50 protein-coding genes and 1 tRNA gene (2 of these 51 only partly in view) are annotated in these 57,671 nt (G+C 35.7%); 29 read left to right on the top strand and 22 right to left on the bottom strand.

Going from position 1 to position 57,671, the window contains the following annotated elements; genetic code table 11:
* On the top strand, nucleotides 1-1,232 hold the 3' portion of the coding sequence (locus ACAM30_RS09615) for a prolyl oligopeptidase family protein (RefSeq protein WP_369618292.1). The gene continues 877 nt to the left of window position 1, outside the view; 1,232 of the gene's 2,109 nt are visible here — the last part of the coding sequence; its start codon lies beyond the left edge, outside the window; it ends in the stop codon at nucleotides 1,230-1,232.
* Between the two features lie 307 nt (nucleotides 1,233-1,539).
* Nucleotides 1,540-2,532, top strand: coding sequence for a Gfo/Idh/MocA family protein (locus ACAM30_RS09610; protein WP_369618291.1), 993 nt, complete (start codon nucleotides 1,540-1,542; stop codon nucleotides 2,530-2,532).
* A gap of 269 nt (nucleotides 2,533-2,801) precedes the next feature.
* Here ACAM30_RS09610 and ACAM30_RS09605 read toward each other — a convergent pair whose 3' ends face one another.
* From ACAM30_RS09605 to ACAM30_RS09595, 3 genes are all read right to left on the bottom strand, one after another.
* Entirely contained in the window at nucleotides 2,802-3,752 is a 951-nt protein-coding gene (locus ACAM30_RS09605; RefSeq protein ID WP_369618290.1) for an outer membrane beta-barrel protein, read from the bottom strand.
* Between the two features lie 177 nt (nucleotides 3,753-3,929).
* Nucleotides 3,930-8,459 (bottom strand): DNA polymerase III subunit alpha, encoded by a 4,530-nt coding sequence (gene dnaE / locus ACAM30_RS09600; RefSeq protein WP_369618289.1) that lies wholly within the window; start codon nucleotides 8,457-8,459, stop codon nucleotides 3,930-3,932.
* Between the two features lie 164 nt (nucleotides 8,460-8,623).
* Nucleotides 8,624-9,043, bottom strand: coding sequence for a DUF417 family protein (locus tag ACAM30_RS09595; protein ID WP_369618288.1), 420 nt, complete (start codon nucleotides 9,041-9,043; stop codon nucleotides 8,624-8,626).
* Nucleotides 9,044-9,647: 604 nt separating this feature from the next.
* Here ACAM30_RS09595 and leuC point away from each other — a divergent pair.
* The 4 genes from leuC (at nucleotide 9,648) to leuB (ending at nucleotide 14,672) form a co-directional block, all read left to right on the top strand.
* A complete protein-coding gene (gene leuC, locus ACAM30_RS09590; RefSeq protein ID WP_369618287.1) occupies nucleotides 9,648-11,042 on the top strand; it encodes a 3-isopropylmalate dehydratase large subunit in 1,395 nt (464 codons plus the stop codon).
* A 155-nt stretch (nucleotides 11,043-11,197) separates the two neighbouring features.
* Nucleotides 11,198-11,794, top strand: a complete 597-nt coding sequence (leuD, locus tag ACAM30_RS09585) for a 3-isopropylmalate dehydratase small subunit (RefSeq protein WP_369618286.1) — start codon at nucleotides 11,198-11,200, stop codon at nucleotides 11,792-11,794.
* A 192-nt stretch (nucleotides 11,795-11,986) separates the two neighbouring features.
* Nucleotides 11,987-13,507, top strand: coding sequence for an alpha-isopropylmalate synthase regulatory domain-containing protein (locus tag ACAM30_RS09580; RefSeq protein WP_369618285.1), 1,521 nt, complete (start codon nucleotides 11,987-11,989; stop codon nucleotides 13,505-13,507).
* A gap of 103 nt (nucleotides 13,508-13,610) precedes the next feature.
* On the top strand, nucleotides 13,611-14,672 hold the full coding sequence (leuB, locus tag ACAM30_RS09575) for a 3-isopropylmalate dehydrogenase (RefSeq protein ID WP_369618284.1): 1,062 nt from the start codon (nucleotides 13,611-13,613) through the stop codon (nucleotides 14,670-14,672).
* A gap of 101 nt (nucleotides 14,673-14,773) precedes the next feature.
* Here the strand turns inward: leuB and ACAM30_RS09570 are convergent, their stop codons facing one another.
* Both ACAM30_RS09570 and ACAM30_RS09565 read right to left on the bottom strand, forming a co-directional pair.
* The gene (locus ACAM30_RS09570; RefSeq protein ID WP_369618283.1) at nucleotides 14,774-15,109 is read right to left on the bottom strand and encodes an RNA recognition motif domain-containing protein; all 336 of its coding nucleotides are present in this window, start codon (nucleotides 15,107-15,109) and stop codon (nucleotides 14,774-14,776) included.
* A gap of 134 nt (nucleotides 15,110-15,243) precedes the next feature.
* Entirely contained in the window at nucleotides 15,244-15,726 is a 483-nt protein-coding gene (locus ACAM30_RS09565) for a DUF6252 family protein (RefSeq protein ID WP_369618282.1), read from the bottom strand.
* Nucleotides 15,727-15,924: 198 nt separating this feature from the next.
* On the opposite strand from ACAM30_RS09565, the gene ACAM30_RS09560 reads away from it, so the two are divergent.
* From ACAM30_RS09560 to ACAM30_RS09550, 3 genes are all read left to right on the top strand, one after another.
* The gene (locus tag ACAM30_RS09560; RefSeq protein ID WP_369618281.1) at nucleotides 15,925-16,491 is read left to right on the top strand and encodes a 30S ribosomal protein S16; all 567 of its coding nucleotides are present in this window, start codon (nucleotides 15,925-15,927) and stop codon (nucleotides 16,489-16,491) included.
* Nucleotides 16,492-16,506: 15 nt separating this feature from the next.
* A complete protein-coding gene (gene rimM / locus ACAM30_RS09555) occupies nucleotides 16,507-17,031 on the top strand; it encodes a ribosome maturation factor RimM (RefSeq protein ID WP_369618280.1) in 525 nt (174 codons plus the stop codon).
* Between the two features lie 145 nt (nucleotides 17,032-17,176).
* Nucleotides 17,177-17,884: a tRNA1(Val) (adenine(37)-N6)-methyltransferase gene (locus ACAM30_RS09550; RefSeq protein WP_369618279.1), complete on the top strand. Its 708-nt coding sequence runs from the start codon at nucleotides 17,177-17,179 to the stop codon at nucleotides 17,882-17,884.
* Here the strand turns inward: ACAM30_RS09550 and ACAM30_RS09545 are convergent.
* From ACAM30_RS09545 to ACAM30_RS09535, 3 genes are all read right to left on the bottom strand, one after another.
* Nucleotides 17,881-19,173: an HlyD family secretion protein gene (locus ACAM30_RS09545; protein ID WP_369618278.1), complete on the bottom strand. Its 1,293-nt coding sequence runs from the start codon at nucleotides 19,171-19,173 to the stop codon at nucleotides 17,881-17,883. The genes ACAM30_RS09550 and ACAM30_RS09545 overlap by 4 nt on opposite strands.
* Nucleotides 19,174-19,176: 3 nt before the next feature.
* Nucleotides 19,177-21,369, bottom strand: a complete 2,193-nt coding sequence (locus ACAM30_RS09540) for a peptidase domain-containing ABC transporter (RefSeq protein ID WP_369618277.1) — start codon at nucleotides 21,367-21,369, stop codon at nucleotides 19,177-19,179.
* Between the two features lie 953 nt (nucleotides 21,370-22,322).
* The gene (locus ACAM30_RS09535) at nucleotides 22,323-23,885 is read right to left on the bottom strand and encodes a vitamin K epoxide reductase family protein (RefSeq protein ID WP_369618276.1); all 1,563 of its coding nucleotides are present in this window, start codon (nucleotides 23,883-23,885) and stop codon (nucleotides 22,323-22,325) included.
* A gap of 280 nt (nucleotides 23,886-24,165) precedes the next feature.
* Here ACAM30_RS09535 and ACAM30_RS09530 point away from each other — a divergent pair, with 280 nt between their 5' ends.
* From ACAM30_RS09530 to ACAM30_RS09510, 5 genes are read left to right on the top strand one after another with little or no spacing between them, the layout of a single operon-like run.
* Nucleotides 24,166-24,282, top strand: a complete 117-nt coding sequence (locus ACAM30_RS09530; protein WP_369618275.1) for an rSAM-modified peptide — start codon at nucleotides 24,166-24,168, stop codon at nucleotides 24,280-24,282.
* 20 nt (nucleotides 24,283-24,302) lie between these two features.
* Nucleotides 24,303-24,455 (top strand): TIGR04149 family rSAM-modified RiPP, encoded by a 153-nt coding sequence (locus ACAM30_RS09525; RefSeq protein WP_369618274.1) that lies wholly within the window; start codon nucleotides 24,303-24,305, stop codon nucleotides 24,453-24,455.
* Nucleotides 24,456-24,475: 20 nt separating this feature from the next.
* Entirely contained in the window at nucleotides 24,476-24,628 is a 153-nt protein-coding gene (locus ACAM30_RS09520; RefSeq protein ID WP_369618273.1) for a TIGR04149 family rSAM-modified RiPP, read from the top strand.
* 20 nt (nucleotides 24,629-24,648) lie between these two features.
* On the top strand, nucleotides 24,649-24,792 hold the full coding sequence (locus ACAM30_RS09515) for an rSAM-modified peptide (protein ID WP_369618272.1): 144 nt from the start codon (nucleotides 24,649-24,651) through the stop codon (nucleotides 24,790-24,792).
* On the top strand, nucleotides 24,789-24,923 hold the full coding sequence (locus ACAM30_RS09510; RefSeq protein ID WP_017494658.1) for a hypothetical protein: 135 nt from the start codon (nucleotides 24,789-24,791) through the stop codon (nucleotides 24,921-24,923). Before ACAM30_RS09515 ends, ACAM30_RS09510 begins: the two co-directional genes overlap by 4 nt.
* Before the next feature lie 19 nt (nucleotides 24,924-24,942).
* On the opposite strand, the gene ACAM30_RS09505 is transcribed toward ACAM30_RS09510, so the two are convergent.
* On the bottom strand, nucleotides 24,943-26,685 hold the full coding sequence (locus ACAM30_RS09505; protein WP_369618271.1) for a helix-turn-helix domain-containing protein: 1,743 nt from the start codon (nucleotides 26,683-26,685) through the stop codon (nucleotides 24,943-24,945).
* A gap of 164 nt (nucleotides 26,686-26,849) precedes the next feature.
* On the opposite strand from ACAM30_RS09505, the gene ACAM30_RS09500 reads away from it, so the two are divergent.
* The 6 genes from ACAM30_RS09500 to ACAM30_RS09475 all read left to right on the top strand — a co-directional run bounded on the left by ACAM30_RS09500 (nucleotide 26,850) and on the right by ACAM30_RS09475 (nucleotide 32,273).
* On the top strand, nucleotides 26,850-28,028 hold the full coding sequence (locus tag ACAM30_RS09500) for an acyl-CoA dehydrogenase family protein (protein WP_017494656.1): 1,179 nt from the start codon (nucleotides 26,850-26,852) through the stop codon (nucleotides 28,026-28,028).
* A gap of 87 nt (nucleotides 28,029-28,115) precedes the next feature.
* The gene (locus ACAM30_RS09495; RefSeq protein ID WP_369618270.1) at nucleotides 28,116-28,898 is read left to right on the top strand and encodes a DUF3050 domain-containing protein; all 783 of its coding nucleotides are present in this window, start codon (nucleotides 28,116-28,118) and stop codon (nucleotides 28,896-28,898) included.
* 67 nt (nucleotides 28,899-28,965) lie between these two features.
* Complete coding sequence (locus tag ACAM30_RS09490; RefSeq protein ID WP_369618269.1) at nucleotides 28,966-29,697, top strand: SGNH/GDSL hydrolase family protein; 732 nt, start codon at nucleotides 28,966-28,968, stop codon at nucleotides 29,695-29,697.
* Nucleotides 29,698-29,829: 132 nt separating this feature from the next.
* Nucleotides 29,830-30,657 (top strand): DUF6597 domain-containing transcriptional factor, encoded by an 828-nt coding sequence (locus ACAM30_RS09485; protein WP_369618268.1) that lies wholly within the window; start codon nucleotides 29,830-29,832, stop codon nucleotides 30,655-30,657.
* 69 nt (nucleotides 30,658-30,726) lie between these two features.
* Nucleotides 30,727-31,686, top strand: a complete 960-nt coding sequence (locus ACAM30_RS09480) for a nitrilase family protein (protein WP_369618267.1) — start codon at nucleotides 30,727-30,729, stop codon at nucleotides 31,684-31,686.
* 80 nt (nucleotides 31,687-31,766) lie between these two features.
* Nucleotides 31,767-32,273 carry a GNAT family N-acetyltransferase gene (locus ACAM30_RS09475; RefSeq protein ID WP_369618266.1) on the top strand — a complete coding sequence of 169 codons (507 nt, stop codon included), beginning with the start codon at nucleotides 31,767-31,769 and terminating at the stop codon, nucleotides 32,271-32,273.
* Nucleotides 32,274-32,362: 89 nt separating this feature from the next.
* Here ACAM30_RS09475 and ACAM30_RS09470 read toward each other — a convergent pair whose 3' ends face one another.
* The 6 genes from ACAM30_RS09470 to ACAM30_RS09445 form a co-directional block, all read right to left on the bottom strand.
* A complete protein-coding gene (locus ACAM30_RS09470; RefSeq protein WP_369618265.1) occupies nucleotides 32,363-33,382 on the bottom strand; it encodes a hypothetical protein in 1,020 nt (339 codons plus the stop codon).
* Complete coding sequence (locus tag ACAM30_RS09465) at nucleotides 33,360-34,874, bottom strand: NAD(P)-binding protein (protein WP_369618264.1); 1,515 nt, start codon at nucleotides 34,872-34,874, stop codon at nucleotides 33,360-33,362. The genes ACAM30_RS09470 and ACAM30_RS09465 overlap by 23 nt, the downstream gene beginning before the upstream one ends.
* A gap of 88 nt (nucleotides 34,875-34,962) precedes the next feature.
* Nucleotides 34,963-36,483 (bottom strand): polyamine aminopropyltransferase, encoded by a 1,521-nt coding sequence (locus ACAM30_RS09460; RefSeq protein WP_369618263.1) that lies wholly within the window; start codon nucleotides 36,481-36,483, stop codon nucleotides 34,963-34,965.
* On the bottom strand, nucleotides 36,476-36,691 hold the full coding sequence (locus tag ACAM30_RS09455) for a DUF350 domain-containing protein (protein WP_369618262.1): 216 nt from the start codon (nucleotides 36,689-36,691) through the stop codon (nucleotides 36,476-36,478). Before ACAM30_RS09455 ends, ACAM30_RS09460 begins: the two co-directional genes overlap by 8 nt.
* Before the next feature lie 195 nt (nucleotides 36,692-36,886).
* On the bottom strand, nucleotides 36,887-38,119 hold the full coding sequence (locus ACAM30_RS09450) for a DUF4178 domain-containing protein (protein WP_369618261.1): 1,233 nt from the start codon (nucleotides 38,117-38,119) through the stop codon (nucleotides 36,887-36,889).
* 3 nt (nucleotides 38,120-38,122) lie between these two features.
* Nucleotides 38,123-38,485, bottom strand: a complete 363-nt coding sequence (locus ACAM30_RS09445; protein ID WP_369618260.1) for an S-adenosylmethionine decarboxylase family protein — start codon at nucleotides 38,483-38,485, stop codon at nucleotides 38,123-38,125.
* Between the two features lie 327 nt (nucleotides 38,486-38,812).
* Here ACAM30_RS09445 and ACAM30_RS09440 point away from each other — a divergent pair, with 327 nt between their 5' ends.
* Nucleotides 38,813-39,211: a helix-turn-helix domain-containing protein gene (locus tag ACAM30_RS09440; protein WP_369618259.1), complete on the top strand. Its 399-nt coding sequence runs from the start codon at nucleotides 38,813-38,815 to the stop codon at nucleotides 39,209-39,211.
* 176 nt (nucleotides 39,212-39,387) lie between these two features.
* A complete protein-coding gene (locus ACAM30_RS09435; protein ID WP_369618258.1) occupies nucleotides 39,388-41,829 on the top strand; it encodes a T9SS type A sorting domain-containing protein in 2,442 nt (813 codons plus the stop codon).
* A gap of 286 nt (nucleotides 41,830-42,115) precedes the next feature.
* Here ACAM30_RS09435 and ACAM30_RS09430 read toward each other — a convergent pair.
* Together ACAM30_RS09430 and ACAM30_RS09425 are read right to left on the bottom strand one after the other, a co-directional pair.
* A tRNA-Ser gene (locus ACAM30_RS09430) sits at nucleotides 42,116-42,202 on the bottom strand.
* A 60-nt stretch (nucleotides 42,203-42,262) separates the two neighbouring features.
* The gene (locus ACAM30_RS09425) at nucleotides 42,263-43,132 is read right to left on the bottom strand and encodes a LysR substrate-binding domain-containing protein (RefSeq protein WP_369618257.1); all 870 of its coding nucleotides are present in this window, start codon (nucleotides 43,130-43,132) and stop codon (nucleotides 42,263-42,265) included.
* A gap of 91 nt (nucleotides 43,133-43,223) precedes the next feature.
* Here ACAM30_RS09425 and ACAM30_RS09420 point away from each other — a divergent pair, with 91 nt between their 5' ends.
* A complete protein-coding gene (locus ACAM30_RS09420) occupies nucleotides 43,224-44,456 on the top strand; it encodes an MFS transporter (RefSeq protein WP_369618256.1) in 1,233 nt (410 codons plus the stop codon).
* Between the two features lie 93 nt (nucleotides 44,457-44,549).
* Here the strand turns inward: ACAM30_RS09420 and ACAM30_RS09415 are convergent, their stop codons facing one another.
* The 5 genes from ACAM30_RS09415 to ACAM30_RS09395 form a co-directional block, all read right to left on the bottom strand.
* The gene (locus tag ACAM30_RS09415; protein WP_369618255.1) at nucleotides 44,550-45,581 is read right to left on the bottom strand and encodes an asparaginase; all 1,032 of its coding nucleotides are present in this window, start codon (nucleotides 45,579-45,581) and stop codon (nucleotides 44,550-44,552) included.
* Nucleotides 45,571-46,707 carry a 1-acyl-sn-glycerol-3-phosphate acyltransferase gene (locus tag ACAM30_RS09410; protein ID WP_369618254.1) on the bottom strand — a complete coding sequence of 379 codons (1,137 nt, stop codon included), beginning with the start codon at nucleotides 46,705-46,707 and terminating at the stop codon, nucleotides 45,571-45,573. The genes ACAM30_RS09415 and ACAM30_RS09410 overlap by 11 nt, the downstream gene beginning before the upstream one ends.
* A gap of 64 nt (nucleotides 46,708-46,771) precedes the next feature.
* On the bottom strand, nucleotides 46,772-47,551 hold the full coding sequence (locus tag ACAM30_RS09405; protein WP_369618253.1) for a TatD family hydrolase: 780 nt from the start codon (nucleotides 47,549-47,551) through the stop codon (nucleotides 46,772-46,774).
* Nucleotides 47,552-47,752: 201 nt separating this feature from the next.
* Nucleotides 47,753-48,478, bottom strand: a complete 726-nt coding sequence (locus tag ACAM30_RS09400; RefSeq protein WP_369618252.1) for a tol-pal system YbgF family protein — start codon at nucleotides 48,476-48,478, stop codon at nucleotides 47,753-47,755.
* 2 nt (nucleotides 48,479-48,480) lie between these two features.
* Nucleotides 48,481-49,065, bottom strand: coding sequence for an RNA polymerase sigma factor (locus ACAM30_RS09395; protein ID WP_369618251.1), 585 nt, complete (start codon nucleotides 49,063-49,065; stop codon nucleotides 48,481-48,483).
* Between the two features lie 148 nt (nucleotides 49,066-49,213).
* Between ACAM30_RS09395 and ACAM30_RS09390 the strand changes: the two genes are divergently transcribed.
* The 6 genes from ACAM30_RS09390 to ACAM30_RS09365 form a co-directional block, all read left to right on the top strand.
* A complete protein-coding gene (locus tag ACAM30_RS09390) occupies nucleotides 49,214-49,513 on the top strand; it encodes a hypothetical protein (RefSeq protein ID WP_369618250.1) in 300 nt (99 codons plus the stop codon).
* A gap of 192 nt (nucleotides 49,514-49,705) precedes the next feature.
* On the top strand, nucleotides 49,706-50,689 hold the full coding sequence (locus ACAM30_RS09385; RefSeq protein WP_369618249.1) for a hypothetical protein: 984 nt from the start codon (nucleotides 49,706-49,708) through the stop codon (nucleotides 50,687-50,689).
* Between the two features lie 180 nt (nucleotides 50,690-50,869).
* Nucleotides 50,870-52,822, top strand: coding sequence for a PKD domain-containing protein (locus tag ACAM30_RS09380; RefSeq protein ID WP_369618248.1), 1,953 nt, complete (start codon nucleotides 50,870-50,872; stop codon nucleotides 52,820-52,822).
* Between the two features lie 411 nt (nucleotides 52,823-53,233).
* The gene (locus tag ACAM30_RS09375; protein WP_369618247.1) at nucleotides 53,234-55,897 is read left to right on the top strand and encodes a CHAT domain-containing protein; all 2,664 of its coding nucleotides are present in this window, start codon (nucleotides 53,234-53,236) and stop codon (nucleotides 55,895-55,897) included.
* Entirely contained in the window at nucleotides 55,849-56,286 is a 438-nt protein-coding gene (locus ACAM30_RS09370; protein WP_369618246.1) for a retropepsin-like aspartic protease, read from the top strand. Before ACAM30_RS09375 ends, ACAM30_RS09370 begins: the two co-directional genes overlap by 49 nt.
* 82 nt (nucleotides 56,287-56,368) lie before the next feature.
* Nucleotides 56,369-57,671, top strand: the 5' portion of a protein-coding gene (locus ACAM30_RS09365) for a T9SS type A sorting domain-containing protein (RefSeq protein ID WP_369618245.1). 3,893 nt of this gene lie beyond the right edge of the window; the window shows 1,303 of its 5,196 coding nt (coding positions 1-1,303); its start codon is at nucleotides 56,369-56,371; its stop codon lies off the right edge, out of view.

The raw sequence follows: 57,671 nt of genomic DNA, 5'->3' as shown, positions 1-57,671 counted from the left end.
GCAATCAGATCATCGAGAATGAAGGAACTAAATTGTTTATCGATACAGACTTAAATGCACCAAACTCACGTGTAGTTACTGTTGATATCAGCAATCCAAAACCGGAAAACTGGAAAGATTTTATCAAAGAAACTAAGGATATCTTATCACCTACAACTGGTGGCGGATTCTTCTTTGCCAATTATACCAAAGATGCGGTTTCCTTTATACAACAATACGATTATAGCGGAAAACTAATCCGTGAAATCAAACTTCCGGGAGTAGGCAGTGCAGGTGGATTTGGAGCCAAAAAAGGAGAAAAAACATTATACTACAGCTTTACCAATTACACGACTCCGGGAACAATTTACTCATTTGAACCAAAATCAGGGAAGTCTGAAATCTACCAAAAACCAAAAGTTGATTTTAAAAGCGAAGATTACGAATCCAAACAAGTATTCTATACTTCAAAAGACGGAACAAAAATTCCGATGATCATCACCTATAAAAAAGGATTAAAATTAGACGGTAAAAACCCAACTATTCTTTATGGATACGGTGGATTCAACGTTAGCTTAACTCCTAGTTTCAGTATTGCCAATGCCGTTTGGTTAGAAAACGGAGGTGTTTATGCTGTTGCCAATTTAAGAGGTGGCGGTGAATATGGTAAAAAATGGCACGATGCCGGAACTAAACTGCAAAAACAAAATGTATTTGACGATTTTATTGCAGCTGGAGAATATTTAATTGCACAAAAATATACCTCTTCAGACTTCCTTGCTATTCGCGGAGGTTCTAACGGAGGTTTATTAGTGGGTGCGACTATGACACAGCGTCCTGATTTAATGAAAGTAGCTTTACCGGCTGTTGGTGTAATGGACATGTTACGTTACCATACTTTCACTGCCGGAGCAGGTTGGGCTTACGATTACGGAACCGCGCAGGATAACAAAGAAATGTTTGAATACCTTAAAGGTTACTCACCAGTACAAAACGTGAAAAACGGTGTTCAGTACCCTGCAACTATGGTAACTACAGGTGATCATGATGACCGTGTGGTTCCTGCACACAGTTTTAAATTTGCTGCTGAGCTGCAGGAGAAACAAACAGGGGAAAATCCGGTGTTAATTCGTATTGACGTAAAAGCAGGTCACGGAGCAGGAAAATCTGTTGCCGCAACTATTCAGGAAAATGTAGACGTTCAGGCGTTTACACTTTACAATATGGGAATTAAAGCTTTACCGAAAAAGTAAGCCTTTAAATCAATTTTTTCAGCCACGAATTCACGAATTATTTTTGTGAATTCGTGGCTTTTTGTTTGGACTTGAGAATTTACCGCAAAGCACGCAAAGTCTTTTTCATACAAAAGTACATTCAGAAGATGCAGAGTTCGCAAAGCATTGTGTTGAACCAGCTTTGCGAACTTTATGTTTTTACAAAACCAGGCTGATACAAAAACCTTGCGTACTTTGCGGTAAAATTAAATTTGCAAAATCTCCGTGAAAATAATTCGTGAATTCGTGGCAAACCATTTAAATTTGAAAAACTAAAATCAAAAAAATGAAAATTGTAAAATGGGGAATTATAGGTTGCGGCAATGTAACCGAAGTTAAAAGCGGTCCTGCTTTCCAGAAAACTTCAAATTCAGCTTTAGTTGCTGTTATGCGCAGAGATGCAGCTCTTGCCGAAGATTACGCCAAACGTCATAATGTTCCGAAATGGTATTCCAATGCGATTGATTTAATTAATGATCCTGAAGTTGATGCCGTTTATATTGCTACGCCTCCATCTTCTCATAAAGAATACACCATTTTATGTGCTAAGGCCGGAAAACCAGTTTACGTAGAGAAACCAATGGCTTTAAATTTTGAAGAATGCAACGAAATGATCAGCGTTTGTAAAGAACACAACGTGCCTTTATTTGTAGCTTATTACAGAAGACGCCTTCCGAGATTCCTAAAAATTAAAGAATTAATCGAACAAGGTAAAATTGGAACTATCAGACATGTAAATTGTGTTTTGTACCATCCGTTTGAGAAGCGCTACGACGACGAAATCAATTTACCATGGACAGTTTTACCACATATCTCAGGCGGCGGGATATTTGTCGATCTGGCTTGTCATACCCTAGATTTTTTAGATTTTGTATTTGGTCCTATAAAATCAGTACGCGGGCATGCGAGTTCGCAGCTCAAAGCCTATCCGGCAGAAGATTCGGTTTCGATGTCCTTTTTATTCGAGAACGGAATCCATGGAACCGGTTTATGGAATTTTGCCAGTTTTGAGCGTTACGACAATACCGATATTACAGGCGATAAAGGAAAGATTTCCTTTTCTACTTTCGGGAATGACCCTATTCATATTCAATATGCAAATGGCGAAAAAGAAAGTATTACGGTCGAAAATCCGCTTCATATCCAGCAGCCTCTTGTTGAAACTGTCGTTGCTGAGCTTTTAGGTGAAGAAGGTTTCTCACCATCAAAAGGCGAATCTGCTGCCAGAACAACCTGGGTTATCGATGAAGTATTGAAAGAGTTTAGAAATTCAAAATAAAGAGCTGACAATCTTTGTTGCTCGCAGATTTCGCAGATTTTTTCCTGCGATCATTAGTCTTGACCTTAATATTGTCATTTCGACTGAAAGGAGACTCGAGCGATAGCGAACAGGCGAAGCAAATCACACAAGAAACTACGCATAGAAAGTCGCCAATCTTTGTCGAGCTGCTAGTTTGATTTCTCCCTTCGGTCGAAATGACAGGAAACAAAAAAAGAGGATATTCATTTCGAATATCCTCTTTTTCTAAAAACTAAAACTATATAAAATTACAAGCTGTATTTAAGACCTAAAGTTAATCCTAAACCTGAGATTCCAACGTAAGAGCTTAACTCATCCATTTTATCATTTGGTCTGGTTGTGTCTTTAGTATCTGGAGTAGAAGTGTTAGGGTTAAATAACGGGTTATTAGAATTAACATCTAATCTATCTCTGTAAACTGTATATCTTTGAGCAGTTGTTCTTGAAGCTAAAGCATCATTACCATTAACTGTAAATTCTGTAGTTTCTTTAGTTTTTCCGTGAACTGTAAAGTTACGGTACTCTAACTCAGCAAAAACAGAGATGTTTTTTCCTAATTTGTATGAAGTACCTAAAGCAGCTGTGAAACCTAAAGTTGGATTTGGTTTTACTTTATCAACACTGTGAACATTTCCAAAAGCAGTTGGAGCTCCCGCAGGGCTAAAAGCAATTGGTGCATATGCATCAGAAGTAATTTCTAAATCTCCGTGAACAGGAATTAAAACACCTACTTTTGTGTAAGGCTCAAATCCTTTGTGCTCTCCTAAAAACAAAACTAAAGCAGGAGCTAAATCGAAAGCTGTAATCTGACCTACAGATTTGAAGCTGTAAACTCCACTTGGTGTAATAGGCACATCCGATCTCGTTTGAGCCATAGTTTTATCCTTACTTGTATAATAATTAACTCCTAATTCAACTCCTAAACGAGCATTAAATCTATATCCTGCAGTTATTCCGGTCCTGAAACCTTCTCCAAAAGATCCTGTAACACTTTCTTCAGAAACTAATTTTCCTCCAACATAAGTCCTGTCCAATGGAAGGTTTCCTCCAACAGTTGGAAATTCAGTAGCTGCAGTTTGAACAAAATAAGATCCTCCTAATTTAAAATACCAGCTTTCCGGTTTATCTGCTTTTTCTGTTTGCGCCATTGTGGCCATAGAGCAAACTAATAACCCTAATAAAAATAGGTTCTTTTTCATAATTTTGATTTAATTAATTTTTACAAACATAGATTATTTTAACATAATCTTCTGGTTTGCGTTGTTAGACTTGGAACGAAATCGTTGTAATTTTGAGCAATATTACTAAAAAACTATTATGCATGCATAATTTTAACTTAAAAAAAATACATTCTTTTAAATTTTAACTGTTAAAATCTAATTTAGCTTAAAATTCACCTGCATTTTTTCCAATTCTATCAATAAGTCTGTTGAAATTTTCACTTTTAACCTGCGGCTTGGCATCGTTAATTTGTTTACGACCTTAATTTCCTCAACTTCATTTACTTCCTGAATCTTGGTTTCTTCCATTCCGTCATCTTCCCTGTCATTTTCTTCTTCAAAAGTAGTTTCTTCAAAATCTTTCGGTGTTTCGACCTCCACCAATCTCTTTACTTTTTCCAATTCCATGATCTCAAAAGTCACCGAATTGTCTCCTTTATTCTCGCTAAACAAATGACTTAGTCTATGAATAAAATCTGCCTGAAGATCTTTTATGTTTAATAATAAAATCAGCTTTTTGGCAAAAGCCTCCAAAATATCCTGTAATTGTCTTATTTCGACAAATTGCATTCTTGGATCGGATTTCTTACCGGTGTCATGATTTACCCAGCCGTCTTTTATTAGTATTTTGATGAAAGCAAAATTATTCTGAATTAGAAAATGGCGGAATTTTAAATATTCTTCCCCAAAAATCTTGAACTCGTAACTTTCATCATAACCCTCTAAGTTAAAAACTGCCCAGCCTTTTCCATTTTTAGCCACACGGTGCTGAACATTATTTATGATTCCTGCAAAATTCAGATTTTTACCCACAAACTCGTTCATACTTTTCAAGGATTCCAATTTGTTATTGCAGAAGTATTTCATCTCAAATCTGAAATCGTCTAAAGGATGTCCTGAAATATAAATTCCAACTACTTCTTTTTCCTTCGCCAGTTTTTCCATGGTACTCCAGTCTTCACAAGGAGGTACGACAGGTTCAGCAATCTGTACTTCGCTGGTTTCTCCGAACAAACTTACCTGTGATGAATTTTCATTTTCCTGAAACTTCGATCCGTAACGCATCGCTTTTTCATAAAAAGTAATTCCATCTCCGTCATCATGAAAATACTGTGCTCTGGTTGTTCCTTCAAAGGAATCGAAACCACCTGCCAACGCCAGGTTTTCAATCGCTTTTTTGTTGGCTGCACGCAAATCAATTCGTTTCGCCAGGTCAAAAATCGATTTGTATCTTCCGTCTTTTCTATTTTCCACAATTGTCTCTACGGCTCCGGAACCTACTCCTTTAATCGCTCCCATTCCAAAACGAACGGCATAATCATCATTTACAGTAAATTTATAGTACGATTCATTTACATCTGGCCCCAAAACCTGTAAGCCCATACGTTTACATTCTTCCATAAAAAACGATACTTGTTTGATATCGTTCATGTTATTCGAAAGTACCGCAGCCATATATTCTGCAGGATAATGCGCTTTCAAATAAGCCGTTTGGTAAGCAATCCAGGCATAACAGGTCGAGTGTGATTTGTTGAAGGCGTAACTCGCAAACGCTTCCCAATCTTTCCAGATTTTCTCCAGAATCTTCGCATCATGGCCTTTTTGCGCTGCTTGTTCGACAAACTTCGGCTTCATTTTATCCAGTACGTCTTTTTGTTTCTTACCCATCGCTTTACGCAAAACGTCGGCCTCACCCTTTGTAAATCCTGCCAAAGACTGAGACAAAAGCATTACCTGCTCCTGGTAAACCGTAATTCCGTAGGTTTCTGATAAATATTCGGCACAGGCATCTAAATCGTATTTGATTTCCTCGTCACCGTTTTTTCTTCGAACGAAAGACGGAATATACTCCAAAGGTCCCGGTCGATACAAGGCGTTCATGGCAATCAAATCTCCAAAAACTGTTGGCTTCAGATCTTTCATATATTTCTGCATCCCAGGCGACTCGTATTGGAAGATTCCAACAGTTTCACCTCTTTGGAAAAGTGCATACGTTTCTTCGTCATCGATTGGAAAAGTATCAGGATCCAGATCAATATTCGTTCTGTATTTTACCAGTTTTACGGTATCTTTTATCAGTGTAAGGGTCTTCAGACCCAAGAAGTCCATTTTCAGCAATCCAGCACTTTCTGCGACCGAGTTATCAAACTGAGTTACATATAAATCCGAATCTTTTGCGGTGGTAACAGGAACGTAATTCGTAATATCCGATGGTGTAATGATTACCCCACAGGCGTGAATACCGGTATTACGCATCGATCCCTCAAGGATTTTTGCCTGCTGAATGGTTTCTCCCGCCAAATCATCTTCATTAGCAATGGCGATTAACTCTTTTACATTATCAAATTCGTCTGAACGAAGTGCTTTTTTAACCTCATCTTCACTCTCAGAAATAAAACGCGCCAAATTCCATTTTGAAGGCATCATTCCCGGAATCAGTTTTGCAATCCTGTCGGCTTCAAATAATGGTAAATCCAGTACACGCGCCGTATCACGAATCGCCGATTTGGTTGCCATTTTACCATAGGTAATAATCTGTGCCACCTGTTTTTGACCGTATTTGTTGATTACATAATCCATTACACGTCCACGACCCTCGTCATCAAAGTCGATATCAATATCGGGCATCGATACACGGTCAGGGTTTAGGAAACGCTCAAAAAGTAAATCGTATTTAATAGGATCAATGTTCGTAATTCCGAGACAATATGCTACCGCAGAACCGGCAGCAGATCCACGGCCGGGACCTACCGATACGTCCATTTTTCTGGCCTCAGCAATGAAATCCTGTACAATCAGGAAATAACCCGGATATCCTGAATTCGAAATCGTCATTAATTCAAAATCCAAACGCTCCTGAATCGATTCGGTAATTTCACCATACCTTCTTTTGGCACCTTCCATAGTAAGGTATCGCAGGTATTTATTTTCTCCACGAACACCGCCATCTTCTTCATCTTCGGGAACCATAAATTCGTCAGGAATTTCGAATTTAGGAAGTAATACATCGCGATAAAGCGAATATCCTTCAACCTTATCAATAATTTCCTGAATATTGATAATGGCTTCCGGCAAATCGGCAAAGAGCTTTTTCATCTCGTCTTGCGATTTGAAATAGTATTCCTGATTTGGAAGTCCGTAGCGGTAACCGCGACCACGTCCGATAGGTGTTGCCTGCTTTTCACCGTCTTTTACGCAAAGTAAAATATCGTGTGCATTCGCGTCTTCTTTATTTAAATAATAGGTGTTATTGGTTGCAATTAACTTTACATTGTGTTTTTTCGAAAACTCAATAAGGGTTTTGTTGACACGATTTTCATCTTCCTGATTGTGGCGCATTACTTCCAGGTAGAAATCTTCACCAAATTGTGCCGCCCACCAAATCAAAGCTTCTTCGGCTTGATTCTCACCAATGTTCAGGATTTTACTCGGAATTTCTCCGTATAAATTCCCGGACAAAACCATGATATCACCTTTGTATTGTTCAACAATGGTGCGGTCAATTCTCGGAACATAATAAAAACCATCCGTATAGGCAATCGAAGCCATTTTGGCCAAATTGTGATAACCTGCTTTATTTTTAGCCAGTAAAACAACTTGGTAACCATTATCTTTTTTGCTTTTGTCTAAGTGATTTTCACAGATATTAAATTCACAGCCTACAATTGGTTTTACTTCGGTTTCAGTCGGTTCTTCTCCAGCTTCAACCAAGGCTTTATTTTTTCCTGAAGCTGCTTTATTATGGTTCATAACGGCACTCACAAAATGAAAAGCCCCCATCATGTTTCCGGTATCGGTCATAGCAACGGCCGGCATTCCGTTTTTGGCTGCAGCCGAAACAATATTTCCAATTCCGATAGTAGATTGAAGTACCGAAAACTGTGTATGATTGTGTAAATGTGCAAATTTTGCAGCTTTAAAATCCGCTTTATCTTCTTCTGAAACTACATTTTGCCCGTCATCTCCAGCTAAAGCTTTTAATTGTTCTCTGATTTTATCAGAAGCCGCTTTTAAGTTGATGTGTTTTAAACCAATTAACGGAAATTCCTGCGGATTTCTTTCCTGAAATTCTTTGAAATAATCCTTAGGAACGTCCAGCTCTTCTTTAGTAAAAACCTCTCTTCTGATTAACTCCAGAAAACAACGCGTGGTTGCCTCAACGTCGGCAGTTGCGTTGTGCGCTTCTGCGAAAGGCTTGTTGAAAAGGTAACTATGCAACTCCGTTAAGGTTGGCAATTTAAATTTACCTCCACGTCCTCCCGGAAGCTGTAATAATGAAGCGGTAACTTCGGTACAGGTATCCAGAACAGGCATCGACCCCATAGGCGAATCTACTCCCATTCTATGGAATTCTGCTCCCATAATATTAACGTCAAAACCTAAGTTCTGACCAACAATAAACTTGGTTTTACTTAAAGCAATATTGAATTTCTCCAAAACCTCAGCCAAAGTGATTCCATCGGCATCGGCCAATTCTGTCGAAATTCCGTGAATACGTTCGGCATCGTACGGAATATTAAATCCATCGGGCTTAACCAGATAATCCTGATGCTCTATGAGCTGTCCCATTTCATCATGAAGCTGCCATGCGATCTGAATACAGCGAGGCCAGTTATCAGAATCGGTTATCGGAGCATCCCATCGTTTTGGTAATCCGGTAGTTTCGGTATCGAATATTAAGTACATAGGTATAAAAAGACAAATTTAAAATTCCAAATTCTAAGTTTCGCACCACATAAACAACTGATTACATGAACCATAAGGAAAATTGCGATACAAAATTGAGGAAGTTCAAATTTAGTCTTTTTTTTAGAGAAATAACACGGGTTTTATTCACCCGGTTAATATTTTTATTCTTTACCATTTACAAAAACCATCAGTGAAATGGCCAAGTAAGGAATGTCTTTTAAAATAAAAAAATCAGTTACCGGAAATCCCTCAACCATTTTAAAAACACCCGGAGTGGTCACCAAAAAACTCAATGTTGTCACAAATATAACCGCTGATGCAAAGCCCGCATAAAAACCAATTCTTTTTAAAAACAAAGAAGCCAGCAAACCAATCCCCGTTAACACTTCAAAAATCCCAATAAGATTTGAAACCTGTTGAACCGACATTACTTTGTACATCCAACCCATAGCAAAATGATTTTCAACCAATTCTTTTATAGCCCCGGCTTCAACTGCTGTAAACTTAAAAAGCCCTACCCAAAGCAAAATAATTACAGTTCCCAAAACTCCCAGTTTGTATGCAAATTCATTTAAATTCATAACATTATTTTTAAAATTAGAATGTTCAAAATTAGCACTCGCTTTTAAAAGCAAATGTCGGATACCCGTCATTATCTGTTAATTTCTTCACGAGCAATCCTCTACTTCTTCATTTAATTTCATTCTAAAAAAGAAAAAAATACGCTTCTTGGATGTCGTATTATTTCCATTAAAAAAACACAAAAACCTATTCCTTCTCCATGAGTCAAAGTAGGCTTAAAAACTGTTTTTATCTGAGATTCCAGAAACTTAAAAAAGAATTTAAAATCAATAAAAATCGCCTTTTTTGTTGATTTTGTTACATTTTTCAAACCTAAAACCTGTATTTCATAGTAATTTCAAGGCAAATTCATCAACTGCTAAATTTCAAAGCTACTCTCCGGAAATTGACTTCGAGAAGAAAAACAATATTTATCTGCCATTCTTTTTTCGGTCAAAAACAGATTTTTCAAAAGCCAATTGCAATTCGTATTTTTAGTTTGGGTATCGTATATAATGAAATATTGAAATTGACCACTTTTTAGCTTTTTTTAATTTTGCTTTCCTATTATATATAAGCAGAAATTGCTGTGGTTATAGAAATTACAATTAAAAAAACAAAACAATGAGTAAGACATTATTTGACAAAGTATGGGATTCACATGTAGTGCGTAAAATTGAAGATGGACCAGATGTGTTTTTTATTGACCGCCATTTTATTCACGAAGTTACAAGTCCCGTTGCTTTTTTAGGATTAAAAGCCAGAGGCGTTTCCGTTTTATATCCGGAGCGTACTTTTGCAACTGCAGATCACAATACTCCAACTATTAATCAACACCTGCCTGTACAAGACGCTCTCTCTGCCAATCAGCTGAAAGCTCTTGAAGACAATGCCAATGAATATGGGATTTCGCACTGGGGACTGGGACACATTAAAAATGGAATTGTACACGTGGTAGGTCCTGAAAACGGAATTACTTTGCCGGGTGCTACTATTGTTTGTGGTGATTCACACACCTCTACGCACGGTGCTTTTGGAGCGATTGCTTTTGGTATCGGAACTTCTGAGGTTGAAATGGTACTTTCTACGCAATGTATCATGCAGCCAAAACCAAAGAAAATGCGTATCAATGTAAACGGCCAGTTAAGCAAAGGAGTTGGTCCAAAAGACGTTGCTCTTTATATTATTGCTCAGTTAACTACTTCAGGCGGAACCGGTTATTTTGTTGAATATGCCGGAGATGTTTTCGAAAATATGACTATGGAAGGCCGTATGACGGTTTGTAACCTAAGTATTGAAATGGGTGCCCGAGGAGGGATGATCGCTCCGGATCAGACTACTTTTGATTTCCTTGAAGGAAAATTATTTGCTCCAAAAGGAGAAGCATGGGATAAAGCAATCGCCTATTGGAAAACCCTGAAAACAGATTCTGATGCTGTTTTTGACGCCGAATTGAACTTCAACGCCTCAGATATTGAACCAATGATTACTTATGGTACTAACCCGGGAATGGGAATTGGTATCTCAAAACATATTCCGAACGCCAATCAGGTTGAAGGCGGTGAGGAAACGTATAAAAAATCTCTTGCCTACATGGGCTTTAAGGAAGACGACGTAATGATCGGAAAACCAATTGACTACGTTTTCTTAGGAAGCTGTACCAACGGACGTATTGAAGATTTCAGGGCTTTTGCGGAGATTGTTAAAGGAAGAAAAAAAGCGGATAATGTAACAGCCTGGCTAGTTCCCGGCTCACATGTTGTTGAAGCTCAAATTAAAGAAGAAGGTATTTTAGACATTCTTACAGATGCTGGTTTTGTATTACGTCAGCCGGGCTGCTCTGCCTGTTTAGCCATGAACGATGACAAAGTTCCTGCCGGAAAGTATGCAGTAAGCACCTCCAACAGAAATTTTGAAGGTCGTCAGGGTCCCGGTTCAAGAACATTATTAGCAAGTCCGATTATGGCTGCCGCAGCTGCTGTTACCGGAAAACTAACAGACCCGAGAGAATTATTCTAATTTCAGATTGAAGATTTTAGATTTCAGATTGCTGATCTAAATCTCTTCGAATAAAATTAATTCACATCATTTAATACAAAACATTTTAGATTATCCATTTTACGTTTTCAGAAGAAAATCTAAAATCTAAAATCTAAAATCTAAAATTCCAAAAAATGGCATACGATAAATTTAATATACTTACCAGCAGTGCAGTGCCACTGCCAATCGAAAACGTGGACACCGATCAGATTATTCCGGCTCGTTTTCTAAAAGCAACTACACGCGAAGGTTTTGGAGACAATTTGTTTAGAGACTGGAGATATAACGGAGACAACACTCCAAAAACTGATTTCGTTTTAAACGATTCAACTTATAGTGGAAAAATTCTCGTTGGAGGAAAAAATTTTGGTTCAGGATCTTCGAGAGAACATGCTGCCTGGGCGGTTTACGATTACGGTTTCAGAGCTGTAGTTTCAAGCTTCTTTGCTGACATTTTCAAAGGAAACTGCCTGAATATCGGAGTTCTTCCGGTTCAGGTGAGCCCTGAATTCGCAGAAACCATTTTTAAAGCCATCGAAGCTGATCCTAAAACAGAACTGGAAATCAATTTACCGAATCAAACGATTACTTTATTGGCGACAGGTCAGCAAGAATCATTTGCCATCAACGGATACAAAAAGAACAACATGATTAATGGCTTTGACGACATTGATTATTTACAAAATATTAAAGAAGACATTGTAGCTTTTGCTGACAAACTTCCTTACTAAAAGAAATCTCATGCAGGATATTAGACCCGACAGGTTTCAAAGCTTGTCGGGTCTTTCTAAATTAAATAAAAAAAAATACAGAACGCGGATAAAACAGATTTGCTAACGCAAAAACGCTGAAAAAAACTGATTTTATTTTTTGACTAAGACGGAAACCCGCGTCAAATTGCATCAGAATTATAGATCATCAATATGGAAAAAAGAAAAATTGAAATAATGGATACAACACTCCGCGATGGTGAACAAACCTCGGGAGTATCATTTTCTGCTGCAGAAAAACTAACCATTGCACAATTACTGTTGGAAGAATTAAATATTGACCGAATCGAAATTGCCTCTGCACGTGTAAGCGAAGGAGAATTTCAGGCCGTAAAAGGCATCACTACCTGGGCAACCGAAAAAGAATACATCAATCGTATTGAAGTTCTTGCTTTTGTAGACGGTGGCGTTTCGATAGAATGGATGAAAAAAGCCGGCGCAAGAGTTCAAAATCTGTTGACCAAAGGCTCCTTAAACCATCTCACTCATCAATTAAAAAAAACACCCGAACAGCACTTTTCCGAAATCGCACACATCATCAGTTTGGCCCAGAAGAATGATATTGAAACCAATGTTTATCTGGAAGACTGGAGCAACGGAATGCGAAATTCTCCTGATTATGTTTTTCAATTTCTGGATTTTCTATCCACTCAGCCTGTTAAACGAATTTTACTTCCGGATACTTTAGGGGTATTAATTCCGTCTCTGACTTTTGAGTTTATTTCAAAAATCAGAGCCCGATATCCTAAAATTCATTTCGATTTCCATGCGCATAACGACTATGACTTAAGCGTTGCCAATGTTATGGAAGCCATAAAAGCTGGTATCAACGGACTTCATGTGACGGTAAACGGAATGGGAGAACGCGCCGGAAATGCCCCACTCGAAAGTACCGTAGCCGTAGTAAACGATTACCTGCCTGAAGTAAGCATTAACATTAAGGAGACTTCTTTGTACTCCGTGAGTAAACTGGTAGAAACTTTTACCGGCTACAGAATTCCTGCCAACAAACCGATTGTTGGAGACAATGTTTTCACCCAAACTGCCGGAATTCATGCCGACGGAGACAATAAAAACAATCTGTATTTTAATGATTTGCTTCCGGAGCGCTTTGGAAGAAAACGAAAATATGCTTTAGGAAAAACTTCCGGAAAAGCCAATATCGAAAAAAATCTTCAGGAATTAGGTTTAAAACTAAATCAGGAAGATTTGAAATTGGTCACACAAAGAATCATCGAACTGGGAGACAAAAAAGAGACGGTAACCAAAGAAGATCTTCCATACATTATTTCTGATGTTCTGGACAGCCATACGTATGAAGAAAGGATAAAAATTGAATCCTATATATTAGTTCACTCAAAAGGAATGCGTCCGTCTACAACTTTATGCTTAAAATTCGGAGATGAAATTATCGAAGAAAACGCACAGGGTGACGGTCAGTTTGACGCTTTTATGAATGCTTTATCTAAAATTTATAAAAACAAAAAACTAACGCTTCCCAAATTAATTGATTACGCTGTAAGAATCCCTCCCGGAAGCAGCTCCGATGCTTTGTGCGAAACGATCATCACCTGGGTCAACAATGGAAAAGAGTTTAAAACAAGAGGATTAGATTCTGACCAGACTGTTGCAGCGATTATAGCCACTCAAAAAATGTTGAATATAGTTACCTAAAAAATCTCCTAAGTTGCTAAGACCCTAAGAAACTAAGACTTAAACCCAAAACCTTAGAACCTTAGCGACTCAAAATCTTAGAACCTTAAATAACAAACATAGAATGAAATTAAACATAGCCCTTTTAGCAGGAGACGGAATTGGTCCTGAGGTAATAAACGAAGCGGTAAAAGTATCTGATGCTATTGCAAAGAAATACAATCACGAAATAACATGGACTCCAGCCTTAACCGGAGCATGTGCAATTGACGCCGTTGGAGTTCCTTATCCTGATGAAACCCACGAAATATGTATGAAAGCCGATGCTGTTCTATTTGGAGCAATTGGCCATCCAAAATATGATAATGATCCAAGCGCACCGGTACGTCCGGAACAGGGTTTACTACTCATGCGTAAAAAATTAGGATTGTTTGCGAATGTACGTCCGACTTTCACTTTTCCCTCCTTGATTGATAATTCTCCTTTAAAAAGAGAAAGAATCGAAGGTACTGATCTGGTTTTCTTAAGAGAATTGACAGGAGGAATTTACTTTGGCGAAAAAGGAAGAAAAGACAATGGAGATACCGCATTTGACAACTGCGTTTATACCAGAGCCGAAGTGCAGCGTCTGGCAAAAAAAGGCTTTGAACTAGCCATGACCCGCAGTAAAAAATTATGCTGTGTTGACAAGGCAAATGTTTTGGAAACTTCACGTTTATGGAGAGAAACAGTTCAAGCTATGGAAAAAGACTATCCGGAAGTTACTGTATCTTACGAATTTGTAGATGCCGTTGCCATGCGATTGGTGCAATGGCCTAACTCTTATGACGTTCTTATTACCGAGAATTTATTTGGAGATATTTTAACTGATGAAGCTTCTGTAATATCGGGTTCTATGGGGTTAATGCCTTCTGCTTCTGTTGGAGAACATACTTCTCTTTACGAACCAATTCACGGATCTTATCCTCAGGCAACAGGATTGAATATCGCAAATCCGCTGGCTACTATTTTATCAGCTGCCATGATGTTTGAAGATGCTTTCGGGTTAAAAGACGAAGCAGAAGCAATTAGAGCTGTTGTAAACCAATCCTTAGAGCAAGGAATTGTTACCGAGGATCTGGCTCCAAAAGACGCTAAAGCCTACAAAACCAGCGAAGTTGGAGACTGGCTTGTCGCTAACTTATAATTATTTTTTGTTTCAGGTTTCAAGTTTCAGGTTGTTGAAACCTGAAACAAAAAAAAGGGATCAATAAAAATTGGTCCCTTTGATATATTTAGAAAAAAATATTAATATCCTCCTCTGTTACCGCCACGGTCATTCCCGCCACGGTTGTTTCCGTAACCACCACGGTTGTTATTGAAACTTCTTCTTTCGCTTTCAGGTTTTGGCTCAGATTTATTAACAACAATTGTACGACCTTGAACAGTAGCTCCGTTCAATTCATCAATTGCTTTTTGAGCCTCGCTGTCGTTTGGCATCTCAACGAAACCAAATCCTTTGCTTCTTCCAGTAAATTTATCAGTAATAATTTTAACTGAATCTACTGCTCCGTAAGCCTCGAAAGACTCTCTTAAATCTGCTTCCTCAATACTGAATGGAAGGCTTCCAACAAAAATGTTCATATATACTTATTTATAATAATATAGCAAATGTAGTTTTATTTTTCTCTAATCTACTATATATTAGTTTATTTATGTTTTTATTTTGATTTAAAAAAATAGACATCAATAAAACCAAACTATGGCAAATTATTTTTCTAATTCCCAGATGTTGCCGAAATTGGAATTTTGTAAAAAACACCTTCGGTAAAACTAATTTTTGGCTTTTCAGTATCTTTTTGATCCTCATTCAGGGCGTTAAATTTAAAGGTTCCTGAGATTGTTTTATTCTCTGTATTAAACTCAGTAATCACAATTTGTCCATCTCCTCTATCCGTACCTGTAGAAAAACTGGATGATTGCGACGGCTGCGTATTAGAATAACTTGCAGTCGAGATATTGTCACGCCCAAGGGCATAAGTTTGCACTCCTGTATTCGGAACTTTTAAAACTACTTTCTCAAATCCCAAATTACCTTCAATAACAATACCTCCGCTCGCAGAACTATAAGCATTAAAGGTTGTAGCGCGCCAAAACACATTTTCTTTTAAGCTTTGGAAGGCCGGATTATTAAATTTTATATCTTCAGAACAAGCAGAAACAATAAAAAGCAGCAATACTAAAGAAATTATTTTTTTCATATCACAATAAATTTGAGGCAAAAATAGCCTCAATTAAGATAATTAATTTAAAAAATGACGTTAAAAAGGACATAAATGCTTCAGAAATACACCTGAAATGCATTTAATATGATTTCGAACGTATAATTCATAAAAAAATTATATCTTTGCGCCCTTAATTAACAGGGGTCGAGTACCTCAAAATTTAATCATACGATTATGTCAGTAAAAATTAGATTACAAAGACACGGTAAAAAAGGAAAACCTTTTTACTGGGTTGTAGCTGCAGATGCACGCTCAAAAAGAGATGGTAAATACTTAGAGAAAATCGGTACTTACAATCCAAACACAAACCCGGCAACTATCGACTTAAACCTTGATAGCGCAGTTAAATGGTTACACAATGGTGCTCAACCAACTGATACTGCTAGAGCAATTCTTTCTTACAAAGGTGCTTTATTGAAACACCACCTTGATGGAGGTATCCGTAAAGGAGCTTTAACTCAAGAGCAAGCTGACGCTAAATTAGCTGCTTGGTTAGAAGCTAAAGCTGGAAAAGTTGATGCTAAAAAAGATGGTTTATCAAAAGCACAAGCTGATGTTAAAGCTAAAGCTTTAAAAGCGGAACAAGAAGTTAATGCAAAACGTTTAGCTGCTGCTGCTCAGGCTGAAGCTGACGCAATTGCTGCTGCTACTACTGCTGAAGCTACAGAAGAAGTTGCTGAAGTTGAAGCTTCAACTGAAGAAACTGCTACTGAAGAGAATAACGAAACAACTGAAGCATAATTTTAGCTGGCGGGAATGCGTAAAGAAGAATGTTTTTATTTAGGTAAAATCGCCAAAAAATTTAGTTTCAAAGGTGAAGTTCTGGCTTATTTAGACACGGACGAACCTGAGTTATACGAAAATCTGGAATCAGTGTTTGTTGAATGCAACAAACACTTGATTCCTTTTTTTATTGAAACAAGTTCTTTACACAAAAACGACTTCCTAAGAATTCGTTTTGAAGATGTAAACACAGAAGAAGATGCTGATGCCCTTGTTGGCAATGCCATTTATCTTCCTTTAACTATGTTGCCAAAACTTTCCGGCAACAAATTTTATTTCCACGAAGTAATCGGTTTTGAAATCGAAGACCAGCGCTTAGGTGTTTTTGGAAAAATCGCTGCTGTAAACGATACGACAGCACAACCTCTTTTTGAAGTTTTAAATGGCGAAGTCGAAATGTTAATTCCGATGATCGATCATTTTCTGGTAAAAGTCGACCGCGAAAACAAAAAGATTATCATGGATTTACCTGAAGGTTTGGTGGAGATGTACCTCTAAGCAGATTGTTAGACTGACTTAGATTGTTGGATTTTTAGACTGATTTTAGATTTTCAATCTTCTTTCTTACACTTAAAATCTTGCCATCATTACTACCTAATTCAATCTGAAATTAAAAATCATAAATCTTCAATCACAAATCAAGATGTTTCAATTCAAGCAATTTTCAGTTCTACAAGACAAAACCGCTATGAAGGTGGGTACTGATGGTGTTTTACTAGGTGCCTGGGCACCTATAAATCATAATCCGTTTAGTGTTTTAGACATTGGCGCCGGAACCGGAATTATCGCTTTAATGCTGGCACAAAGAACAAATGCAGAACAAATTGATGCTCTAGAAATTGATGAGGATGCTTATGAACAAGCCGTAGAAAATTTTGAAAACTCGCCTTGGGGAGACCGTTTATTTTGTTTTCATGCAGGTTTGGATGAATTTATAGAAGAACCGGAAGACGAATACGATCTGATTGTTTCGAATCCACCCTTTTATGCTGAAGATTATAAAAGCGAAAACGAACAACGTGACTTAGCGCGCTTTCAGGATGCAATGCCTTTTGAAGAATTAGTCGAAGCTGCTGATTTACTTTTGTCTGAAAATGGAATATTTGCCATCATTCTCCCTTTTAAAGAAGAAGAAAAATTTATTGCCTTAGCCAAAGAATCAGAATTATACCCTATTAAAATTACCCGCGTAAAAGGTACCCCTACATCTGTTGTAAAGCGCAGTCTTTTGGCTTTTAGCCGAAATGAAAATGCACAACCTGAAATTGATGAATTAACAATAGAAATTGACCGACACGTTTATACTCCTGAGTATATTGAGCTTACTAAAGATTTTTATTTGAAATTCTAAACTTGCTCAAAAAGACTTTTAAACTGATATAAGATTCTCTCGATTAAACGCAAATCTTCGGTTACGATCTCAGCACTTCCTTTCATTTCCTGTTGAAAAACAATTTGCTTTTTATAGGACGTTTCCAGTCCGTTTGGAAGCGCTACATCCAGCAATAAATTTCCATCTTTATCCGGAACTAAAGAGATATTTCGGATCTTTCCTCTTAGCACTCCGAATTCTCTGTCGGGAAAATTCGCCAATCTGATGTTCACCATCTGACCTACTTTAATTTTTCCCGAATTTAATGCCGGTGCTTTTACCTTACCTACAAAACCATTTTTGGTATCCGGAATAATCGAGAAGACGTTATCTCCAATATTAATAGTTTGATTCTCCGTCCAAACCTGTAAAAAAGTAACCACTCCACTTACCGAAGATCTTAAAGCATATGCCAGCTCCCAGTCTTTTATTACTTTTTTAAGCTGATAAAAAGACTGCGCCATATTTCTTCCTAAAGTAACTTCTTCTTTTGTCCCGCTGATTTGTGAGTTTTGACTTAATTTAGTATTCGTAATCAAAGCCGACTTTAACTGAGAAATGGAAGACAAAAGGCTCCTGTAATTTTTTTGCGCCTGAAGATATCCCAGTTTTTTAGCTTCCATTTCCTGTGCAGAAATGATTCCTTTATTGAATAAGGTTTCAAATCTTGCCATTTCATTTTTCTGAAGCTGCAATTCACTTTCATTAATCACTTTTTGCTGCTGCAAAATTTCCAATCTGTCTTTGATCTGAACTTTTTCAGAAACCTGTGCCCGATTTTCTACCTCAAAAGGCTGCAAGTTTTTATTCAACTGCTCGGCCAAATAATCCTTTTGAAAAACAGCAAAAGCACTTTCAATCTCTCCTAACTGAGTGTTTTTCAACAAATCGAACGGAAAAGCTTTCTTAGGGTCATTGATATTATATTCGTCAACGATCTTTTTCAACAAAAAAACATCTTTAAAATTAGCGGTGTTTTCAATGACGGCAAGTGTGCTGTTTTTCGAAACGATCGATTTATCTTTTACTAAAATTGCCTCAATACGACCCGATGATTTCGAAACGATCTTCTCTGGAGGAATATTGGTTGTAATTACAATTTGAGTAGTAACAACATCCGGATATTTGATAAACCAGGACACGAAAAAAAGCATCACAATAATGACAAATATCAAAACGGTTCCCCAACGAATCATCCAATGCGGTACTTTGGTTAGAATATCCTGAACTTCTTCACTTCTTAGTTCAAATGTAGTATCTTCTTCCATGTTTTAATTTCCTAATTGTAATTGATTCTTAACCAGTTCAAAATAATTCCCTTTTTGCTCTACTAAAACAGAATGACTGCCAATTTCGATGATTTTCCCTTTGTCTAAAACCACAATTTGATCGGCATTCATCACGGTACTCAAGCGATGGGCAATAACCACAACTGTCTTGTCTTTAAAGAAAATATCCAGTTTTTGCATGATTTCTTTTTCATTATTCGCATCCAATGCCGATGTAGCTTCATCAAAAAACAAAACTTCCGGATTTTTATATACAGCTCTTGCAATTAACAAACGTTGTTTTTGTCCGGTACTCATCCCAAGTCCTTCGGCACCAATTTTAGTATTGTACCCTAATGGTAAACCTGAAATGTATTCTTTTATATTGGCTACATCAGCAGCATATACCAAACGTTCTTTATCCACTTTATCAACTCCTATCGCAATATTGTTAGCAATAGTATCACTAAAAATAAACCCTTCCTGCATAACAGCTCCGATATTAGATCTCCATGCTTTTTGCGAAATATTTTTCAATTGTGTATTTCCGATGTTGATCTCCCCTTTTTCAGGTTCATAGAATTTCAATAAGAGCTTCATTAAAGTTGTTTTACCGCTTCCACTGACTCCTACTATCGCCGTAACTTTATTGGCCGGTATTTTCAATGTCAGATCTTCCAAAACAGGAATATCAGAACCTAAATACCTATAGGAAAGATTATTAATATCGATATCCGAATCAAACGGGACATCACTCGTCTGATAGACTTCTTGCTGTGTTTCGTCTTCTTTTTCATGAATTTCTGATAATCTGGCCAATGATATCTTTGCATCCTGAAGTTCCCTTACGAATTCTATAAGCTGCGTAATTGGCCCGTTTAAACTCCCCACTATCGAACTAATCGCCAGCATCATCCCCAGTGTAATGGAGCCGTCGATTACCAGTTTTGCCGATAGGAATATAATAAAGATATTTTTTAATTCATTGATTACAGAAGAGCCGATAGTTTGTGTTTGTTCTAAAACCAAGCCTTTTATCGAAACTCTAAAAAGTCTGGCCTGTATGTATTCCCACCCCCAGCGTTTTTGTTTTTCGGCGTTGTGCAGCTTTATTTCCTGCATTCCGTTGATAAGCTCCATTACTTTGTTTTGCTCACTGGAAACCTCTGCAAAACGCTTGTAATCGAGCACCTCTCTTCTTTTTAAGAACAAAGTAATCCATCCAAAATAAAGCAGACTACCGGCAAAAAACACCAGAAAGATCTTCAGGTTAAAATAAGCCAGAACACCTCCCATCACAAACATATTGATCACAGAAAATAAGACATTCAGAGATGATGTTGTCAAAATTCGTTCAATTCTGCGATGGTCATTAATACGCTGCATAATATCACCAGTCATTCGCACATCGAAAAACGAAATGGGCAAGTTCATCAGTTTAATAAAGAAATCCGAAATAAGAGAAATGTTTATTCGGGTAGAAAGATGCAATAAAATCCAGCTTCTGATAAGTTCCAAACCTGTCCTTCCCGCAAAAAGAAACAATTGAGCAAAAAGAATCAGATAAATAAAATGAATGTTCTGATTTTGAATCCCGACATCTACGATACTTTGGGTTAAAAACGGAAAAATAAGCTGTAATAAACTACTGGCCAGTAACCCTATACTTAACTGTAATAGAAACGACCTGTACCGAAGTACATATTGTGCCAACAACCCAAATCCGAGTCCATGATTGTCTTCTTTATCAAAATCAGATTGAAAGAATTTAGGAGTCGCTTCAATCAATAATGCTATTCCTTCCTGAGTAGATTCGTCTGCATTGTTTCCGATCCAGAATTTAATAAAATCCTCTTTGTTGTATTCGATCAGACCAAAGGCAGGATCCGAAATATAGTAGGTATTTTTTTTAATTTTGTAAAGTACTACATAATGATTTTTGTTCCAATGCAGAACACAAGGAAGCGGAGCCTCTTCTAATCGTTCGAGACTTAATTTCACCCCTAAAGTTCTAAAACCAATTTTCTCGGCCGCATCACTCAAAAAAAGCAAATTACTTCCTTCACGAGTTGTTTCACTGATGTCTCTCAACTCCTGAATGTTGATTGTTTTGCCGTAATGTTTCGCTATTATTTTTAAACACGTCGGCCCACAATCTTTATAATCGGCCTGCTTATAATTGGTAAATTTTTTCAATTTAATTTAGGGTTAATCATTTATGTACAAACAATCTTAGCATTATCTGTCTTACAAAAATATAATATTTATCCGCCAAAAAATCGCAATTATTTGTTTTTCCTTCTGATTTATAGTTAAAAAACAACAATGATCCTAAAAAAAAGATTTTACAGGGATTTTTCATATCAAGTTTAAGTCTACCAGACCATGTAAAGATCTTATTTCTATTCTTTACCACCTTACCAATTAAACAATATAAATGACTTTCTTAACTTGATCAAGAAGCGATGGATTAATCCAAAAAAAAACAGAGAAGAAACAAATCTTCTCTGTTAGAGTATTTAGAAACATATCTATTAGAAATACAACTTCTTTAGGACATGGCACTGGTTAACCCTAACCAATTAAAATCAACTCAGTGACCAATTTCCTAAGAATCCCTACACCAATCATCAATGTGGGGAAATTTGCTCAATGTTCCACGATCGAGCGCCTACAAATTAAAAAAAACATGACTAAATTCTAAAAAAGGCTATTTCGTACTTCTATTAAAACGCTAAAAAATTAATATCAAAAACGACCAAAGTCATTTTACCTTGTCTTATGTACTTCAACTCTGAAACATTCTGTAAATGCACAGGTTTATTTAACCTCCTTCTTATATTAAATGCTTCTCACAGAAATAAGACTATAAACAATCCTCAAGCACTGCCGGTATTGTACCGTTCGAACAAATCGAATCACATGTCACAAGAGTAGACGAACCTTTGCCCGGACAAACACAACATCTTTTAGGCGGATTAATTGGCTGCCCACCTATCATGCCTTTTTGCTCGAATGCACTTAGCTCTTGAGCACCTTCTAAGTTTAAAATGATTTTTAACATAACTAAAGGTTTTTGTTTTTTGAACTCCTACTTCAATCATTTTAAGACAGCTGAAGCTTCTGTCTGTTGCAACTATTTTTAGCTATTATGCTGTTTTTTCCAAAATAACTTCCTCTTTCTCTTCGATATAATCGTTTAAGAAGTATTTTAACTCTCCTAGTTCATATTCTGCCGGAAAAATTTTATCATTTACAATCTTAACTGGTGTGTAATTAAAATCGTTTTTAGAACACCATTCATATTGCTTGTTGATTTCCTGTGTTACCATCATGCTTACAGAATCAACAGTCCATTTTTTCAACCATTTTTTAAGACTCATATTTTTGATATGCCAGTCAGAAATAGCCTCAACCGTTTTTCCCGGTGTAGATCTGTTTATTGTTAAAAGTCTTTCAACTACTGCTTTATATGGATTTTCGGCATTCTCAGGATTTACATTAAACAACACATTTAAATGTATCTTTTCCGGAAATCTCAACACTAAATCAAATGCCTCCTGAAATGTTTTATGACAATGTCCACAACTAGGGCTGATGATTACTGATAACTTAACGGCCGCATTTCTATTTCCAAAATGTAATCCTCTTAGAGCATCAAGTCCATTTATATGAGGCACTTTTTTAGACAAGAAGTTCAATAAAGAGTAATTTCTTTTAAACTTTTTCATCTCTTTAAGTGAGCCTTCAGTCCCTAAGATATTTTTTATAATTGTTTTCAAAACTGCCCAAATGGGAACAAGAAGCGCCAATGAGAACAAGAATGGAAAAATTTCGGTAAAACTAAAACTCAACGTAAACAAATCTGACGCAAACCATATAGTACTTTGTACAAAAATCAAAGCAGACACTATTAAACACATTACACACCATCTTTGAATTTCAAATTTTTGAATCCAGATAGAAGACACAATAACCGGTATCGCTAATAAGCTTAAAAAACCTATGAAAATCGAAGATTCCAGTGGTTTTACCAGAATTGCAATCAAACTGGCCCCAAAAAACATTAGTGGTAAGTCCGGAAAGCTAATCCATTTGCTTTCATTACCTTCTTTATTATTGATTACAGAGCTACAGGAAGAATTAGAACTAAAATTGCAAAGTTTTGAAATGATACTATTCTTAAATCCCAGTTTTTCCTGAACAATGAAAATACTTACAATGAATCCTAAAATTGATGTTGTTAAAAAAACCAGGCTAAATAAATTGTATGTATTGTAAAAAAATGACAATCCAACTACCAACAAGAGCGGCAAACCATATTTTAACCAGCTGAATTCAACTTTTATTCTCTCTCTCGCTATAACATTGTTTGGTTCAATTGCAACTATAACCCCATTCCAGTCTAATAAAAACTTTTCATAAGCCATTTTCTGACTTCCTTTCTTCATTGTATTGATTCGAACAAAATTCTTTGCTTTTTCCACTAATATTAACTCTTCTTTGAAATAAGCCAAAAAATTTGAAGGCAAATCTACTATTTGCTCTTTCGGAACTCTTATCGCAGCATTCTCTACAGACAGTAAATCCAGAGAATCTGTTATCGCAAATAAACTAGGATAATTTGGATGAGAAAGGAACAAATCTTTAAACTCATTTTTAATCTCCGAGTACTTGTTTATTTGTAGAAATTTTTGGACAAGTTTTAACATCTTTTCGAGTCTTTAAAATCATAATTACACTGCAAAGATTGTTGTTTTTGTTGAGAAAAAAACGCTAGTAGTACACATTTTATTAATTATACTACATACAATTTATAAATTATATCAGTCTGAATAAAATCATAATTATCTGATTATCAATATTTTAATGCTTAAAAATTTTATCAGAACCCTCAAAAACCCTATTCTCGATTAAGCGTTTTCCTTTTTATATAGTTTTGATATATCAATAATCCTAAATCAAACAAACATGTCAAATCGAACACAAAAAATGGAAGATTTTCTATCTGAAAAACTATCCAAAAAAGAGCAAAAAATTGTTCAGGGAGGAGACGAACCTTGTACCCCTGGTGATCCAAATAGAGGGAATGGAAAAGGGTCTAATTAATCATTTAAAAAAATCAAATTATGAAAAATAAAAAATTAAACTTCGAAAATTTCAAAAGCAATACACTTTCAAAAAAAGAACAAAAAACGGTTCGCGGAGGTGATGATTCTAATAATCCTATAGAAACAATTACAGGGGATCCGAGTAGAGGAAATGGAAAAGGATCTAATTAATCAATTAAAAAAATCAAATCATGAAAAATAAAAAATTAAACTTCGAAAATTTCAAAAGCAATACACTTTCAAAAAGAGAACAAAAATCGGTTCACGGAGGTGATGATCCTGGTACTCCCATCGAAACAATTGCCGGTGATCCAAGTAGAGGAAATGGAAAAGGATCTAATTAATCGCTAAAGATCTACTAAAAATGAAAAATAAAAAATTAAATTTCGAAGATTTTACAAGCCATACACTTTCAAAAAAAGAACAAAAATCGGTTCACGGAGGTGACAACGATAGTAACAGAGGAAATGGCAACGGATCTACACAACTAATAAACCTACAACAATGAAAACTAAAAAAATAAAATTCGAAGATTTTGGGAACGAAAAATTATCCAGAAAAGAGCAACAAACAATTTTCGGAGGTGACGGTGACCCTTCCAGAGGGAATGGGAAAGGAAGTACTGACGAAATTCCTTAATAAAGATCTAAAAAACTTTTTAGATATTATTCGCAAACTGAGCTGGAGACACTCCAGTTCTTTTGCGAAATGATTTAGCAAATGACACTGCATTTTTGAAACCTACACTTTCTGCTATTGCCTGAGTTGAATATTTACGATACATATGGTTCGTAATCATTTCATTAATAACATAATTAATTTTCAACTCATTCGAATATTCACCAAAAGACTTACCAAATCGTTTGTTTACCACATAAGACAAATAAGTTGTATTTGTTTTTATTTTCTTAGCCACATAAGGCAAAGTAAAATCAGCATGCAAAAATTCCTGTTTACTCTCTAAAGCCAGCAATTTTTCTACTATTTTATTCTCTTTTGCCTCATCAATACTTAAATTGACATTCTCTTTCTTAAGCTGTAACTCCTCAGACTCCAGAACAGCAATCTCTGGTTCTGGTTCGTTTTTCTTCTCTAAATTAGCTTTAAACTCTTCTATTAAAGCATTCATTTTTTTATGCGCTTTATTCTTATCCCGTATGTTTTTTATCAGTAAGAATACGATACCTATAAATAAAACAACATAAAAGACTTTCAAAGCTTTATTCAGAAAAACGTCGTACTTATACTTCTCCTGAATGGTAACCATCTCACTGGTCAAATCTCCTACACCAAGTTTATAATTTACTTCCAGAATCTCATCATTTAATTTTGATTCTGATTTTTCGTAATTGTCAAGGTAAATTTTTGAATGTTTATAAGCCAGTTCCGGCTCTTTTAGTATGTTATAAATCTTTGCCTGATAATAATTTGATTTCAGATGATCTACCTGATTGGTTTTAGTTAACTCACCAATAGAATCTGATTTTTTAAAAAACACTAATGCCTTATCATACTTCTTGGTATTATAATACAAGTCTCCTAAATTATAATTAGTAGTACATAAGATTTCCTGCATATTATTTTGATTGGCCAGAAAGATGATGTCGTAATACGTTTTTTCGGCATTTTTGTATTCTTTCAGCTCACCATAAATATTCCCTAAACTTAATTTCGCTACAATCTTATTGTCCGGAAAATTTTGAGAATAGCTAATGGTTTTTTGGTAAAAATACTCCGCAGAGTCAAGTAAAACTTTCTTTTTAGGATCTTTCATATAAAAGCTTTCATATGATCCTGCTAAACTAAGATTGATGTTACTCTTATTATTAAGATATTGCTGCTTGGTATAAACGCTCTGGTTTTTATCCACAAAATCATTGAGACTCCGCAAATCCTTAATCGCTAATCGATAATTACCTACAGCAACATTTATAGCCGCGATATTACTCTTAAACTTAACAATTTGAATAATATCCCCAATCTTTATAGAAAGTTTTATTCCTTGTTGGTAATTTTCGATCGCATCACTGTAATTCTCTCTTTTCCATTCTGATAATCCGGCATAATTATACAAATAAGACCGAAGTTGAGTTTTCTCTTTATCATCCGGCATTTTATCTAAGTAATTTAATGCTAACTGGTATTTTTCCTTAGATTTTACTGCATTTCCTTTTAACTGAATCAAATAAGACAATGCAGCATTTGCAAAAGCCAGATGTTTATTGTTATTAGATCTTGCCAGCTGATTAGCATATACGATCGAACTGTCAACATTAGCATTTGCCGTTAGTCGAATTTTGTCTTGTAATATTAAGTACTCTTGTTCCGTAAAATCCTTTTTCTCCTGAGAAACAGCGACATTTACAACAAAAAAGAGTATAAAAGAGATGATCAGCCTCATTCAATTCGTTTTTGAATCTCAAAAATAGCTTATAAATTCACAATAAACTAAAATTAATTCGTGTTTATACTATTTTCCTTCTTTGCCATTTATAAAAATATAACAATTTAACAGCATTTTGTTATATTTTTATTGCGTAGATTTGTATTATAAAACTATCAAAAATGAAACCAGACCTATTTCAAGCACCAGATTACTATAACTTAGATGACTTATTGACAGACGAACACAAACTAGTTCGCGAATCGGCACGAGCCTGGGTCAAGAGAGAAGTTTCCCCAATTATAGAAGAATATGCTCAAAAAGCAGCATTCCCTACACAAATTATAAAAGGACTCGGCGAAATCGGTGGTTTCGGACCGTATATTCCGGTAGAATACGGAGGTGCGGGTCTGGATCAGATTTCTTACGGTTTAATTATGCAGGAGATAGAACGCGGAGATTCCGGTGTTCGATCGACTTCATCCGTTCAGTCTTCCTTGGTAATGTATCCGATCTGGAAATATGGAAACGAAGAACAGCGAATGAAATATTTACCAAAACTGGCTACCGGAGAATTCATGGGATGCTTTGGTTTGACTGAACCGGATCACGGTTCTGACCCGGGAAGCATGATCACTAATTTTAAAGATATGGGAGATCATTATCTTTTAAATGGTGCCAAAATGTGGATTTCTAACGCTCCTTTTGCCGATATCGCAATCGTTTGGGCAAAAAATGAGGAAGGAAGAATTCACGGTTTGATCGTTGAGCGCGGAATGGAGGGCTTTACCACTCCTGAGACACATAATAAATGGTCTTTGCGTGCCTCCTCAACGGGAGAATTAATCTTCGATAATGTGAAAGTTCCTAAAGAAAACTTATTACCTAACAAATCCGGTCTTGGTGCACCTCTTGGATGCTTAGATTCGGCACGATACGGAATTGCCTGGGGAGCTATCGGAGCTGCAATGGATTGCTACGATACTGCTTTACGCTATTCTAAAGAAAGAATTCAATTTGGAAAACCTATTGGAGGAACGCAATTGCAACAGAAAAAACTAGCTGAAATGATTACCGAAATCACAAAAGCACAGTTATTAACCTGGCGTCTGGGTGTTTTACGCAACGAAGGAAGAGCTACAACCACACAAATCTCAATGGCGAAACGCAACAATGTTGATATGGCCATACATATTGCACGCGAAGCCAGACAAATGTTGGGCGGAATGGGTATTACAGGCGAATACTCGATCATGCGCCATATGATGAATCTGGAAAGTGTTATTACTTATGAAGGAACTCACGACATTCATTTACTAATAACGGGGATGGATGTAACTGGAATTCCAGCATTTAAATAATGAACAACTATTAAAATATATACAAAACCAATACAAAAAGCTTCTTCTTAACGAGAAGCTTTTTATATTTGCATAAAAAATTCGAAAATGAATATTGAAACTATCAACAATAGCATTCAACCCCAAAAAGATCAACTTCTACAACATTCATTATACAATAAAATTCAGAGCATTGACGATCTTCATCGTTTTTTAGAAACTCATGTTTTCGCTGTTTGGGATTTTATGTCCTTACTAAAAGCATTACAATCTAAGCTTACCTGTACTTCTACCCCTTGGTTCGCGACAAAAAATCCTGAAACAAGATACTTAATCAATGAAATCGTTTTGGCAGAAGAAACCGATTTAAGTATTGATGGAAAAAGACAAAGTCACTATGAAATGTATATTGAAGCCATGGAAGATTGTGGTGCTGATACAAGCGGAATCAACAACTTTCTGGCCGAAGTAAACTCCTTGCATAATATTTTTGTTGCCATAAAACAGAGTTCCCTACATCCTGACACAAAAGCTTTCTTAGATTTTACTTTTAGAGTAATCGAAGAAGGAAAACCTCATCAAATTGCCGCAGCATTTACTTTTGGAAGAGAAGATTTGATTCCGAGTATGTTTACCGCGATCCTGAAAAACTTCCAGAAAAATCTTCCTGAAACGGATCTAAATAAACTTTTATACTATTTCGAAAGACATATCGAATTGGATGCTGATGAACACGGACCAATGGCGATGCAAATGATCACTGATTTGTGTGAAGATGATGCACAAAAATGGAAAGAAGTGGAAGAAATTTCGATTTTAGCATTAGAAAAACGTATCGGACTTTGGAATGCTATTGAAGAAGAAATTCTGATGAAAACTGAAATGGTCTAAAAACCGAAACAAGTTATTTAACGTAACTATTTGTTTAAAATGAACCGAAACTTAATTTGTCAAAATTATGAAACTGCATTTCAAACAAATAGTTATTGTTATCCTCTCTATATTCCTGCTAAGCTGCAGTTCTGACGAAACGAATTCGGAAATAACTACTTTTCCAATTACTCCTCTTTTCGGTTCCATCAAATATTTGGCTTTAGGAGACAGCTATACCATCGGACAAAGCGTCTGCGAAACCTGTGGATTTCCTGAACAGTTAAAATCGAGTTTAACAGCAATTTATCCACAAGCTGGTTTTTCATTAAAAATAATTGCGACCACCGGATGGACTACTACTAATTTAATTTCGGCAATAAACACCCAAAATCCGGATCCTAACTATGATTTAGTCACGCTTCTCATCGGGGTTAACAATCAATATCAGGGCAAGAGTTTTTCGATCTATGAGAAAGAGTTTCCGGAACTTGTAAACAAAGCAATTGTTTTAGCAAAAGGGAATAAAAAAAGGGTAATAGTGATCTCAATTCCGGATTATGCTTATACTCCTTTTGGCAAAATACAAATGGAGGGAGAAGGTGAAAGAATTTCAAGCGAAATCAATCAATACAATTCCTTTGCCGAGAATTACTGTAAACTTAATAATGTTGTTTTTGTTTCGATAACCGATATTTCACGTAAAGGTCTTGACAATCCTGATCTGGTAGCTGCAGATGGCTTACACCCTTCCGCCAAGGCTTACACTTTATTTACTGAACGTATTTTACCTTCGGTAAGGATAGCATTACAGGACTAATATTTAAAATATCAATTGGAAAAATATCCTTAATTTTATCAAAAGTTATTCTTCACCAATCAAAAATGACCTCATACAATTGACTTTTGAAGAAGTAACAATAATTGACTGCAGTCTATAATCTTTTAAATAATGCAGATTTCACCATCAGTAAAATTATCACCTTACATTAAACATTATCTTTTTTTAGATACTAAAGAGGTATCCGAACAAAAGCTTCGTCTGTTTTCTGATGGTAATACCGGTATAGTATTTTCTGTAAAAGGCAATCTTACCTCTGATCTAAACAATCAAGACGTTCGGAGCTTCTTACCGGATTCCTTTTTATACGGGCAACTTACAGGGTTTAAAGACATTTATTCGAACCATGAAATCAATCTTGTAATTGTTGTTTTTCAGCCTAACGGGATTCATCAATTGTTGGGCATTCCGGCTTATGAATTTCTCGACTCTATTGTTTCTATTGATACTATTTTTAACAGAGACGGTTTAATTCTTCAGGAGCAGCTATGCGAAAATTATACGATCTCAAAGAAAGTTGAACTTCTCAATCATTTTTTCGGTACTTATATTTCCGACAAAACAGCTTCTCACCAATTAATTATTGAAAGTTCACTTCGTTTTATTACCGCGTACAAAGGAAGTTTTAATGTAAACCAACTGGCTAAATTTACAGGTTATACCGAACGTCATCTGGAAAGAAAGTTCAAAGAGTGCATTGGATTAAATCCGAAGAAATTTGGAAATATTATCAAACTGCATTATTTCTTAAAACTATTAAAAGATAAGTCTGTCGATACAAATCTCACAAACATTAGCTACGATGCCGGTTTTTCGGATCAGTCTCATCTGATAAAGGAATTCAAAAAACACACGGGAATCACTCCAAAAGAGTACTTAAACAATACCGGAAAGCTAACCAATAATCTCATTAAAACTGTTTCGTCTATTCTGCTTTAGAATGTCGGTTTTGTACAATTTTTTAAATAATACTGATGCTACTTTTGTCTCCAATCAATAGTAAGCATTATGAAAAATTTAAAAATAGCCACTGCTCAGTTTGAGAATAAAAGCGGCGACAAAAGCTATAACTTGTCTGTAATTGAAAAACTTTCACAACAGGCAGCAAGTCAGGGCTGCGATGCGATCTCCTTTCACGAGTGTTCCATAACAGGCTATACTTTTGCCCGACATCTGTCAAAAGAGCAAATGCTAAACCTGGCAGAATTAATTCCGAGTGGAGAAAGTATTTTGAAATTAATCGAAATTGCCCGAAACCATAACATTGTGATTCTGGCGGGGCTCTTTGAAAAAGATGAAAACGATAATTTATTCAAAGCTTATGTATGCGTAGATGAAAATGGTTTGGTTGCCAAATACCGAAAACTACACCCGTTTATCAATCCACACCTTACTCCGGGTGATCAATACTGTATCTTTGAAATTAAAGGCTGGAAATGCGGAATCTTAATTTGTTACGACAACAATATTATTGAGAATGTTCGCGCTACCACTCTTTTAGGTGCTCAAATTATTTTTATGCCACATGTTACGATGTGCACTCCTTCGACCCGTCCAGGTGCCGGATTTGTCGCTCCACAGCTTTGGGAAAACCGTGAAGCTGATCCTACTTCTCTCCGACTGGAATTTGACGGCATGAAAGGCAGAGACTGGCTGATGAAATGGCTTCCAGCAAGAGCCTATGACAATGCGATTTATGCCGTATTCTCGAACCCAATTGGAATGGACGACGATCAACTAAAAAATGGCTGTTCGATGATTGTTGATCCTTTTGGGGATATTCTTTCCGAATGCAGGTCTTTTGAAGACTCTTTTGTAACGGCAATATTAACTCCTGAAAAGTGCCTTCAGGCTGGTGGAAATCGTTACATAAAAGCAAGAAGACCAGAATTATATAAAGACATTATTGGCCAGGAGCATCAATCCGAACAAAATGTGGTCTGGCTGGATTCTAATACAAAAAGTTAAAACTGACGTATCATGCGACTTTACGCGTCTTAAAGATTTATCTTTGGAAGATTCATTAATCTACAGCATACCACCCAATAATGGAATTTTTTAAAACTACAAACGAGGATATCGATGCCGTTTTTGATCTCTACAATGCCGCTACCTCTTATCAAAAAACAGTCAACAACAAAAGCTGGAGAGGCTTTGAGAGAACACTTATAGAAAAAGAAATTGCCGAAAATCGTCACTTTATCATCAAAGAGGGAGATGAAATTGCCTGTACCTTTGTTCTTACCTTTAACGATTTGATTATCTGGAAAGAAGCCAGTGCAGACCCTGCGGTTTATCTCCATCGCATTGCAACCAACCCTAAATTTAGAGGTCAGTCGTATGTTAAAAAAATCATCGAATGGGCAAAAATATATGCTAAAAAAAACAACAAATCATACATCAGACTTGACACACACAGCGGTAACGAAAGGATAAATAAGTATTACACCAGCTGCGGTTTTGAATACAAGGGAATCAGCACCATCGAATGGACAAGTGAACTACCGGAACATTATAAGGAAGGTTCTTTTAGTTTGTTTGAGATTAAGCTGTAACATCTAATATAAGTAAGCTCATTAAAAGAAACGGCTTGTGAATAAAGTTTCACAAACCGTTTCTTTTTTATTTGAGATTCACATTTAATTTATTTTTTAGTTTTCCAAATAAAGCCATCTAAAATATAGTGTGTAAACTGAGGTACACTCAGAAGCGGCACTAATAGAAATTGCCATCCTGAAAAATCGAAATTACTTACCGTGATATTTTCATTCCAAACGAAAAACTCCCAGAGAAATTCTTCTGAAAAAGCAATTAACACTAATATGCCAATGTAAATTAAAATGCCATTGTATCTCTTTAAATAAGCCAAAGCACCTATTTCTTTACTGCTCTTTCCATCAATTTCTTTAAAATACACTAAAGCCATATAAGGAATTCCGTGTGAAACTACATTTAGCAAAGTAAAAATAAGGTCGTCGTTGAAGTAAACAATTCCAAAATACCACGAAAGTACAGTTCCCAAAATAATGCTGTTTTTAGGGATGTTAAAGAATTTAGTTTTAACGGAAACGATTGTAGTGCGAATAACGTAAAGGGATAGAATGGCACTATATACCCAAAACAAAATTTCTAAAATGGCTTTATTTTCAAAATGAAAGAATTCATTTTCAACAAACCAATTGAACTTTCTTTTGGAAGAAAAAAACCAAAACAGCATTGGGTAAACTGTAGCAGCATAAATTGCCAGATTATCAATCCAGACGGAGGCCTTTGTTTTCTCTTCCTTGCGAGCATATAATCGCATAAACCCATATTGCTGCCGAATAAAATGAAAAACAGCTATATACGCCAGAAAAGACCAAAAAACTAAGCTTCCGAAAGAGAATAAGACTAAACCGGTAAGAAAACAAATAACAGGTAAAAGAATCAATCTCTTCTTGTCTTTCAGAAATTTCTCTTTTACAAAATAGGTTTTAAATAAGGTGGCATAAACATGTGCTACATCAATAAATACAATTAAAAAAAGCCAGGTGTAAAACGAATAATTATTTTCGATCGAAGTAATATAGTTCTGAAAAACAAAAATAACGGCCAGCACAAAAAATGACGGTCCAATGATTAACAATGAATCTGTTTTTGCTTTATGAATCCAGGGCTGTTCCATCTAATATTTTATTTACGGCATTAATTCCCTGATGAAAAGCTTCCTCAAAAATTGAAATCCCCGACAAATCAGAGTGTGCAAAATAGATTAGATTTTCAATATTCTGTGAAGCTTTCTCTTTTGCTTCTCCAAAGATAAAATCAGGCACCGGAGAGATCATACCATGTCCTAATAAGAAAACTTCCATTTCTTCAGTATCATTTTCAATGTCCGGATGTGCAATTTTCAGATCATCAAGAACAACCTGTTTCCAATATTCTTTGTCTTTTTTGTAGATTTCTTTACGTGTTTTCTTTAGATCTGCAGATGAGAAACTATGATAATACGTAATCACTTTTTTGTCCTGAACCTGATTTAATGTTTGATGCTGTGCATAAACGTAACCGAGACCTTTTGCTTCATAAATCACATTATCCCACGAAAGAGGAAAACTTAAATTATCTGTCAGATTGTTTACCACTAAAGTCGCCAAAAGCCAAGGTGTGTAATGAAAATGTTTTGTAAATTGTTTACGGTCTTTTATGAGGTATTGATTTACAAATTGCGGCGTTGCCATGATAACGCTATCCGCTATTATTTCTATTGAAGACTTGTTAACATCATCAAATGCCTGAACAACAACCTTCTCTTTTTCAATTTTCACCTCATAAACCAAATGATTTTTGAGTGTTTTTTGCGCTGTGTATTTTTTAAGATGATGTGCTAATCTGGCATTTCCTTCCGGCCAGGTTAAAACGCTATCGGATTTTTCTACAGCTGCATCTTGTTTTCGTCCTGCAAAATAATGAATTCCCGCCCAGGCTGAGACAAAAGTAATTCCTAATCCAAAATCATCTTTACAGCAATAATCAATATAATTAAACAGGGGTTTTGATTTAAAATTATTCTTCTCAAACCATTGCTGCATAGTAATTTTATCCAATGCTCTTGTTTTTTGATCCTTGGAAGAAAGACGTATTGGAATATCAAATAAGTATTTCTGATCTTCTCCTTTTGCGCTTCTAAAAGCATCCATTTCTCTGAAAAATCGTTGAAATTCTTTATGTTCTTCTTCTGAATTTCCTTCCTTTGGAACAACTCCTTCCTGCCAATTGTTTTTATAAAACAACCTTTCATCCGGTGCAAAAGTTAGTTGCAATTCATCAAAAACCGGAAGCCCTTTTTTATCATAACTCAAAATAATCTTTTCTTCTTCAAGAAAACCAAGAAGCTCTTTATCATTAAAATTTGGAAGAGGCAAATAATGTGCTCCCAGAGGGTATTTAGAATATTTATTTTGACCATTTGAAGAGTTCCCTCCCAAATGATCTGCCATTTCAATTAATAAAAAATCAGAGATTCCCTTTTTATGAAACTGACGTGCAGCGCTCAAACCTGAGATTCCACCACCTATAATTAAATAAGGAATTTTTACCTGTTGTTGTGGTTTCGGAAAATCTTTTATCCACAATCGATGTCCTAAAAGATGATTTGTTCCTGATAACCGGATCATCAGGACTGCTATTTTATCAGAACAAAACTGTATAAAAGGAAGTAAGAGCAAAGATGCTGTGATTCCTTTTACGAAATTCCGTCTTCCTTTATTGCAATTTTCCCCATTCTTCATCAAAATAGCGTACTAAAATCTGGTTATCCAAACGATTAATTTCTATTTCATTTGAAATCATATCGTTGGTAAAATAATTAAATCTGTCAAACTGATAATTGTAAAATTTCAATCCCGGACTTTTTCTATGCACTTCGTTAAAACCGGATCCAAAACCATTGATTGCAATGGTATAACCCCATTCTCCAAACGAAGGAACGTAGGCATGATAAGCATCTACCTGAGGAAAAACCTGCATTACTGTTTTATTGATACACCAGAATGACTTAGGCGCAAAATAGGGTGAAGTCGTCTGAATGACAACTGCCGCATTGGGTTTTAAAATTCCTTTTATAGTTTGATAAAAATTCAAAGAATATAACTTTCCTAAGCTATAATTTGACGGATCGGGGAAATCTATAATCGCAACGTCAAACTTCTCCTGACAACTTTTTGCCCAGATATAAGCATCCGTATTTATAACTGTAACTTTCGGATTGTTTAATGAATTTTGATTGAACTTCGTCAATACTTTATTAGTTTTAAAAAGTCTGGTCATCCCTTCGTCCAGATCGACTAAAGTTACTTTTTGAACCTCTTTGTATTTCAGAATTTCCCGAACTGCCAATCCATCACCTCCTCCTAAAACCAGAACATTTTTTACCACTTTTGCCATTGACATTGCCGGATGAACTAAGGCTTCATGATAACGATATTCGTCTACAGAACTAAACTGAAGATTGTTGTTTAAATATAGTCTGTAATCGCTTTTATTATGTGTTAGAACAATACGCTGATACGGAGTTGTGTTGGTATAAATTATGTTTTCACCATATAGTTTCCCTTCTGAATAAGATAGGATTACATCGGAAAAGATAAAAACCGTAAGCAGAACACCGAATGAAAAAATAGCTTTTACTTTTAAAAAATAAGGCTTTTTCAGTTCTTTTTTAAGCAAAAAACACAACACTATGGCGATACTAACGTTGATCATTCCGAAGAAAAGTGAAGTTCCCATTATCCCTAATTTCGGAACTAAAACCAAAGGAAAAAGTATTGACGCCAATAATGCCCCGATATAATCGAATGTAAAGACATTAGAAACCAAGTCCTTAAATTCGACTTTGTCTTTTAAAATGTTCATCAGAAGCGGAATCTCTAATCCGACCAAAAAGCCCGTTACAAAAACAAACAGGTATAGTATGAACTGAAAAGACTCGACGCTTTCGAACAAAAGAAATAAAACAACGGAACTTAATCCGCCTATTAAACCCACCAAAATCTCGATCTCGACAAATGTATTGAGCAGGTTTTTGTGAAAAAACTTTGAAAAAAAGGAGCCAATACCCATCGAAAACAGGTAAACTCCAATAATAAATGAAAATTGTTTTACGGAGTCGCCTAATAAATAACTTGCTAACGTTCCTGCAACTAGCTCATAGATAAGCCCGCAGGTCGCAATAATAAATACGGCAAACAGCAAAAGAAATTCAAACCTTAGAAACTTTTTACCCATGAATCGCTGCACTAATGATCATCGAAATCCCGATGATGAATGCGGCCAAAACAATTGCAACGGCAACATTATTTTTCTCCCCTACCTCTTTCCAGGTGTTTTCCGGTGTAAGTTTTTCGATAATTAAATAAGCTACCAGTAAAATGATAATTCCTAAAAAAGAAAAAATAACTGAATTAACTACTGGTTGAACATGTATTAAATCCATAGTAAAATATTATTTGTGATAAAAACGGTTATAAGAAGTCCGGCTTCCAGTTGACTTGTAATTTTCTGTGGTTTCGCAATCGCAAATTCGGTTTCCCGCAATTGCAAAATAAAGATAAACTCCAAAGCAAAAAAGTCCTATTGCTAATGAAGCTGCATTATTATAGATAAAATCCGAAATTTTTTTCATGACTATTTATTCATCGTAACGAGAATAAGAACTATCAGCCCATCTCTCTTTTTCAAAATTATACGTAAAAAACCATATTATTAAGTAAATGACAATCATACCAATAACGACCATCCAGACATTTCTGTTTGATGGTTCGTTCCAAACTACATTTACACGCATTTCACTATTATTGACATCTTCCGGTGCTTTCATTGGGGTTATCAAAAGATGATATCGTCCTGCTTTAACACCGCAAATATTAAACTTCTCCATATTGTCCCCTTCTGTCCATGATTCTCCATCAGAATAACCGTGATAAAATTCTATGTCTTTATTGGCATAAATTTCATCATTGGTCATTTCATCTACTAAAGCAACATTAAGATTTGCCCAGGAATTATCAACATCTGTAGCAACTGTAATAGTCAGCGGTGCCGAACCGCCATTTAGAATAAAAGCATCACTTGTAATTTCTTTATTATTAAATTCAGTAAATTTTATGGATTTGGAAAATACCTTTTGTTTAAATTGATCCTTATAGATAAACCAATTGGTTGCTATCAGCAATGCAGCAATACAGCAAAAAATAATTGCTGTATTATTAAGGTTAAACCGGGATGGCTGAATCATGTTTACACCAAACTTATAAGGCAGTACAACATTTTTAAAAGCCTTTTTTATTTCTTCCTTTTTAATGTATTCTCCATAAAAAGCTGTTTCAACTCCATTCATTCTTTCAACAGAAATCATGTAAGGTGGTCTTATATACTCCACTAAATGAATATTCTTATTCTGAGGCAATTCGAAATCGAAAAACCCCTGAGCGTTTATAATTGCAGCATCTGAATATTCGAAAATATTATAGTCTTTGTCATTATGCTCCAGAACCAAAGGATGTTTTTTTACCTCAAAAACCTCTTCCATTTCAGTTAGTAAAATCCAATGTCCGTTAGAAACCGAAAGGTAAATACACTCGTTTTCGTGATTCTCCAATATAAATTCTGTCCATCTGTAATCAGGATGAACTTTTTTCACCAAGATCCCTGTGACTTTATATTCGCTTCCTTTCAAAAAACCAACATCACCAATAGCCAACGGAAAATCATTAAGTGTGGTTTTATACTGAGATCTTCTGCGAAACTGCCCTTCATCATCACGAGTATACAAACTCTGACAATTGGGACATACAAAATTCACAACATCAAAACCAACTCTTAATTCAGTTTCTGTATTACAATTGTAACAAGTAATTTTCATATCCTATCGATTGATTTCAAAATCTTTAATAATTCTTCCTTCAAAATAGCTAATATAATCCGCCATAACATCTTTAACTTTCTGTGAATTATCCTGAAGATAGTTACACAGATAAACATCCAATGTAAGTTGATTGTATTCGGGCCAGGTATGTATGCAGATATGAGATTCTTTTAAGCAGAATGAAATTGTAAAACTATCGTTGTCGAAATTATGTACAACCACCCCTACCTTTTCCAGTCCATATTTTTCTAAAATCATATTGGTCGCATCAACAAAGCCCTTACTATTGGTTAGTTTCTGAGTTTCATCGACATGTAAAGTAACCAGTTTATGCAATCCTGGTGAGTAAGGAGGTAAATCCATTCTAGTTTTTTAGGGAACAAAAGAGGCCAAATATATAATAATTTCTTTAATAAATTTAACTTAAAAATACGTCTTCAAAATCTTCGACAATCTTCTATTTTTAACCTTCTGAAGGATTGCTTTTTCTGTTTTTAAAACCCTTTTAATATTACTTTTACTAACCATTTGATTTTTGATAAACTTATTATTGGTGAACTTCCATAATGGAGTTGTGCCAAAGTAGAAAAACCGTATTTTTGTATCAATAATGAAAAGCGTATCTTACAAAAACGAACTTGTTTTTTACCAAAATCGATCATTCTTTTATAATTTTAAATATCTTTGAATATGAGCATAGCAGAAAAACCATATCATATAGGGCGAAAAATAAGTCGTATTCGTGAACTGAAAGACATGAAACAAGAAGCATTGGCACAGGCTTTAGGTATATCTCAACAATCTGTTTCTACTATAGAAAACAGCGAAACCATAGATGAAGAAAAACTAAAAGAAGTGGCAAAAGTTCTTGGAGTTACGGTTGAAGCCATTAAAAACTTTTCAGAAGAAGCCGTTTTTAATTATTTTAATAATATTTATGATAATGACTTTAGCCATAGTAACGGAGCCATTCAATCAAATAATTGCTCATTCAATCCTCTTGATAAAGTTGTAGAACTTTACGAACGTTTAGTGCAGGCTGAGAAGGATAAAAATGAATATTTGGAGAAGTTATTGAACAAGAAATAAGTTTTTAAAAAATACCATAGAAAAAGATTTTTTTGTTTAGATCTCAAAAGTAAAAATCCCACAATTTCAAAAAAAAGAAATTGTGGGATTTTTTTATTATGATTTTAGTTTTTAGCATTAATCCTACTTTTTTTTAATATAAATTTGAAACCTAATTATTCAAGTAAATTCCTCATATGAAAAAACTATTACTTTTTATACTTTTATCAAACTCCATATCCATTTTTCCCCAAATTAATTTCTCTACAGAGCAAATTTTTGTAGATGAAAGAAATACTGCAACTAATATCTCAAATTCTTTTAGTGCAGACTTAAATAACGATGGTTTCAAAGAACTAATTACAAACACAAAGGATAATACTCTTGTTTGGTATAAAAATGTAAACGGGAATTTACTACATGAACAAAAAAAAATCGTTGACAATACTCTTTACTTAAAATGTATTTATGCAGCAGATATTGATAATGACAACTTAAATGATATAATAACAGTTGATTATTTCCTAGATAAAATTACATGGTATAAAAATTTAGGCAATGAAAAATTTTCTAAAGAAATAATTATCGCATCCATAGATAACCCACAATCTGTGGAGGTGGCTGATTTAAATAAAGACGGCCTCAATGATATTGTTGTTGGTTCATTAAATAAAGATGGAGTAGTTTTTTATCTCAATAAAGGAAATGGCGTCTTTACTGAAGGAAAAAAAATTAGCACTTCAGTATATGGCTTTGAAAAAGTAAAAATAATTGATCTTAATAATGATGGCTTTTTAGACATAATGTCTCTAAGTGAAGATAACACAATATTTTTGAATAAAAATACGGGAAATGGCTCTTTTGAACCTCCTGTGTATGTTGCATACATAGCTGATTATGGCAGTTTTGATTTTATGGATATAAATATGGATGGTTTTTTAGATCTTATCTCTTTTAATGCTAGTAACAAACTATCGTACTATATTAGTCAAAAAGGAAACAAATTCGATCCTCCTACTGTTATTGATAATGAGGAAAGTAATTTTACTAAATTATGTGTTCGAGACATGGATAATGATGGCTATCCTGATATCATTACTTCAAAATCATCAATTCTAGGATGGTACAAGAATAACACTGACAAAACTTTTACTTTTCAAACAGTAAGCAACAATACTATAAAATTTATAAAAGATCTAATTGCTGACGACTTTAATAAAGATTCGCTTCCGGAAATAGTATGTCTCTCTACTTTAAAAACTGAATATTCTGAAAGAGAAAAACTTTCATATTACTCTTATAACCCATCTACTTTGTTATATGATGAGACTATTATCAGAACTCCATTAGGTGCGATTTCTTCTATTAGAATTGGAGATCTAAATAATGATGGGCTTAATGATATTGTTACTGGATCTAGTATTGTCATGTGGAATAAAAATTTAGGAAATGGAAATTTTTCTTCTCCATATCTACTCCCTACTGATATTACATCAACTCTTAGCTCCGAAATTGAACTCGCAGACATGAATGGTGATGGCTGGCTTGATATTATAGCCTCCACTCAATATAAGTTTGAAATCTACAAGAATAATGGCAATGAAAAATTCACGTCAGTTTACAGCATCCCTCTTCTTTCTTTTCGAGATATAGAAATAGCTGATTTCAATAAAGACGGAAAACCGGATATATGTTTTACAAATCCATATCAAAAAGGGACTAATTTTGGTATAATTAAAAATTTGGGAGATTTTAATTTCGAAAATGTAAATCAAATTAGCTTTCCTACAAATTATAGATTTAAACCAAATAGAATAAAAAGTGGAGATATTGATAATGATGGAGATATTGACATTGTTGTTAGTTCAGCAGAAACTTCTTCAATTCAAATACTAAAAAATGATGGACAAGGAAATTTCACTATAAATACGGAGCTAACCAGTATCTCAACTAACCCAATTGAATTAGCAGATATTGATAATGATGGCTACCTTGATATAATTTCCGCAGACTCTTATTCCTATTCTCCTCGTAACGTGTATTGGATAAAAAACGACAAAGGAATATTTGATCCAAATTCAACAATAAAAACTATTGACAACCAACAGAGCTTACAATCTATTACTTGTGGTGATCTTGATGGCGATGGAAATATAGAAGTCATAGGTGTGTCTTATGAATATTATGCTCCATATGATGAAAAATTAATTGCTTATTCTTTTCAAAAAAATGCTTTTCAAAAAACCATAATACATAATTTAGGAAATGCAAGTAGTTTGAGTCGAGATGTTACGTTAGGGGACTTAAATAAGGACCATAAATTAGATATTGCAACGAGCTATTACTTTATAGGTAAAGCTAGTTTTTTCATAAATACTTCAACATTAAGCATAGAAGATGTAACCGATTCTAACAATAATGAAATACGTATTTACCCAAATCCCACATCGGATAAGATTTCATGGGACTCCGATGTAAATTATGACATTACAATTTATGACCAATCAGGCAAAACTGTTTTCAACAAAAAAAATTATTCAACTTCATCATTAGATTTAAATTTTTTAAATACTGGTATATATATAATGAAATTTAAAAACGATAACCAAAGCATAACCAAAAAAATTATAAAGAAATAAAAAAAGCGCCACAAAAATTGTGGCGCTTTTTTTAGCAGAGAGAAAAGAATTTGAACTCTTGATATAGTTACCCTTATACTGGTTTATTGGAATTTGCAAAGTGCAAAATTTACACATTGCTTTTCCATCTTCAAAAAGTATTTTGATATTCAACTTAGTACAAAAAAACAATAGTTTGGTCTACTGTTACACCTTTGTTTAATGTGAAATTGATAATTGAAGAAAGTTAATAAAAAACCCCGAAACTTTTGTTTCGGGGTTTGGTATTCTTTACGTTAAAAATTTGCAGAGAGGAAGGGATTCGAACCCTCGATACAGTTACCCATATACTAGCTTTCCAGGCTAGCTCCTTCAACCACTCGGACACCTCTCTAAATTGGTCTGCAAATAACATAAAAAAAAATGACTTAGAAAAACAAAATCGGATATTAGTTTACATACTTTTTCTAAATTCTTCCATAAACAGTTTTACGGCCTTTTTTTGGTAGCCTCCAAGGGTCAGCATAAACGATTCTCTTTTTGTTGGAACTCCCGTAATCTGAATCGCTTTCAGGTCGTCCCAGCCTTTTAGGGCTTTCTCGGCAACTATAGTAGCCCAGTCACTGTCCTGCACCATTTGCAGTAAGGCATGAATCGAGTTTAATTCGATGGAAATCTTGGGTCTCATTTTGTTTTTAGCAAATAGTTCTTCCACAAATTCTCTCGAATTCGACCCTTTTCCCGGTAAAACAAGCGGAATTTCTTCAATTTTCTTAAACACAATTTTGTCTAAAGTTGCCAAAGAATGTGTTTTTGAAACCACCAATACCATTTGTGAAGTAAACAAAGGAACTTTCTCAACGGGAATATTTATTTCATGTGACGAAATCACCAAAACTAGGTCTAATTCATTCGTTAATAATTTTTGTTCTAAAGCTTCTGTTGTACCGTATTCAACTACAATTTTTAGATTGGGGTATTGTTTTGCGAACGTATTGATAACGGGCAGAATTAAAAGGCCGAAGATATAGGTTACACCAATTCGCAGTTCACCGCCAATCATTTCGTTTAAATCTTCAATAGCCTGTTTTCCGTTTTCTACATTTTCGATAACTTTTTTGGCGTGAATCAGGAAAACAGCGCCGGCTTCGGTAAGCTGTACTTTTTTACCGATCCTTTTAAACAAAGGCATTTCGAGTTCTTCTTCAAGTTTTTTTATTTGCTGTGATAAGCCCGATTGGGTTACAAAACACAACTCGGCCGCTTTGGTAAAATGAAGTACCTCAGCAGTTTTTATAAAATATTCCAATTGATAAATTTCCATATTGATAAGTTTAAATACTTATTATAAGTAAAATTATTAATTTTTCTAATGAAATCATAATCCCGAACTTTGTAAAAAAATATCAGGCATTATGTTTAAAGCGTTAAAATCAAAAAACTTCAAGTTGTTCTTTTACGGACAATCTGTTTCTGTAATTGGAACCTGGCTTCAAAAAACAGCTGTAAGCTGGATGATTTACAGCGTTACGGGTTCGGTTTTCTTACTGGGATTAGCGACATTTTTAAGCATGATCCCGTCCTTGTTTCTGGCTCCCTTGGCCGGAAGTATTATTGGCCGTTACGACAGACACCGCGCTATGATTCTATTGCAATCTTTGGCTATGCTTCAGACTGGTGCTTTGGCACTGTTAATTTATCTGAAAATATACAACATCAACTTTATTCTGGCCTTGAGTTTAATTCAGGGAATCATCAATTCTTTTGACATGACTTGCCGACAAACGATGATGATTGATATTGTTGACAATAAAGAGGACTTACCCAATGCAGTAGCCTTAAACTCTACGCTGAATAATTTCGCCCGAATTGCCGGACCTGCCTTAGCCGGAATTATTCTGCACAATTACGGTGAGGACATTTGTTTTATTGGAAACTTCTTAAGCTACATTCCGGTTCTGATTTCTTTATTGATGATGAAAATCACACCTCATATTAAAGCAACCGAAAAAATGAAAATGGTAGACGATTTTTTGGAAGGTCTGGATTATATTAAAAAAGAAAGCGAAATGGCCAAAATGCTTCTGATGTTAATGTGCAGCAGCTTGTTTGTTATTTCGTTCAACACTTTAATGCCTGTTTTTGCCAAGGATATTTTTAGCGGAAATGCGCAGACTTTCAGCTGGTTTGAGAGCGCTGCCGGAATTGGTTCGATACTGTCTGCTATTTATCTGGCTAATCTTAAAAAAGCGGACAATATGGGCAAAATAATGATCGCTGCGAGCTTATTATTAGGCTTTAGTATTATCATACTGGCTTATTCAAATAGTCTGACTGTGGCACTTATTTGCATGGCTCTGAGCGGCCTGGGAATGATGGCACAAACCTCGTCTATAAACATTTACGTTCAGACACAAAGTCCTGTGCACCTGCGTTCGAGAAGTATTAGTTACTATCTGATGGCCTATCAGGGAATGATTCCTGTGGGAAGTTTGATTATCGGATATGTTTCGCACATTATCGGGACCCGAGAAACTGTGGCCATTCAGGGTATTATTTGCATACTCTCCGTAATTGTTTATGTGTACTACAAAAAACAGAGTTCTGAAGAAGAGTTTGGAACTTGTGAGGTTCGCTACAAAAATTGATTTTTAAAGCCCAAAATAAAAATTCCAAATTCCAAAATGAAGATATAATCAACAAACAATTGGAATTTGGAATTTTTATTTTGGAATTTTATTTTACAACGAAATCTCCCCGCGTAAAGCCGTTTCGAAAATTGCCTTAAATTCAGTTTGAGGAATATTTTGTCCCAGCAGATACATTAATTTTGTAATAGCTGCTTCGGTAGTAATATCTTTTCCGGAGATAACTCCAAGAGATTTTAAAGCCGTACTGGTTTCGTATTGTCCCATATTGACACTTCCGCCTGAACATTGCGTCACATTGACTACGTGCAATCCGGACTGAATTGCTTTCTCAATCAAATTCAAAAACCAGTCTTCTGTTGGCGCATTACCGGAACCATAAGTTTCCAAAACAATTCCCCTTAGATCTTTAATAGCAAGAATTGAAGCTAAAACCACTTCGCTCATTCCGGGGAACATTTTGATAATCGCGACATGATTGTCCATTTCTTTATGAACGATTAGTTTCGCGTCTGTCTTTACAGGAAGAAACAAATGGGTGTTCAGTTTTAAATGAACTCCCGACTCTACTAATTCCGGGTAGTTTGGTGCTGTAAATGCTCTGAAATGTTCTGCATTTACTTTTGAAGTTCGGTTACCGCGGTACAGTTTATATTCAAAATACAAACAGACCTCCGTGATTACCGGTTTTCCATTTTCCTGAAGTGAAGCAATCTGAATGGCTGTAATCAGGTTTTCTTTTGCATCGGTACGCAAGTCTCCTATCGGAAGCTGGGAACCTGTAAACACTACCGGTTTTGCCAAATTCTCTAACATAAAACTCAATGCCGAAGCAGAATACGACATGGTATCTGAACCATGTAATACCACAAACCCGTCGTAAGCACTATAATTTTCCTCAATAATAGTGGCAATTTTTGTCCACTCCTGAGGATTCATATTCGAGGAATCAATCGGGTCTTCAAAGGATACCGTTTCAATATCGCAGTCTAATTGTTTGATTTCAGGTATCTTTTGTAATAACTTACCAAAGTTAAACGCTTTGAGCGCGCCTGTCTCGAAATCTTTGCTCATACCAATGGTTCCACCGGTATAGATTAGTAATATTTTTGGTTTAGATGACATCCTGATATTTTAATTTATTAACAACCGGATTAGCATACATGGCCAAAAATCCTTGTCTTGTTACCGGGTTATCACTTCCGATACGCATTTCTAAACGACGCTCGAACAACGATTTTTCACTTTCTTTGTACAGATGTGCGAACTTATTGGTCTCGTTTAAAATATCGTAAGCAATAAAATTAGTGGGCCATAATTGGTAATTTTTCAAAACCGAATCGTCAATAACCTGAGCCAAAGCCTGTACTTGCTTGTTGACATTGTCATTTTCGGCTACAATCTGATCGATTTCTGTATCTAAAACATCTCCTACCGAAATGTGTATTCTTTTTTTAGTTCCCATGATACCGCTTAGGATATTCATGAAATCTTCGTTTTTGTCTTTAACATAAACCTCATTATTGGCTTCTGCCATTAACTGCGGCATCTTCAGAACATCTGTTGGATCGTATTCATATGAAATGGACACGGGAACAATTTTTAATTTCTTAAAATAATCCATTAAATTAGGTTCATCAGATCCCATTCCGATCATTTTCAGAACTCCCGGATTGGTTTCGTCATTTCCGTCTTTGGTACGGCCTTCTCTCTGCGCAATCCAAACCGAACGATTTTCACGAAGCAATAATTGCCCGATATATTCGGACAATAATTTAGAACTCTGCAGCATTTCTCTTGGCGATAAACCTCTTAGAACCAGAAAGTTTCTGTTTAATTTTGCCAAAGTACTCAGGAATGCTTTTTTAACCAGATTGTCTCCAATAGCAGATGCTGTCATGACTAATCCATGCTCAAAAAGGCAAACGTTCAATAAAGTAGTATCTAATAAAATATCTCTGTGATTAGAGATGAATAAGTAAGATTCATTTTTTTCCAGTTTCTCAAATCCTGAAGTCGTAAGACCTTCAGAACTTTTCTCTAAAACCTTTTGTATGGTGTTATAAATAAAATTGCATTGAAAATCACGAATAGAATGTGTCTTTTTTAGCTGCTCTTTCCAAACCTCATCTGCTACTTCCGGAAAAGTAAAATTCATCATGGTTTTCATCATTGGATGATTGACCACATCATGAAGTGCTTCATTTATTTCAGAATCATAAAACGGTCGAATGGCATCAAATCTCTGCATTATTTATATTGGTATTAAGTGAGCAAAAGAACAAAAAAAAAATTAAACTATTGTAAGGTATGGGTTAAATCCCGAAAACGTCTATTGAGTTTTGAGTGGTTCGCGCTGCAATTTCTTCCTCAGAAACGTCATATAGATCGGCTAATTTGGCAATAACATTTATCAGATAACTGCTTTCATTTCTTTTTCCACGATATGGAATCGGTGCCAAATAAGGAGAATCGGTTTCGAGAACGATATGCTTCAAATCGATCTGATTTAGAAACTGATCGATTTTTCCATTCTTGAATGTTACGACCCCTCCGATTCCCAGTTTCATATTGTAAGACAGTGCCTGAAGTGCCTGTTCGTACGTTCCTGAAAAGCAATGGAAGATCCCAAATAAATCTGCTGATTTTTCCTCTTCCAGTACTTCAAAGATTTCGTCAAAAGCCTCACGACAATGAATCACAATAGGTAATTTGTATTGCTTGGCCAGTTGAATTTGTCTTTTAAAAGCAATTTGCTGTTCTTTCAAATGTGTTTTATCCCAGTACAAATCGATTCCGATTTCCCCCACAGCATAGAACTTTCGTTTGGCCAGTTCGGTTTCTACATGTTTTAATTCCTCTTCATAATTGTCTTTCACGTAAGTAGGATGCAATCCCATCATCAGGTATACATAATCCGGGTAATTTTGCTCGAGATCGTACATCGACTGTGTTGCAGCGGCATCAATAGCAGGAATAAAAAAACGGGTTACTCCGGCCTCTATAGCTCTTTGCATCATCTCGTCACGATCCTGATCAAATTCTTCAGAATATAAATGTGTATGTGTATCGGTAATTATGGGCTTCAAATTCAATTGTTGTAATTTTTAATGGCCCAAAATTACGATAATATTAAAAACTTTCCCAATTTGAGTGTAATGATGAAACATCGCTTACGGATTCACTTTGTGAAAACGCGAATAAAACTGATATTTAAAAAGTAAACCCGACAGGTTTTAAAAACCTGTCGGGTTTGAATAAGTATAAAATAATTAGCTGTTTCCCTGTTTGAACAATCAATCCAACTCGTCCAATAACTCCTGAACGTCGTCGTAGTTTTCATAATCCTGCGAAATGGTCTGCAGGATTTCTCTGCAGGCATTGTAATCTTTCTGTTTTAATTTGGACAGTGCCAGACTCCATTTGGCTTTTTCTTTGTAAGCTGAATTACCTGATTTTAGTTCATTAAAAACGGCTTCTGCTTCTTTATAATCACTTTCTTCCAGTAAAGAAACTCCATAAAAATATTGTATTTCGGGTGTTTTATTCTCCCTTAAAATTTCTTCAAAAAACGGAATCGCCAGTTCATAATTCTTTTCATTGAATGCTTTTTCTGCTTGTTTTAAAGTTTCGTCCGCATCACCTCGTTCGACAAAAGAAGCAGTTTCGGGATGATTAAAATCTTCAAAATCTGGATTCTGATTGTAATCAAAAAAGAACAGTCCGAATAAAATAACGACTGATGCCGCAGCTGCGAAATACCAAGGCCGCATTTGAACCACTTTAGGCTTGTTGGCATTAAAATGTTTCTCTGAAATCTCCGTCAGATTTGCAGTAAAGGCTTCTCTTTCTACTTGGTGTGCAAAATTATTTTTAAGCTGCAACTGCACTTCTTTGAAAGTTTCAAACTCCGAAGCCAGTTCATGATCCTCAGACAATTGTTTCTCAAAACTATCTTTTTCCTCAACAGTCATTTCTCCCTGAAGATATTGATCGAATAATATATAGCGTTCTTCGTTCATGACTAATTATTTTTTAACGATTTAAAATTTTTGGCTTCCTGAATCCACTGTGTCAATTGCCCTATACACAACGATTTTTTCTTACGAACATACGCGTAAGTCACGTTGAGCTTCGAAGCAACTTCTTCCATCGTTTTGGTGGTGAAACTTAGTTTTAACAACTCCTGACATTTGTCTCCTAATTTCTGAAACATGGCATCAAACAGCTGCTGTTTTTCATCAAATTCTTCGGTCTGACCAATTAACTCCAGAGCAGATTCATTCATAGATACTGCATCCTCATTAATTGTTACCCCTTTATTGGATGTTTTTTTAAGTTCGTTAAGCCATTTCCTTTTGCACAATAAAAAAAAGTAAGCGTCAAAAGGACAAGTCAATTGCAGTGTCTTCGCTTTGGCCTGATTAAAAAGTAAAATCATGACTTCCTGGACCACATCCTGAGCATGTTCCTTATCTCCTGAATTGTTCATAACGAACATCACTACTTTGGGAACGAATTTTTTGTAAATGCTTTGAATGACTGCAGAATTATTTGCAGCAATGCCCTCAATATACATTTGATCGGGATGAATTTTACTCTTTACCATAAAGAACCATTTTGTAGCTAATTTAAAAAACAATTGGAAATAAATTTCATGTCATAGGGTAACAATTAACAAATCAAGTTGATGTAATAGCGAAGAACTAACAAAATAGTCTCCTATAAGAATCTAAAAACCATCAAAAATCAGGAAAATGGAAACCTATCAATTTGTAAACGAAAAGAGTTTGGATCAATTTCATCAGATGATTTCTGCCAAAACACGAAATGGATTTGTGGTCGTGGAGCATAACGAAAAGCTTCCGTATGTGGTTTTATCCAAAAAGCCAAAAGCAATCAATCATCCGTTGCACCTCTTTCTTACCTGTATCACATTCGGACTCTGGATTACAGTATGGATCTATTTTACAATAACGCTTTCACGAAAGACAAGTATTCTTGTTGCTGTAGATGAAGACGGTAATTTATTTGAAGATAAATGTCTTTCAGAATAAATTCAGAAAAAACAAAAACAGGGGTAACAATTGTTTATCAAAGTTGATTTACTACTAATAAGAACAAGTTCAGAAATAAATTTCAATAATAAGGGTAACAATATCAAACCCAAATTGATATAGCAATATAATTAACAACCGAAATCTGAAAACCACCTGATCATCAGGACAGATTTATAAAAACTAGAAATCATGAACACACATTTTAAAAAAATCGGACTTTTATTTTTATTGGCAATGAGTTTTGTAAGCTGTGACAACAGTGACGGCGACGATAATCTTATTTTGCCTCCCTCGGCTACCGCTTTTAAAAGCATAAGCGAAAAAGGGGTGAAGAAAAACACACAAAACTTTACCATTACTGCCGGAACCGGTGTGGTAACTTTAACTTCGGCTAAAGGAGTAAAATTAAGCATCAACGGAGACTGCCTTACCAAAAATGGAGTTGCGGTAACGGGAGCGGTTGCAATTGAGTACATCGAACTTTTTGACAAAGGAACTATGCTGGTTACCAACAAACCTACCATGGGAGTTATGCCTGACGGAAAGAAAAACTTATTGATTTCCGGTGGAGAATTTTTCATCAGAGCTACTCAGGGCGGTGTTGAGCTTAAAAGTTCCTGTTCTATGAATTTAATTGTTCCTGCTGCTTTAACAGATGGTGTAGACAATGCCATGACTTTATGGGTGGGTAAAATTGATGAACAAGGCGAACTGGCATGGGAACAGCCTAAACCAAATGCTGACGGAACCGGAGGTAAAGGCGGCGTTCAGGGCGAAGGAACCAATTACTACGTGACTTTTGGTAATTTTGGATGGACAAACGTTGACCGTTTTTACAGTGACCCAAGACCGAAAACCACTCTTTTGGTTGATGCTCCTGACGGTTACGACAATAACAACAGTGCAGTTTATTTGTCTTATGATGGCGAAGGTACTAATGCGCTTGCAAAATTAGATACTTACACAGCTGCCGGATTGTTTAGCGAGCACTACGGACAGATCCCAATTGGTTTAAAATGTCATGTGATTTTTGTAACCGAAGACAATGGTCAATGGCGATATGCGATTAAAGCCGTAACGGTTGCTGCAAATGACATCTACACCTTTACACTGGGGGAAACAGTAGTGGGGACTGAAGCACAATTGGTAGCTGCAATCAATGCTATTCAGTAAGTTACAAAATACTTTTTAAGAAAAAGTGATGATTTGCTCATCACTTTTTTTTACATTTAATCCAGTTTTCAAATTAATTCTGATGCTTTTCAGAAGCTAATCCTGCTGTCCGCTGTATCTTTTGTCCCGAACCCCGGTACAAAAGGATGCCGCTCCCATCAGGGCTAAAACCCTCTAGTTATGAAACCACTATCGTCGATTTTATTGATTCTGTTTTCTGTTTTCGCGATGGGTCAAACGAAAGTAAAAGACACCATAACGCGAAGAGCCAATATTGTTTTCATTCAAAACGGAAATACGGTTACTTATAAACCCGAAACTCCTCCTTTGATTCCTATTGCCGGTGCTCCAAAACCCAGTTATTCTTATTTGTGGGAACTCGGTGACGGGCATTACAGCAAAGAAGCCGAACCAAAACATGTCTACAAAAACAAAGGAACCTATACGACCAGACTTGCCGTAACCAACAATTACGACAATGGAAAACCTCCGGCAACACGCCCGAAAAAAGTGGCCGTAAATGACCTTACCGACACCAACTATAAAGACATTGCTTCTATCGCCGATCAAAACGGATTTGCCATTTTAAAAAACTGTGACCCGATTCCGGAACAGGAAATGGTAGTCGTAGTGAGTTATCAGAATCTGGAGAATTATGTTTCCAGCGGAAAACTGTATTTGTTTTATAATGAAAAGCAATTTAAGAATAATAATTTCGAACTGGTTGATTTCAGAACCTATGCCAACGAGCGTGAAGTAAAGGAAAAAGCTGTTGCTTCTGTGGACGATCTGGACGATTCTAAAAATTATACTGCTTCTGTCGAAAACACTTTTAAAGCCAAAAAATACAGAAATACAACCAGCGAAGAGGACCTGGATGCTTCCCTGCTTGATGCCCATAAAACCTATCATAATGTTTCGGTTTTAGAGTTTGAGGATGCGAATCCTAATGAGACCCGAAATGTTTTTTATACTTTTAAAACGACTCCCGAAATGATTAAAGATACCAGTGCAACGGTTACGATGCGTGGTATTTTTGTCCCGAATAGAAGCTATAAAAACCATAAAATCAAGAATCTGGAAATGGAAATCGTAACCTCTCATGACCCAAACAAAATGGGCTCTAACGGACGTTTTATGAATTACAGACTGGTTCGTTTTAAAAGAGTAAATTTTAAAACACGTTTTCAAAACAACGGTGAAGGTCCTGCACGTATGATTAGACTTGAAACCGATATTCCGGATATGTTTGACAAAAAAACTTTCCAGATCGAAGACATGTATCCCAAATGTCCCATCTGTCCAAAAGATGAAGTTCCAACGACAAGCTGTCTGGATACCATTATCAAAAAGAATCAAATCTTTTTTACTTTCAAAAACATTTACTTACCCGGAAGCGAACAGAAAAATGTACATGAAAAAGACAGTACAAAAGGTTTTGTAAAGTATTCGATGAAGTTTGGTGAAGATTTTCACAAAGTAAAAACCCGAAGCCGAACGGCTATTATATTTGATAAAAACGAACCCATCATTACCAACTATGCCACAACGCGGTTCCTTCCCGGAATTTCAATTGGAGCTAAAGCCGGTTATAATTTGTATCCTGATCTGGAAAAATCGACGAGTTATTTTGTGGGGGCGACTATTTCGCCATTTAAATCGTATCGGTTTTACTGGCAGGCCGAATGGATTAATGCCCTGAACAAATACGAAAGCGGTCTAATGATAGTTGATCAAACGGTAGTAAGTGCAAACGGTGTGAAGCAATTGCAACGTACCACCTCTACAACCGAAAACAAAAATGTAAACTGGGAAATCCCGGTCTTGATTCGCTATAACCTTAACAATTATATAGGAGTCGGAGCCGGAATTCAGGCCAATTTTGACATTTCATCAGAAGAAAACCAAACGAAAAAAATTGAAAACTTTGAAGGCGGAACAGATCAGTTTCTGATCAGTACCCGATCGGAATCCAATTCGGTAAAGAACGGTTTTGGAAATTTAAAAACGGGAGTTTTATTCGATTTAACAGCCGGTTTTGCGAGAATCGGGCCGAGTTTTGGAGCGCGTTATGTGATTAATTTTGAGCAGAATTTTAACTATTTTCAGTTTTATGGGATTTGGAAGTTTTAAGAGCTATTTCTTCGCCACTGAATGTCACCCTGAGCGAAGTCGAAGGCTCCCTTACAATAAAGGTCTTCGACTTCGCTCAGACGGACAATCGTAATATTGCATCTATTATTTTATGAACTTATATAACTTATGTGGATTTTAGAAGTTTTAAGAGCTATTTCTTCGCCACTGAATGTCACCCTGAGCGAAGTCGAAGGCTTCCTTACAATAAAGGTCTTCGACTTCGCTCAGACGGACAATCGTAATATTACATCTATTATTTTATGAACTTATATAACTTATGTGGATTTTAGAAGTTTTAAATGTTATTTCTTCGCCACTGAATGTCACCCTGAGCGAAGTCGAAGGCTTCCTTACAATAAAGGTCTTCGACTTCGCTCAGACGGACAATCGTAGTATTACATCTATTATATGAACTTATATTGCTTATATGTTTCAATCTTCCTTTTTTTCAATCTGAATGTTTTAGGACAGAATCAGGAAGATCAAATATATACCGCAATTGACATCTTTATTGCTCACCCTTCCACAAAAGCACTACAAAATCTCACTGATACAGAAGCTGTTTTCTGGAAAAATCCGAAATCTAAAACCAAAGGGGAATTACTGGCGATTGTAGTTTTAAACTGCAATAAAGCGTATTATGAAAATCAGTTTGGGAAAACAGAGAAAGCAATCGCGAGTTATGAAAAAGCCTGGCAAATTTATCAGAAAAACAAACTTACAGATTATGATATCATCGAATACTGCCTGAAACCCTTAGGCAATTTGTATACAGTTTTGGGGGATTATGACAGTGCGGAAAATACCATAAAGCAGTATTTTTTTATTGTCAACACTACTCCAAAATATCCGGATGCCCAAAAGCAAAAATTTGCTGCGGTTCTGAATTTATCCAATGTCTATCAGAGTTCGGGCAAATTCAATCTGGCTATTGATTTATTGGAACAAATCCTGAAAACGGAGAAACTGTCTAATGTTCAAAAAGGAATTGCACTAAATAATCTGGGCAACAATTACCTGTTAAGTTCCACTGGTAATTTAATACGCCCTGAGCTGTATCAGAGAATCGAAAACACCTTTGAGTCGTCTGTAAATTATTTGAAAAGCGAGAAAAACCAATCCGAGACTTTATCTAATTCTTACCGGAATCTGGCGATGTTAAATCGGCAAAGACATCAATTTGAAGCTTCCAATTCTTATTTAGCAAAAGCGGAAAAACTTCTACTGGAAACCCCTCAGGTACAAACCCGAAAAATAGCAAAGCTGTACTATGAAAAAGCTTTATTGCTTTTTGATGAGAGAAAATATGCTGAAAGCACCAAACAAATTAAAGCCGTTTTTAAATTTTTAATCCCAAATTATGAAGACTCGCAAGCTCTTCCGAATCAAAATCAATTGTACGCCGAAACGGTTTTAATTGATGCACTCGATTTACAGGCCCAGCTTTTCCTGAGTCAAAATCAGCTTAAAAAAGCATTGGAATCTTATGAACTTTCGCTTCATATCGAAGAGCTCTTGATGAACCTTACTCTTTACGAAAACTCGAAGATAATCAGTCAGATTCGTTCCCGAAACCGTACCGAAAAATGCCTTTTGATTTATGATCGTCTGTTTCAGAAAGAAAACAAAACGGAATATCTCGAGAGCGCTTTTCAATTGGCGGAAAAAACAAAATCAGGAGTTTTAAAAAATTATCATTCGAATATTAAAAAAGCAACTACAGAAGAAAAATCACTTTTACAGCGGCTTCAAAATTTAAACAATGTTATTGTTAAAGAGCAGCAAAAGGGCCGTCTGGCCAATATTGCAAACATCAACATAGCGATCAGAAAGCAAAATGAAGTAATGCTCTCGCTGAAACAGCTTCAGTCTAAAAGCCCTGACTTACTTCCTGAGATCAGCGATCTAAAAACCTTATTTTCGAAACTGGAAAAAGACAAAGCGGTTATGGTTTACTACTTTATGGGAGCTGAAAATTTGTATTATTTCACCTTGCAGAACAACCGAATCAGTCTCAATCATCTTTATACGGCACATACGGCTATGCTGGATATTCTAAAATTTATAAACTTTTTTAATACCTCAGCTGCCATTACAAATGATATTTCGGGATACAACTACTATGGCAAAAAAGTATATGATTTATTGCAGATGCCACGAAATACTATTTACCAAAACCTCATCATTGTTCCCGATGGCATTTTAAACTTCTTGCCTTTTGAGGCTTTGATTACAAAGGACTCAAAAACCACCAATTTTTCCAGAATGCATTATTTACTGAATGATTTCAGGATTGCTTATGCTACTTCTGCAAACCTGTATCTTAACCCTAACCCGGTTTCAAATTCAGAAAATACCATTTTAGGCGTTTTTCCGGTTTTCGAAAATACTTCTTTTGAATTGCGTTATTCCAAAAAGGAACTAGAGGCCATCAAACGTAATTTTAAGGGAAGATATTTAGAAAACTCAGAAGCTACTTTCTCCAATTTCAAGAATAATGCGAACCATTATTCGATTTTACACTTAAGTACTCACGCTTCTTCAGGTGATATTGAAACTCCTGCGAGCATTAAATTTTACGATCAGGAAATTTTATATTCCGAATTATACAATCTGAATGTCAATCCTGATTTAGTAGTTTTGAGCGCCTGTGAAACCGGAATCGGTAAATTGTACAAAGGTGAAGGTGCTATGAGTGTGGCCAGAGGTTTTCAGTTTGCAGGGGCACAGAATTTATTGTTCTCTTTATGGAAAGTCAACGATTATACAACCTCTGTTTTTATGACCTATTTTTATGAAAACATCAAAAGGGGGCAATCCTATACGGAAGCCAATACAAATGCAAAACGTGCTTTTTTACAGGACAAGTCCATTTCGAATGCTAAAAAATCTCCTTATTACTGGAGTTCTTTTGTGTACTATGGTGCTATCCAAACAGAGAAACAATCGACAAATTATATCTTTTATATCATTAGTTTATTGGGGGTAATTGGTTTATTTTTGGTTTTCAATCACAATCGAAAATGGAAAATCTTCACGAGGTTCTCAAAAAAGAGAAATACAGAAAAATAAAATTCAAGGTTACCAAAACACAGCATTTATTGATTAAGGCAAAAATCAACGGTATTTCGGGAAATTTTATTTTAGATACCGGGGCCTCTAACTCCTGTGTAGGATTTGAAAGTATTGAACGTTTTGAACTGACCGCAAAGAATTCAAAAACCAAAGCTTCGGGTGCCGGAGGAACGGGAATGCTAACCCAAATTTCAAAGCACAATCGCCTGCAGCTCGGAAGTTGGAAAAACCACGATTTTAGTCTGGTTATTTTTGATCTCTCTCATGTAAATGAAGCTTTGGAGTCTTACAAAGCAAAACCTGTTCATGGTATTATTGGTGCAGATATTCTGCTTGAAGGCAAAGCAATTATCGATTATTACAACCATTATTTGTATTTAAAATAATCGATTACAAATTTAAATACTGAAATTTTTAGTCCGTTTTTTTGTATATATTTGTTTGCCTATTTTTAACAAACCGATACGTATGAAAAAAACTCTACTTTTTTTTATTTTATTGTTTTCCAATTATTTTTATGCTCAGGTCAGCGACATTGAGCATTGTTACGGGAATACTTCCTTTAATTTAACTACTCAAAAAGCACTTTTAATTGGTAATTTAAACCCTGCCGAAACTACGGTTAGTTATCATTTAAGCCTTGCAGATGCAACTGATAACTTAAATGCTATAACAAATCCGGCAAATTATACCAGTGCAGAAAGTTCTAAAACTATTTATGCCAGAATAGATAACAATGGAAGTGTAACGACTAATTACTTTAATATAAAAGTATATGATCCAATAAACTTTACTCCTCTTACAACACCTGTTCGCTGTTTCGGACAAAATGACGGCACCATAACTGTTGCGCCATCAGGAGGTAAAGCGCCTTATGCTTACAGCCTGAATAGTGGCCCTTTTACGATTTATACCGGTAATCCTACAGCTAACTTTACCAATTTGTCACCTGGCTATCATACAATAACCATAAAAGATGCCCTAGGCTGTACTTCGATGACTCAAGTTGTTCAGATCGTACAACCTCTTATATTAATGGCTGACGCAAAGGTTGAATATGTAAATTGTGTTCCAAGAATAGTCATTTCAGGAAGTGGGGGTAATTCTAATTATGAATATTCCCATTTTGGAGTTACGTATACACAAAATAATACTGTTATCAATCCAAGCCCCGGAAATCAAACCGTATATGTTCGGGATGGTAATGGCTGTGTCGCTTCGAAAACACTAATTGTAGAATCTTTAAAACCATTGTCTTGGAGGGTTAGCAACAGGACAGGCATTACCTGTCAGGGAGGAAACGACGGTTCTTTTCAAGTTACCGGGACAGGAGGAAAAGCTCCTTATCTATATTCTATTGGAAATGAGTTTACCACAGTGGATGTTTTCAAAAATTTAAGCGTTGGAGACTATACGGTAAAAATACAGGATGCAACCGGATGTACTATCTCTTTTAGTTTAAATATGCCTCTTATTAATACTGCTGTAACTATAAGTCCAATTATAACAAATGACAGTAATGCTACGAATGCGGGAAAAATAGAACTGATGGTTTCCGGTGGAGCTACCCCATATAACTATTCCCTTAAAGATAGCAACGGAACCCTGATTCCTTCTAAAACAACTAATCCATTTACAGGTTTAGCGGCCGGATCGTATGAAGCTATTGTAACAGACAGCCGCGGATGTACTTTTTCACAAAAAGGAATCAATATCCTTAATGAGCCTACACCGCTTACGACAACAGCAGCAGTAACTCCTATTACATGTA

Source organism: Flavobacterium sp. CFS9 (genome assembly GCF_041154745.1).
Lineage (GTDB): Bacteria > Bacteroidota > Bacteroidia > Flavobacteriales > Flavobacteriaceae > Flavobacterium.
Note: the sequence above shows the minus strand (reverse complement) of the source record. Positions and strands in the feature narration are given on the sequence as shown.

Bases quoted from the DNA above. Each gene is read 5' to 3' on its own strand.
- ACAM30_RS09610 (WP_369618291.1), top strand. From the start codon at position 1,540: ATGAAAATTGTAAAATGGGGAATTATAGGTTGCGGCAATGTAACCGAA.
- ACAM30_RS09605 (WP_369618290.1), bottom strand. From the start codon at position 3,752: ATGAAAAAGAACCTATTTTTATTAGGGTTATTAGTTTGCTCTATGGCC.
- dnaE (WP_369618289.1), bottom strand. From the start codon at position 8,459: ATGTACTTAATATTCGATACCGAAACTACCGGATTACCAAAACGATGG.
- ACAM30_RS09595 (WP_369618288.1), bottom strand. From the start codon at position 9,043: ATGAATTTAAATGAATTTGCATACAAACTGGGAGTTTTGGGAACTGTA.
- leuC (WP_369618287.1), top strand. From the start codon at position 9,648: ATGAGTAAGACATTATTTGACAAAGTATGGGATTCACATGTAGTGCGT.
- leuD (WP_369618286.1), top strand. From the start codon at position 11,198: ATGGCATACGATAAATTTAATATACTTACCAGCAGTGCAGTGCCACTG.
- ACAM30_RS09580 (WP_369618285.1), top strand. From the start codon at position 11,987: ATGGAAAAAAGAAAAATTGAAATAATGGATACAACACTCCGCGATGGT.
- leuB (WP_369618284.1), top strand. From the start codon at position 13,611: ATGAAATTAAACATAGCCCTTTTAGCAGGAGACGGAATTGGTCCTGAG.
- ACAM30_RS09570 (WP_369618283.1), bottom strand. From the start codon at position 15,109: ATGAACATTTTTGTTGGAAGCCTTCCATTCAGTATTGAGGAAGCAGAT.
- ACAM30_RS09565 (WP_369618282.1), bottom strand. From the start codon at position 15,726: ATGAAAAAAATAATTTCTTTAGTATTGCTGCTTTTTATTGTTTCTGCT.
- ACAM30_RS09560 (WP_369618281.1), top strand. From the start codon at position 15,925: ATGTCAGTAAAAATTAGATTACAAAGACACGGTAAAAAAGGAAAACCT.
- rimM (WP_369618280.1), top strand. From the start codon at position 16,507: ATGCGTAAAGAAGAATGTTTTTATTTAGGTAAAATCGCCAAAAAATTT.
- ACAM30_RS09550 (WP_369618279.1), top strand. From the start codon at position 17,177: ATGTTTCAATTCAAGCAATTTTCAGTTCTACAAGACAAAACCGCTATG.
- ACAM30_RS09545 (WP_369618278.1), bottom strand. From the start codon at position 19,173: ATGGAAGAAGATACTACATTTGAACTAAGAAGTGAAGAAGTTCAGGAT.
- ACAM30_RS09535 (WP_369618276.1), bottom strand. From the start codon at position 23,885: ATGTTAAAACTTGTCCAAAAATTTCTACAAATAAACAAGTACTCGGAG.
- ACAM30_RS09530 (WP_369618275.1), top strand. From the start codon at position 24,166: ATGGAAGATTTTCTATCTGAAAAACTATCCAAAAAAGAGCAAAAAATT.
- ACAM30_RS09525 (WP_369618274.1), top strand. From the start codon at position 24,303: ATGAAAAATAAAAAATTAAACTTCGAAAATTTCAAAAGCAATACACTT.
- ACAM30_RS09520 (WP_369618273.1), top strand. From the start codon at position 24,476: ATGAAAAATAAAAAATTAAACTTCGAAAATTTCAAAAGCAATACACTT.
- ACAM30_RS09515 (WP_369618272.1), top strand. From the start codon at position 24,649: ATGAAAAATAAAAAATTAAATTTCGAAGATTTTACAAGCCATACACTT.
- ACAM30_RS09510 (WP_017494658.1), top strand. From the start codon at position 24,789: ATGAAAACTAAAAAAATAAAATTCGAAGATTTTGGGAACGAAAAATTA.
- ACAM30_RS09505 (WP_369618271.1), bottom strand. From the start codon at position 26,685: ATGAGGCTGATCATCTCTTTTATACTCTTTTTTGTTGTAAATGTCGCT.
- ACAM30_RS09500 (WP_017494656.1), top strand. From the start codon at position 26,850: ATGAAACCAGACCTATTTCAAGCACCAGATTACTATAACTTAGATGAC.
- ACAM30_RS09495 (WP_369618270.1), top strand. From the start codon at position 28,116: ATGAATATTGAAACTATCAACAATAGCATTCAACCCCAAAAAGATCAA.
- ACAM30_RS09490 (WP_369618269.1), top strand. From the start codon at position 28,966: ATGAAACTGCATTTCAAACAAATAGTTATTGTTATCCTCTCTATATTC.
- ACAM30_RS09485 (WP_369618268.1), top strand. From the start codon at position 29,830: ATGCAGATTTCACCATCAGTAAAATTATCACCTTACATTAAACATTAT.
- ACAM30_RS09480 (WP_369618267.1), top strand. From the start codon at position 30,727: ATGAAAAATTTAAAAATAGCCACTGCTCAGTTTGAGAATAAAAGCGGC.
- ACAM30_RS09475 (WP_369618266.1), top strand. From the start codon at position 31,767: ATGGAATTTTTTAAAACTACAAACGAGGATATCGATGCCGTTTTTGAT.
- ACAM30_RS09470 (WP_369618265.1), bottom strand. From the start codon at position 33,382: ATGGAACAGCCCTGGATTCATAAAGCAAAAACAGATTCATTGTTAATC.
- ACAM30_RS09465 (WP_369618264.1), bottom strand. From the start codon at position 34,874: ATGATCCGGTTATCAGGAACAAATCATCTTTTAGGACATCGATTGTGG.
- ACAM30_RS09460 (WP_369618263.1), bottom strand. From the start codon at position 36,483: ATGGGTAAAAAGTTTCTAAGGTTTGAATTTCTTTTGCTGTTTGCCGTA.
- ACAM30_RS09455 (WP_369618262.1), bottom strand. From the start codon at position 36,691: ATGGATTTAATACATGTTCAACCAGTAGTTAATTCAGTTATTTTTTCT.
- ACAM30_RS09450 (WP_369618261.1), bottom strand. From the start codon at position 38,119: ATGAAAATTACTTGTTACAATTGTAATACAGAAACTGAATTAAGAGTT.
- ACAM30_RS09445 (WP_369618260.1), bottom strand. From the start codon at position 38,485: ATGGATTTACCTCCTTACTCACCAGGATTGCATAAACTGGTTACTTTA.
- ACAM30_RS09440 (WP_369618259.1), top strand. From the start codon at position 38,813: ATGAGCATAGCAGAAAAACCATATCATATAGGGCGAAAAATAAGTCGT.
- ACAM30_RS09435 (WP_369618258.1), top strand. From the start codon at position 39,388: ATGAAAAAACTATTACTTTTTATACTTTTATCAAACTCCATATCCATT.
- ACAM30_RS09425 (WP_369618257.1), bottom strand. From the start codon at position 43,132: ATGGAAATTTATCAATTGGAATATTTTATAAAAACTGCTGAGGTACTT.
- ACAM30_RS09420 (WP_369618256.1), top strand. From the start codon at position 43,224: ATGTTTAAAGCGTTAAAATCAAAAAACTTCAAGTTGTTCTTTTACGGA.
- ACAM30_RS09415 (WP_369618255.1), bottom strand. From the start codon at position 45,581: ATGTCATCTAAACCAAAAATATTACTAATCTATACCGGTGGAACCATT.
- ACAM30_RS09410 (WP_369618254.1), bottom strand. From the start codon at position 46,707: ATGCAGAGATTTGATGCCATTCGACCGTTTTATGATTCTGAAATAAAT.
- ACAM30_RS09400 (WP_369618252.1), bottom strand. From the start codon at position 48,478: ATGAACGAAGAACGCTATATATTATTCGATCAATATCTTCAGGGAGAA.
- ACAM30_RS09395 (WP_369618251.1), bottom strand. From the start codon at position 49,065: ATGGTAAAGAGTAAAATTCATCCCGATCAAATGTATATTGAGGGCATT.
- ACAM30_RS09390 (WP_369618250.1), top strand. From the start codon at position 49,214: ATGGAAACCTATCAATTTGTAAACGAAAAGAGTTTGGATCAATTTCAT.
- ACAM30_RS09385 (WP_369618249.1), top strand. From the start codon at position 49,706: ATGAACACACATTTTAAAAAAATCGGACTTTTATTTTTATTGGCAATG.
- ACAM30_RS09380 (WP_369618248.1), top strand. From the start codon at position 50,870: ATGAAACCACTATCGTCGATTTTATTGATTCTGTTTTCTGTTTTCGCG.
- ACAM30_RS09375 (WP_369618247.1), top strand. From the start codon at position 53,234: ATGAACTTATATTGCTTATATGTTTCAATCTTCCTTTTTTTCAATCTG.
- ACAM30_RS09370 (WP_369618246.1), top strand. From the start codon at position 55,849: ATGGAAAATCTTCACGAGGTTCTCAAAAAAGAGAAATACAGAAAAATA.